The organism is Vibrio sp. (assembly GCF_047973365.1).
In the GTDB taxonomy this organism is placed as follows: domain Bacteria; phylum Pseudomonadota; class Gammaproteobacteria; order Enterobacterales; family Vibrionaceae; genus Vibrio.
Genome location: NZ_JBKEBW010000016.1, coordinates 1 through 47246 on the forward strand (window position 1 = coordinate 1; position 47246 = coordinate 47246).

General features: G+C 44.1%; 37 protein-coding genes and 1 pseudogene. 11 read left to right on the top strand and 27 right to left on the bottom strand.

The genetic code is table 11. The annotated features are described in order from the left end of the window. A partial coding sequence (locus tag ACK5MF_RS02500; protein ID WP_416919125.1) for an IS3 family transposase occupies window positions 1–179 on the top strand: 179 nt, incomplete at its 5' end. Window positions 180–289: 110 nt separating this feature from the next. Here ACK5MF_RS02500 and ACK5MF_RS02505 read toward each other — a convergent pair. After that, window positions 290–1273, bottom strand: a complete 984-nt coding sequence (locus tag ACK5MF_RS02505; RefSeq protein WP_416919053.1) for a CobW family GTP-binding protein — start codon at window positions 1271–1273, stop codon at window positions 290–292. 565 nt (window positions 1274–1838) lie between these two features. Here ACK5MF_RS02505 and clcA point away from each other — a divergent pair. The 3 genes from clcA to ACK5MF_RS02520 all read left to right on the top strand — a co-directional run bounded on the left by clcA (window position 1839) and on the right by ACK5MF_RS02520 (window position 5951). Continuing rightward, a complete protein-coding gene (clcA, locus tag ACK5MF_RS02510; RefSeq protein ID WP_416919055.1) occupies window positions 1839–3236 on the top strand; it encodes a H(+)/Cl(-) exchange transporter ClcA in 1398 nt (465 codons plus the stop codon). 217 nt (window positions 3237–3453) lie between these two features. Next, window positions 3454–4416, top strand: coding sequence for a TDT family transporter (locus tag ACK5MF_RS02515; protein WP_416919057.1), 963 nt, complete (start codon window positions 3454–3456; stop codon window positions 4414–4416). Between the two features lie 140 nt (window positions 4417–4556). Beyond that, on the top strand, window positions 4557–5951 hold the full coding sequence (locus ACK5MF_RS02520; protein ID WP_416919059.1) for a DEAD/DEAH box helicase: 1395 nt from the start codon (window positions 4557–4559) through the stop codon (window positions 5949–5951). Between the two features lie 71 nt (window positions 5952–6022). Here the strand turns inward: ACK5MF_RS02520 and ACK5MF_RS02525 are convergent, their stop codons facing one another. From ACK5MF_RS02525 to cra, 5 genes are all read right to left on the bottom strand, one after another. Next, window positions 6023–6463, bottom strand: coding sequence for a universal stress protein (locus ACK5MF_RS02525; RefSeq protein ID WP_416919061.1), 441 nt, complete (start codon window positions 6461–6463; stop codon window positions 6023–6025). 149 nt (window positions 6464–6612) lie between these two features. After that, window positions 6613–9117, bottom strand: a complete 2505-nt coding sequence (locus tag ACK5MF_RS02530) for a cache domain-containing protein (protein WP_416919063.1) — start codon at window positions 9115–9117, stop codon at window positions 6613–6615. Between the two features lie 183 nt (window positions 9118–9300). Further along, window positions 9301–12387, bottom strand: coding sequence for an AAA family ATPase (locus ACK5MF_RS02535; protein ID WP_416919065.1), 3087 nt, complete (start codon window positions 12385–12387; stop codon window positions 9301–9303). 1 nt (window position 12388) lies between these two features. Then, window positions 12389–13528 carry an exonuclease SbcCD subunit D gene (locus ACK5MF_RS02540; protein ID WP_416919066.1) on the bottom strand — a complete coding sequence of 380 codons (1140 nt, stop codon included), beginning with the start codon at window positions 13526–13528 and terminating at the stop codon, window positions 12389–12391. 121 nt (window positions 13529–13649) lie between these two features. After that, window positions 13650–14630, bottom strand: coding sequence for a catabolite repressor/activator (gene cra, locus ACK5MF_RS02545; protein WP_416919068.1), 981 nt, complete (start codon window positions 14628–14630; stop codon window positions 13650–13652). Window positions 14631–15024: 394 nt separating this feature from the next. Here cra and fruB point away from each other — a divergent pair, with 394 nt between their 5' ends. Genes fruB through fruA form a run of 3 tightly spaced genes read left to right on the top strand, consistent with a single transcriptional unit; the run spans window position 15025 to window position 18891 of the window. After that, window positions 15025–16164 (top strand): fused PTS fructose transporter subunit IIA/HPr protein, encoded by a 1140-nt coding sequence (gene fruB, locus ACK5MF_RS02550; protein WP_416919070.1) that lies wholly within the window; start codon window positions 15025–15027, stop codon window positions 16162–16164. 10 nt (window positions 16165–16174) lie between these two features. Further along, window positions 16175–17137 (top strand): 1-phosphofructokinase, encoded by a 963-nt coding sequence (gene pfkB, locus ACK5MF_RS02555; RefSeq protein ID WP_416919073.1) that lies wholly within the window; start codon window positions 16175–16177, stop codon window positions 17135–17137. A gap of 17 nt (window positions 17138–17154) precedes the next feature. Beyond that, a complete protein-coding gene (fruA, locus tag ACK5MF_RS02560; RefSeq protein WP_416919075.1) occupies window positions 17155–18891 on the top strand; it encodes a PTS fructose transporter subunit IIBC in 1737 nt (578 codons plus the stop codon). A gap of 118 nt (window positions 18892–19009) precedes the next feature. Here fruA and ACK5MF_RS02565 read toward each other — a convergent pair whose 3' ends face one another. From ACK5MF_RS02565 to nrdD, 4 genes and pseudogenes are all read right to left on the bottom strand, one after another. Next, window positions 19010–19708, bottom strand: a complete 699-nt coding sequence (locus ACK5MF_RS02565; protein WP_416919077.1) for an ATP-dependent zinc protease — start codon at window positions 19706–19708, stop codon at window positions 19010–19012. A 30-nt stretch (window positions 19709–19738) separates the two neighbouring features. Next, window positions 19739–19993: pseudogene (locus ACK5MF_RS02570) on the bottom strand (aromatic amino acid aminotransferase); the annotation flags it as partial. A gap of 274 nt (window positions 19994–20267) precedes the next feature. Then, a complete protein-coding gene (gene nrdG / locus ACK5MF_RS02575) occupies window positions 20268–20738 on the bottom strand; it encodes an anaerobic ribonucleoside-triphosphate reductase-activating protein (protein WP_416919079.1) in 471 nt (156 codons plus the stop codon). A 3-nt stretch (window positions 20739–20741) separates the two neighbouring features. Further along, window positions 20742–22862, bottom strand: a complete 2121-nt coding sequence (nrdD, locus tag ACK5MF_RS02580) for an anaerobic ribonucleoside-triphosphate reductase (protein ID WP_416919081.1) — start codon at window positions 22860–22862, stop codon at window positions 20742–20744. 297 nt (window positions 22863–23159) lie between these two features. Here nrdD and ACK5MF_RS02585 point away from each other — a divergent pair, with 297 nt between their 5' ends. Beyond that, window positions 23160–24056 carry an endonuclease/exonuclease/phosphatase family protein gene (locus ACK5MF_RS02585; RefSeq protein WP_416919083.1) on the top strand — a complete coding sequence of 299 codons (897 nt, stop codon included), beginning with the start codon at window positions 23160–23162 and terminating at the stop codon, window positions 24054–24056. 91 nt (window positions 24057–24147) lie between these two features. Here ACK5MF_RS02585 and ACK5MF_RS02590 read toward each other — a convergent pair whose 3' ends face one another. From ACK5MF_RS02590 to ACK5MF_RS02610, 5 genes are all read right to left on the bottom strand, one after another. After that, window positions 24148–27336, bottom strand: coding sequence for an efflux RND transporter permease subunit (locus ACK5MF_RS02590; RefSeq protein WP_416919085.1), 3189 nt, complete (start codon window positions 27334–27336; stop codon window positions 24148–24150). Window positions 27337–27338: 2 nt separating this feature from the next. Then, window positions 27339–28343 (bottom strand): efflux RND transporter periplasmic adaptor subunit, encoded by a 1005-nt coding sequence (locus tag ACK5MF_RS02595; RefSeq protein WP_416919087.1) that lies wholly within the window; start codon window positions 28341–28343, stop codon window positions 27339–27341. 81 nt (window positions 28344–28424) lie between these two features. Beyond that, complete coding sequence (locus tag ACK5MF_RS02600; RefSeq protein ID WP_416919089.1) at window positions 28425–28883, bottom strand: DUF6691 family protein; 459 nt, start codon at window positions 28881–28883, stop codon at window positions 28425–28427. A 57-nt stretch (window positions 28884–28940) separates the two neighbouring features. Then, on the bottom strand, window positions 28941–29360 hold the full coding sequence (locus tag ACK5MF_RS02605; protein ID WP_416919091.1) for a YeeE/YedE family protein: 420 nt from the start codon (window positions 29358–29360) through the stop codon (window positions 28941–28943). Window positions 29361–29398: 38 nt separating this feature from the next. Further along, window positions 29399–29701, bottom strand: coding sequence for a metalloregulator ArsR/SmtB family transcription factor (locus ACK5MF_RS02610; RefSeq protein ID WP_416919093.1), 303 nt, complete (start codon window positions 29699–29701; stop codon window positions 29399–29401). 171 nt (window positions 29702–29872) lie between these two features. On the opposite strand from ACK5MF_RS02610, the gene ACK5MF_RS02615 reads away from it, so the two are divergent. The 3 genes from ACK5MF_RS02615 (at window position 29873) to ACK5MF_RS02625 (ending at window position 34162) form a co-directional block, all read left to right on the top strand. Next, the gene (locus tag ACK5MF_RS02615; RefSeq protein ID WP_416919095.1) at window positions 29873–30058 is read left to right on the top strand and encodes a DUF2892 domain-containing protein; all 186 of its coding nucleotides are present in this window, start codon (window positions 29873–29875) and stop codon (window positions 30056–30058) included. A gap of 121 nt (window positions 30059–30179) precedes the next feature. Beyond that, window positions 30180–31877, top strand: a complete 1698-nt coding sequence (locus tag ACK5MF_RS02620; RefSeq protein WP_416919097.1) for an FAD-dependent oxidoreductase — start codon at window positions 30180–30182, stop codon at window positions 31875–31877. A 395-nt stretch (window positions 31878–32272) separates the two neighbouring features. Continuing rightward, complete coding sequence (locus ACK5MF_RS02625) at window positions 32273–34162, top strand: methyl-accepting chemotaxis protein (RefSeq protein ID WP_416919099.1); 1890 nt, start codon at window positions 32273–32275, stop codon at window positions 34160–34162. A gap of 99 nt (window positions 34163–34261) precedes the next feature. On the opposite strand, the gene secF is transcribed toward ACK5MF_RS02625, so the two are convergent. The 12 genes from secF to ACK5MF_RS02685 all read right to left on the bottom strand — a co-directional run. Further along, complete coding sequence (gene secF / locus ACK5MF_RS02630; protein WP_416919101.1) at window positions 34262–35152, bottom strand: protein translocase subunit SecF; 891 nt, start codon at window positions 35150–35152, stop codon at window positions 34262–34264. A 1-nt stretch (window position 35153) separates the two neighbouring features. Beyond that, window positions 35154–36989, bottom strand: a complete 1836-nt coding sequence (gene secD / locus ACK5MF_RS02635; protein ID WP_416919103.1) for a protein translocase subunit SecD — start codon at window positions 36987–36989, stop codon at window positions 35154–35156. Window positions 36990–37119: 130 nt separating this feature from the next. Further along, on the bottom strand, window positions 37120–37605 hold the full coding sequence (locus ACK5MF_RS02640; RefSeq protein WP_416919105.1) for a hypothetical protein: 486 nt from the start codon (window positions 37603–37605) through the stop codon (window positions 37120–37122). Window positions 37606–37650: 45 nt separating this feature from the next. Then, window positions 37651–38619: a calcium/sodium antiporter gene (locus ACK5MF_RS02645; RefSeq protein ID WP_416919107.1), complete on the bottom strand. Its 969-nt coding sequence runs from the start codon at window positions 38617–38619 to the stop codon at window positions 37651–37653. Between the two features lie 392 nt (window positions 38620–39011). After that, window positions 39012–39356: a YajD family HNH nuclease gene (locus ACK5MF_RS02650; protein ID WP_416919109.1), complete on the bottom strand. Its 345-nt coding sequence runs from the start codon at window positions 39354–39356 to the stop codon at window positions 39012–39014. A gap of 164 nt (window positions 39357–39520) precedes the next feature. Continuing rightward, window positions 39521–40894: an L-cystine transporter gene (locus ACK5MF_RS02655; RefSeq protein WP_416919111.1), complete on the bottom strand. Its 1374-nt coding sequence runs from the start codon at window positions 40892–40894 to the stop codon at window positions 39521–39523. 549 nt (window positions 40895–41443) lie between these two features. Continuing rightward, complete coding sequence (locus ACK5MF_RS02660; RefSeq protein WP_416919113.1) at window positions 41444–42121, bottom strand: SDR family NAD(P)-dependent oxidoreductase; 678 nt, start codon at window positions 42119–42121, stop codon at window positions 41444–41446. Next, window positions 42118–42594, bottom strand: a complete 477-nt coding sequence (locus tag ACK5MF_RS02665; RefSeq protein WP_416919115.1) for a YhcH/YjgK/YiaL family protein — start codon at window positions 42592–42594, stop codon at window positions 42118–42120. The genes ACK5MF_RS02660 and ACK5MF_RS02665 overlap by 4 nt, the downstream gene beginning before the upstream one ends. A gap of 62 nt (window positions 42595–42656) precedes the next feature. Beyond that, window positions 42657–43808, bottom strand: a complete 1152-nt coding sequence (locus ACK5MF_RS02670; RefSeq protein WP_416919117.1) for a sialidase family protein — start codon at window positions 43806–43808, stop codon at window positions 42657–42659. Window positions 43809–43886: 78 nt separating this feature from the next. After that, window positions 43887–45770, bottom strand: coding sequence for a TRAP transporter permease (locus ACK5MF_RS02675; RefSeq protein WP_416919119.1), 1884 nt, complete (start codon window positions 45768–45770; stop codon window positions 43887–43889). Window positions 45771–45880: 110 nt separating this feature from the next. Beyond that, the gene (locus ACK5MF_RS02680) at window positions 45881–46879 is read right to left on the bottom strand and encodes a TAXI family TRAP transporter solute-binding subunit (RefSeq protein ID WP_416919121.1); all 999 of its coding nucleotides are present in this window, start codon (window positions 46877–46879) and stop codon (window positions 45881–45883) included. 37 nt (window positions 46880–46916) lie between these two features. Beyond that, window positions 46917–47246 (bottom strand): dihydrodipicolinate synthase family protein (locus ACK5MF_RS02685; protein WP_416919123.1); only part of this gene is annotated, 330 nt, incomplete at its 5' end.

A 47246-nucleotide genomic window follows, 5' to 3' on the forward strand; every position in this document is an offset into this window, starting at 1 on the left:
AAAACTTCTTCGCTTTACTCAAAACAGAGATGTATCACGGTCAAAGCTTCACTGATGCTGATGAACTGATTGCAAATATCGAAGAATATATAGAGTATTACAATACAAAACGGATTAAGGTGAAATTTAAAGGCCTGACTCCGATAGAATATCGAAATCAGGCCTTGCAAGCCGCTTAACAGAAATGTCCAACTTTATGGGGTCACTTCAGACCGTGGGAACGATAACTCTGTCTTTTTGAGCTTAACTGATAGACATTAGGCTGTTATGTCGCCCTTTCCATACATACCTATCGAGTAATTCCCGCAAGTTTCAACAAGATATTTTCCAACTGATCCCAAGGCATTAGCTGAGAATCAATCACTTCGAGACGAGACTCAAAACCTTGCAAACTCAGTTGATTCACCGACACAACACCGTTTGCTGAGTTGAACACATAACAACCTTGGTCAGTATTCACCACAGCTTTTACACGCTCAGCAGTGAGATCGCTGATCAATGAAAAAAGCGCATCAAAGTTGAAATGATACTCTGCACCAAACAACCAACCACAACTGAAATAACCCTGCCCTTTGTTCTCCTTACGAGCAAAAGGCTGATTTGGACCTAACTGAAACTCAGGTTCCATTTGTGCGTGGTGGTGGTGAGATTCAATATGTGATGATGCGCCACCGTGAACACGTTCAATATCCAAAACTTCAATCGGTAATTGGCCGCGCGTGACCAATTTATGAAACACCTTAGCTGGCGTTTGGTCTGTAACCCAATCATTAAATGTGTCGATATCATCAGCCGTGCACTCATCTACTTTATTGCCGATAATCACATCTGCCGTTTGCAGTTGGTCATTAAAGTTTTGATTCGTGGTGTATTTCTCGATACTCAGATTACGAGGGTCAACTAAGCCAATCGTCGCTTTAAGGTCAACATAAGGTGTGTATTGGTCAGAGGTTAGCGTCGCAATCACCTGTTTTGGGTGTCCAAGCCCGGTCGGTTCGATAATCAAACGATCCGGCTTCTGACGCAGCAAAGCGTTAATACCAACCGACATAGGCACGCCCGCGGTACAACACATACAGCCGCCTGGTACTTCTTTAATCAAAGCACCTTGATCAGACATCATGGCACCATCAATACCAATTTCACCAAACTCATTAACCAGAACCGCCCATTTCTCATTTTCTGGCTTGTTGTTTAGAAGATTCAATATCGTGGTTGTTTTCCCTACTCCGAGAAAACCCGTAATGATATTGGTTGGAACTTTATTCGTCATCGGGATACTCCTTTTGTAAGGAGTATACATAGGAGGCTTCGCGCTTGCTATACGCGCTTTTTTGGAATGACAAAGAGCAGTGCAATGAGTAGCTAGGTACAATGAGCAGATAGGTGTGATAGGACAGAATGCATAAAGGCGCACTGCGGGAGCGCGCCTTATTTCCTCGTTACTCAATCGTGAGTCTGCGGATTCTCTCATCTCTAGTTAGATGCACTTGAATCAATGACGAGGTCAATCGAATAGAATGTTGATTCCTTCCAAATTGTAAGTAAGGCTTTTTTTCACATCCTCCATAAGAAATATTGATAATCGCCTTACGATTTAAATATGGCTCATTTTCTCAGGAATACAAGTGTTCAAACTCATATTATTGGCGATTGTTTTACTTGAATCACTTTTTTGCTTACCTAAATCACGTTTTCGAAAAGTTGCCAAACTTGCTTATTTTCAGTTTGAAATCATATATGCAAATCTAATTTGCAACTTTGCAGCTATAGTTGATTGTGATGCCCAGTATAATCTGGCATTCCTCACATAACGCCAACCATGAGACCCGTTTTAAATGACCAGCAGAGAGACGTTTACGCAAAGTTTTCTAGCAAAAGTTCCAAAAGATGCTATCAACCAGTTTCTCTCTAAAGATAAAACGCCGATCTCAGTTTTGTTTTTGTCTCTTGCGGTTGGTATACTGGCAGGCATTGTCGGCACTTACTTTGAAAAAGCGGTACATTTCGTATCAGAAACTCGTACCGAATGGCTGATTAGTGAAATTGGTAATTTGCTTCCTCTGTGGCTAGCCGCATTTATTATCAGTGCGGCGTTGGCTTTTATCGGTTACTACCTTGTCCACCGTTTTGCACCGGAAGCGGCAGGTTCAGGCATTCCCGAAATTGAAGGGGCAATGGATGGTATCCGCCCTGTACGTTGGTGGCGTGTTATTCCGGTAAAATTCTTTGGTGGCATGGGCGCATTGGGCTCTGGTATGGTGCTAGGACGCGAAGGCCCTACCGTGCAAATGGGCGGTGCTATCGGCCGCATGATTTCGGACGTATTTCGTGTAAAGAGCGAGGACTCTCGCCACTCTCTTCTCGCTTCAGGTGCGGCGGGTGGTTTGGCAGCCGCGTTCAATGCTCCACTTGCCGGCATCATGTTTGTTGTCGAAGAGATGCGCCCTCAATTTCGCTACTCGCTTATTTCAATTAAGGCGGTCATCATTTCTGCGGTATCTGCCAATATTGTGTTTCGTTTGATCAATGGTCAGCATGCTGTTATCAGCATGCCGGAGTATGATGCTCCGGAGTTGAAAGCTCTAGGCTTATTCTTGTTTTTAGGTATGCTATTTGGCATCTTTGGCGTAATTTTCAACCGACTTATCACCCTATCTCAAGACATCTTTGTTCGCATTCACAAAAACCAACGTAAGCGCTATTTGATTACAGGTTCGTTGCTAGGTGGTTTTTTCGGCTTAACTCTGCTCTACGTACCGGAGCTGACTGGCGGAGGTATCAGCTTTATTCCTGATGTGACCAACGGCAACTACAGTGCAACCGTTTTGTTACTGCTATTCATCGGTCGTATTTTTACCACTGTGGTGTGTTTTGGTTCTGGGGCTCCTGGTGGTATCTTTGCACCAATGCTGGCACTCGGCACGCTGTTTGGTTATGCCTTCGGTTTGATGGCGAAAAGTATTTTCCCCGAGTTGGACATTGAACCAGGAATGTTCGCCATTGCAGGTATGGGCGCCTTGTTCTGCGCGACGGTGCGCGCCCCTATTACTGGCATCTTGTTAGTTATTGAAATGACTGGGAATTATAACCTTATTCTTCCACTCATTATTACTGGTTTAGGCGCGGTAATTTTTGCTCAGATGCTGGGCGGACAGCCTATCTACAGCCAGTTACTGAATCGTACCTTGAAAAATGAGAAACTTCGCCAACAAGATTTGCCGCAACAAGAGTAGCATGAGGAACAGAATTTGGTCATTTCGCATATACTCTTCCTACTTGAGTATAGATGTTGCGAATTTGCTGCGTATTTTGTGACAATCACACACATTATTGTCGTACAGACACATAGGAAACTGCTAATATCGCCCCCCACAAACCCGTGGTGGCAGTGTTAGCTTAATTGAAACGCTCGATGACACCATACTACGACGATGTAATGTGGAGTTTTCGTTGAATTGGAATAAGTTTTTTAAAGTACAAGGTGTCCCCCCTTCTCAAGCAGCCCTTGCCTTAGGCATGATTGGCTTAGGTCAAGCGTGGGCGCTCTATTTTCCAGTTGTCGGCGTGACTATTCGACCTTATTTAGCAGCAATGGGTGCAATCTTATTGTTGCCCGTTCTCATTAAATATCTGACTAACTATAAAACCTTTATTGCCGACATCAGCCATCCGCTATCAGGAAGCCTTATGGCGCCAATGAGCATGGCGCTATTAATACTGTGCGACTATTTGGCCGTCATATCCCCATTCATCGCTTACCCAATTTGGGCATTAGCACTGATACTGCATTTGACCATGATGGTTTTATTTTTTGGCTTCCAACTGAAAAACTTCAAGATGTCGAATATAGTCCCTAGCTGGTTTTTATATCCGGTAGGAATGATCAGTAGTTCGCTTGCGGGTACGCAATTTGGCCACAACGTATTTTCAGAAACACTGGTGCAGGTGTGTGTGGCGATTTACTTTATCATGTTGCCAGTTGTACTGTATCGCTTGGTGTTTTTTGGCTCTCTACCACGCAGAGCAAGACCGACGCTGGCAATCATGGCAGCGCCAATAAACTTAACTCTCACGACCTATTTGGTGAATTTCCCACATCCAGACCCTATTCTCACTGGTGCTTTAGCGGGTATAGCAATCACCATGACATTGCTCATTTACCTTTGTTATATACGTTTATTGCGTCTGAAATTTCAACCTTCAATTGCCTCGGTCACTTTCCCATCAGTGATCAGTGCCATCGCTATGCACCGATTAACCACCTTCTTCGCATCAGATTTCCCACACTGGCACTGGCTGCATAATTTTGGCGTCTTAGAGTTAACCATTTCAACGATACTCGTGATTTGGGTGTCAACAGGCTACATCAGAATGTATTGGCCTGAGTATTTCTCAAAAAAAACCTGCTCTTAAAAACCGATTGTTAAAAACTTGGGCAAATAGAAATTATCGGTTGCCACCTTAGTGCGAAAGCCTCAGAATGTCGCACTTTTCGCCAACGGTGATCTTTTACTCGTGGTGAGTGTTATTAAGTAAATTACTGAGAATCAAATATGGGTTTTACCTCGTTAGGTCTATCTGCGCCAATCCTTAAAGCTATTGAAGAAAAAGGATATACAACTCCGTCTCCTATCCAAATGCAGGCGATTCCGGCTGTATTAGCAGGCAAAGATGTCATGGCGGCGGCACAGACAGGTACAGGTAAAACGGCTGGCTTTACTCTGCCTATTTTGCAGCTTTTATCACGAGGCCCCAAAGTGCGTGGGAATCAAGTCCGCGCGCTGGTGCTAACACCGACTCGCGAACTTGCCGCTCAAGTGGGAGAGAATGTCGATACTTATAGCCGTCATCTGCCGCTTTCTAGCGCAGTCGTGTTCGGTGGTGTAAAGATTAACCCGCAAATGTTACGCCTGCGCAAAGGTGCTGACGTATTGGTTGCAACGCCAGGTCGTCTACTGGATTTATACAACCAAAATGCGCTGAAATTCGATCAACTGGAAGTTTTAGTGCTGGATGAAGCTGACCGTATGCTTGATATGGGCTTCATCCGTGATATCCGTAAAATCCTGGACCTATTACCAAAACATCGCCAAAACCTGTTATTTTCAGCAACCTTCTCGGACGAAATTCGCGCACTGGCTAAGACCATGGTAAACAACCCTGTCGAGATCTCAGTCAACCCTGCGAACTCAACAGCAAGAACAGTAGAACAATGCATTTACCCCGCAGACGTGAAGAAAAAAGCGCCTATGCTGGTCAAGCTGATCAACGATGGTAACTGGCAACAAGTACTGGTATTTACTAAAACTAAGCACGGCGCAAACAAACTGTCAGCATTCTTAAATGATAAAGGTATTACTTCAGCACCGATTCACGGCAACAAAAGCCAAAGCGCACGAACTAAAGCGCTCGCCGATTTCAAATCTGGCGAAGTCCGAGTGTTGGTAGCAACCGATATTGCCGCGCGTGGTATTGATATCCCTCAGTTACCTCAAGTCGTGAACTTTGAACTACCCAAAGTAGCCGAAGATTACGTTCACCGCATTGGTCGTACCGGACGTGCTGGCGAAGTGGGTAAAGCCATTACTTTAGTTTCAGCACTTGAAGCTCCAGAGCTGTTTGCGATTGAACGTCTGATCCAACAACTACTGCCACGTATGGAACTGACTGGTTTTGCCCCGACCAATAAAGTGCCTGAGTCTGTTTTAGACACGCGTCCAATGAAGCCGAAAAAACCTAAGAAACCGAAGAAGCCTAAAGCGCCAAATACAGATGGCAAACCAACGGCTAGTAAGGCAAGTAATAACGGTAAACCAAACAAAAGTGATAAACCAAACAGACATGGCAAACCAAATCCAAACGGTAAACCTAGCGTAAACGGCAAGCCAAACGGAAACAGTAAGCCGAATCGCGCTCCGAATCAAAAAGCCAATAAAAAACCCCAATAAAAAAAAGAGTGCAGTTCCCATAGCTGCACTCTTTTTTATTCCGTCTCACTATTATTTCCTTAGAGGAGCCGTTAAGACTCGATCGGAACCACTAAAATATCAATCGATGATTTATTGATAAGATCTCGCGAGTAAGAAACCATATTACTCCAGAAGTCATGATGATGTCCGCAGATCAGTAAATCGTAATCATGCTGATCAATAACTTTTTTAAGTTTGTTACCCAAGCTACCCGTACCCACCCAGAAATGTTTGAGCGGAAAATCGGGAAATTGTTGTTTGGTGTATTGCTGAAAGCTCTGAAGAAGCTGATTGGAATGCTGATTGAGCGGCTTTTGCGTTGGGTCTTGTTGAATGTCAATTAACTGGCTATACACTTCACCAACCGCACCGTCGACATGAATAAATGAGACGTCAGCATCGAAAGTATTTGCCATTGATAGCGCTTTATTGATTAATGCTTTGTTTTCTTCGGTCAGCTCTAGTGCGACTAAGATATGTTGGTATTTCATCACTGCCCCCTCATGCCATTATGACTGTTGAGATCATAGTCTTTAATCAGAAAAAATGTGTCACTGAGATCACACGATTAAAAGTGAACAAGCATTCTAGAAAACTTCTACCCTATTGCTATCAATAGGGTTTTCGTTACATTCGCTGACTAACTGGATTCTGAGTTTGACTGAAGTGATAAATGAAAAATTTCACTGATCGATTCAATAGTTAAAGGCGGTGCGAAGTAGTATCCCTGCACCACCTCACAACCGTATTCGGACAACACATTGAACTGTTCCATGGTTTCAACCCCTTCGGCGACCACCGTCATGTTACAAGAGTCACCAATAGCGATCACCGCTTTCACCAACGTCTGAGTCTGCTCGCTCACTAAAATGTTATCGGTAAAAGATCGATCAATCTTAATTTCAGTAATAGGCAAAGTATGCAAATAGCTTAGCGAAGAATAGCCAGTCCCAAAATCATCTAATGACAGTCCAAAACCATAATGCTTCATGCAATTGAGACGTTCAGCGACAGTAGTCAGGTCTTCCAACAATACATTTTCGGTGATTTCCAATGTTACGCGAGAAATATCAATTCCGACTTCCTGGGCAATTGTAACCAATTTTTCCGGGAAGCTCGCTTCCATCAACTGCTTTGGCGAGATGTTGACGGAAACGCCTATCGCATCAGCACCATTCGGACTGATGAACAGAATATCTTCGCACGCTTTTCGGAACACGAAATAGCCCAGTTCATGAATGACACCAATATCTTCTGCCACTGCGATGAACTTGGTTGGTGAAATTTCGCCTAAGCGTTTGCTGTACCAGCGAGCTAACGCTTCCACACCGATGTTCTTGCCACTTGTCACTCGAACTTGAGGTTGATAGAGCACTTTTATCTCTTGGTATTTCAGTGCTTTTCTTAGTTCATCCTCAATTAAGTAATCCAGTTGAATTTCTTCATTGATCTCATTGTTGTAAAACATCGCACTGCCTTTATGCAGCGCTTTGGATTTATACAAAACGACATCAGCTTTACGAATCAAGGCTTCCGGTTCAGTATCATCCCGCGGGAACATCGCAACACCGATACTGCAGTTGGTGTTAAGCACTTTGCCATCAATGATGAATTTATCCGCAAATAGTCGCTGAATAGCTAACACTTTTTCTCGCGCCGCCATGTCATCGGCTAAATCCGGGAAACAGAAGATAAACTCATCACCGCCAAAACGTGACACACTATCGTGAGGGCCAAGAATACTCTCAAATTTTCGGCTGACAGTTTTCAACAGCTTGTCGCCCGCAGAATGCCCATGCAGATCGTTAATCTTCTTAAAATCATCAACATCAAGCAGCATTACTGCACCACAGCACTGGTGATGAAGCGCATGGTCAATCCCATTATAAATAATGCCGTTAAGCAATAGTCGATTGGGTAGATCTGTTAATGGATCATGCTCGGCAAGATATTTGAGTTTGTCTCGAATCTGTTTAAGTTCGTTAAAGTCCTTACCTATTCGTTCCTGAAAGCGATTAAATCGCTCGCCAATTGCCCTTCCTAGCTTCAGCGACAACGCGATGATGATTAAGGTTGAAACCAAACTTGCGAGCAATACGCGTTTGAGTTCAGCTCGGTTACTGATTTCTACAGCTCGAACATTCTCCGCCAGATACGCTTCAAAACGTTGCACATAAAAGCCAGTACCAATTGTCCAATTCCAACCATCAATCATTTTTAGATAACTGATTTTTTCACCACCACTAGAGGCACCGGGCATGTACCGTGCCATATACTGGGTAAATCCCGATCGATTGGTATCTTGATTTCGAATTTTATTGATTTGAGGGCTCAGCTCGTCAGAGACGTGAGTATTAACCAGGGCAGGCTCTGGGTGAGACAAAACTGTCCCTTTATCATCGATAACAAAAACGTAGTCATTATTACCATATCGGTAGTAGCGAAGCCATTCTAACACTTGATTTTGAATATCTTGCTCAACATCGACAACATAGTCTCCTGTACCGATATACCAACCATACGGTTCAAACAGTTTACCAAAGCCAATTTTCTCATATTGTTCATCAGGGTTTCCATCCGGTCGGCTATACCACCATTGATAGTAAGCTTCACCTCCAGAGGCTTTCATTCTCTCTATATGTTCCTGAACAATGAGAGTTCCGCGAATATCTTTGCTGTTCCAAATGGAATGTCCCTCTAAATGAGGAAACAAGCTGTGCATGACACTAATCCCCTCAGTGTCATAGATAAAGAAGTAGCCTCGGTCATGATTGAAGCGGATTGGTCGTAGTGCCTCGGTAATCATTTTCATCACTTCTGTTTTTGGTTTATCGCGGTGATGTTGATAGATATTGGACGCAATCTTATGCGCTTCATATACCCGATCACGAATTTGCTGTTGCAGTGTGTTGACCGTCATACTTTTGTGTCGATCGATTTGATCAGATATTTGATATATCTGTACTTGGACAATCTGTTTCTGCTGTTCAATCAGATTGTCACGCAAAGACTCACTTTTCTCTTCCGCTTCCATGCGATTGCTTTGAATGAGGATACCATTAACCACGATCGCGAATAACGTCATAACTATTGCAGGAGCATAGCGAATAATATTCAGCAATTTTCTATCATTTAATGGTGTCATCGCTTCCTACTTAAGCGTGTGGTTATCCATTAAGAATAGACAATTTTTACTGGTTTCAAGTGACGAAGATCTAAAGTAATAGAACGAGCAAAATAGCCGTTCTTTAATCGTTATGAATGATGATTAAAGGGACAAAAAGCGAGCTGATGAAATGCAGCCCGCTTTTCAATACGTCATCTGCGATTAAGCAACCAGTTTTATCGAACTGCCAGTTCGAGCCACTTCGACATCTAATCGCAGTGAAATTTGTTCTTTGAGTTCACTAACATGGGAAATAATCCCTATCGTTCGACCGCCCTGCTGCAAATCAATTAGGGTTTGGATAGCCAAATCGAGAGACTCCGGATCCAGACTACCAAAGCCTTCATCAATAAACAGCGTATCAAGGCGAATACCACCACTGTACGACTGAACGACATCAGACAATCCAAGAGCCAGCGAAAGCGCTGCCATAAATGATTCACCACCAGATAAAGTAGCAACGTCCCGCCATTTACCTGTGTAGCCATCTTCCACCATAAGATCCAAGCCTGAACCACTGTTACCTTTTGCACGTTCTTCTTTGCGCTTGAGTAAGTAGCGCCCTTTACTCATCAGTTGCAATCGCTGTGACGCCTGGATCAATACATCATCAAGCAGCACCCCAAGTACAAAGCGATGCAAGCTGACTTTGGCTCCTGTTCTACCATTGGCAATATCGCTTAATGTACCAAACACCTGATAGGCTTTTTCCAACTGTTCATTTTTGGCATAAAGTGCGCTCAGTTTCTGCTGTACCTGATTAAGGCTATCCATTCGAGAGCGGAGCTGAGTGTAGGTTTGCAACGCTTGGTCAACGTGTTGTTGTTTGGTCAGCAATGCCTGCTCTAACGGTTCTAATTCAGGTAACTGCTTGTCTTTTAACTCGCGGTTGATCGACTCAAGCTGAGTTTTGAGCGATGCGCCTTTGTCCTCAAACTGACGAATAGAAGACTCAAGCTCAGCGATGGCTGATTCAATCAACTTAGCATTCAAATAAGCGTGTTGGTTATCAAACACGCTCGCCGATAAGGCACCCAACCATGTTCTTTCAGTCTCGTCCTTCTCTTGCAACCACTGCTTTTGCTGTGTTAATGCGTCACTAAGCGACGATTCAATCGCGGAAAGCTGCTTTTGTACTTCGGCAAACTGTTGCTGAGCGTTCTGTTCTGCTTTTTGCACTTCTTCGATTTGCTTTTTAACCGCGCTATATTGGTTTCTGACTTGCTCGACGTTTTCAAATCCAAAATTTTCAAACCCAGAGCTTTCAAACCCAGAATTGTCGAAACCAGACAAAATGCCTTCGCGCAAAGCAGCCACTTCCGTTTCTAGCACTGTCACCGCATGTTTGCTTTCGGCTGTGCCCGCAATGGCTTTTTCAAGGTTAGTCTTTGTCTGCAACAAACGCCCTTCCAGCGTTTCTAACTGAGATTTCAATACTTGTGGTTGCATTAGCGAAAGGGTCTTGATCTCTTCATCTAACGCTACTTTGCTTTGCTCAAGCTCAGTGAGTTCCGCTATCGATTGCTGTTCAATTTTCGCAACTAACTGAGTGAGTTCACGTTCAAGCAGACCAAAATTGGATAGCGATAACTGATGGTTCTTCAAAGCTTCCAGCTCGTTTGCCGCGCAGCGTTGCTGTTCATCACGGGCATTTTTCACCTCAGCACGAGTAACCACATCACCAGTAAAATTGGCTAAATGAGGATGCTCAACACTTCCGCATACAGGACAAGCGTCACCTTCATTTAACGATTTGGCCAACTCCGCCGCTTGGTTTGTGTGCCAAGTCATTTCTAGCTTATCGGCTTCACGCTTAGCGTTGATTGTTATTTGCTGTGCTTGGTTATAAGCCTTTTCAGCCAACACAACATCTTGTTTTAGCTTGATTTGTTGTTCATTTAATTGGGCGTAGTTTTGGCGAATCTTGATTTGTTCAACTTTTTTTTCTAATGATGAACGCAGTTCAGGTAATGCATAGACATTTTGTAAGGTCTTATCATATTCCTCTCGTTTGGCTTGAATCTCGCTATCTAACGCTTTTAGTTGCTTTTCGAGCTCGTCTTCCCCTATTTTCGTTTTAGCAAAAGCTTGATGAGCGATCGCAAGTGTCTTTTGTTTATCATCTAAGGCGCGATACTTTTTGCCAATTTCTTCGAGTTGATAAAGCTGTTGAGAGAGTTCTGGAACAATTTGCGCTTGCTGAGCCGCGAGCTTCAAATCCGTTTCATTTTTTTCAAACTGAAGCTTAATTTGCAAAGTTTGCTGCTGCTTTTCTGCAACGCTTTTTGTTGCTTGTTCAAACTGCTTTGTGGCACTGACCCATTGGTTGAATGGCAGATCTAAAGTAAGCGCTTGTCTGGCTTGTGCTCTTTTCTGGCGCAATAGTTCAATGCCCGACAATTGTGACTGGTGTTCAGCAACGGCTTTTTCAATCTCATTTTTTTGGGCAAATTTTTGTTTGAGTTCCAACGCCAAGTTGCGCAGTGTCTTTGCTTCATCCCGTTGCTGTTGCAACGTTTGATAAGCCAGTTCACTTTGTTTTACCTCTGGCTCTAACTTGCTTTGTTCTGCCTTCAGCTCTTCTTCACAAGAGACGGAGACCACATTCAATGCACCTTTGATCTGGTTATCAAAATCGTCTTTCTCTTTTCTAATGCCCGCAGCTTTGTCAAAAAGAGCTCGTTCAATTTGCGTATAAATCTGCGTTTGGAATAGCTGACCAAAGATTTGCTCACGCTCTTTAGAGTTCGCAATCAACAGCTCTCGAAACTGCCCCTGTGGTATCACCATCACCTGACGAAACTGCTTCACATCTAAGCCAATCAAATCCACCATAGCCTTGCCCACTGGATTCGGTCTGTTAGCTAACAGTTTCTGCTCGCCATTAACCAACTCCACCAGCGTTGCTGAGTGGGTTTTCTTGGTTGTGCCTTCGCCTCGTTTTTTCGGCATTTCCTGATCTGGGCTGCGAGTAACGAGATAGACTCTACCTGCCAGTTCAAACTCGAACTCAATTTCCGTCAACAGCTCTGTATCGGCATAATCACAACGCATTTGATCGCCGGTACGTTCGCTGCCTGTGGTTTCACCATATAAGGCAAAACAGATCGCATCGAGAATCGAGCTTTTCCCTGCTCCTGTGGGCCCATTAATTAAAAATAGCGGTGAAGCACCAAGGCTGGTGAAATCCACCACTTCTTTGCCAGCAAAAGGGCCAAAAGCCTGAATCGATAATCGGACTGGGCGCATCTTATTCCCCCTGCTTCAATGACTGGATAACCGCACTGACGACTTGTTCTTGTGCTTCGGTTAATGCTGCTTGTTTGGCTTCGAGGAAGAAGTCTTTGAACATCTCCATTTCTCCGCGCGCCAGACGTGCTTTGCCCATTTCCTGATCCACGCCAATCAGCATGCCCGGTTTTTCAAGATGCAGCGCATTTGGGTAAACCTTTCGCAGCTTTTCCATAGGGTCAAGAATGGCGTGTTTATCTTGCAGTCTAACCAGTAAATAGTCGTGACTGTTTGGGTCTGTTTTGCCCTGTTGCAGAATCTGCTCTAACTCACCTTCGATAATGCGCATATTATGAGGAGCATTAAGCGGTACTTGAGTTGCTGATACAAAACCGTCTTTGTTCAGTTCTACCAAGGTCATGGCTTTCTTATGGTGTTGTTCACTGAAGCTGTACTTCATCAGTGAACCCGAATAGCGGATGTAATCGGTGCCTTTCATCTGCGGCTGATGCAAATGACCAAGAGCAACATAATCGAAGGATAAAAAATGTTCGTGGCTGACTCTGTCGGAGCCACCAATGGAGAGTGGGCGCTCTGATTCAGATTCGATCGCACCATCAACAAAGCAGTGACTTACCAACACCTTGCGTTGCGACGATTTAAACTGCTCGGCAATTAAGCCACAAAGGTGTTGATGCGCTTCATCGTGAGTGCTGACTTCATCAGTTTGATAATAGTGGCGCACCAGCTCAGGATCGTTATAAGGCATGGCATAAAAAGCGACTTCACCAGCCTGTTCACTCGTGAGCACCACCGGTTCAAGCATCTGCTTAAAGTCGGCAATGATGTGCAAACCAGACTGCTTCATCTGTTTGGCCGCAAAACCTAGCCGCTTGGCTCCATCATGGTTGCCCGGAATCACAATCATAGGCACACCAAGCTCACCGCAAATTTGCGTGACGACGTCATCTAACAATTCGATAGCCAGCGTCGGCGGTATCGAGCGATCATATACATCACCCGCCACCACGAGCGCATCTACTGGATTGTGTTTGATGTAAGCAACAATTTGTGAGAGTACGTGTCTTTGATCGTCAAGTAGCGACACATTATGAAACTGACGGCCAAGATGCCAATCTGAGGTGTGAAGAAACTTCATGCCTTTCCTGTACAACGAGCAATAATGGCTAATCATACCCGTTTTAATCGTAAATGTGGCATGCAAAGAAAAAGTTTGAGAAATATCTAACCCTTTGCTTCTGGATCAAAGGGTTATCTAATTAACAACGAACTTTCAAACGGCGTGGAACCAACTCAACACCTGCCTGATAACGCTTCGCTGACGCATTAAGTGCAAGCGCTAATGCGCTGTCAGCAATCACTTCAAATTGTTGTGGTAATGAGTTGACCTTCATTGGCAGGAAGTCCAACAAACGGTTGTCACCAAATGTGGCCAAGCGAATGTTTTTAAGCACAGCAGGATGCTCCATTAGCACATCCAAAATACCTTCTAATAAGGTATAAGAGGTTGCCACAATCGCATCTGGCAACCGTTCTTTTTTTACCCATTGTTCAAGCACTCGGCGACCTTCTTCACGGTTAAAGTGTTCGCCATAGCCCAACATAAATTGACGTTGATTTGATTTCACCGCCGACTCAAAACCGAGCTGACGCTCTTGAGAAATATTCAGTTCTGGCAACGCGCCAATCAGTCCTACCGTTTTGACCTCTTCTGTTAGCAGTGAAGACGTTAAGTCATAAGCGGCGCCATAATCTTCACTGATCACGCAGGCAAAGTATTCATCATCCAACGGACGGTCAATCGCGATGACCGGAGTACCTAAATTCTGCATTTTTAAGTAGAACTCACTGGCGTTTGGAATCGAGCTAGCCACGAAAAGTGCATCGATACGACGTGACACTAATGCCTCAGCAGCACTGATTTCGGTTTCAGGATCATCATCAGAGCAGGCAATCAAAATCTGATAACCCGCTTGGCGCGAATTTTGCTCGATAAGCTTGGCTAATCTGGCGTAACTGGTGTTCTCTAAATCTGGAATGATCAAACCAAACGAACGACTGTTACCTGCTCTTAATGCCGATGCTGCATGGTCTGGTCGATAGTTGTATTCATTGACCACAGCCATCACTTTCTGCTGCGTTTTTTCGCTAATACGGTACTTTTGGGCTTTGCCATTAATCACATAGCTTGCCGTCGTTTTCGAAACTCCAGCTAATTTCGCGATTTCATCTAGTGTCATATCAATTGCTCTATTTATGTGCGTCGGATCATAGAAACAATTTTTCGATCCTCATTGGAGTTGAATTATACGCTGAATCGATTCAGTATAAAAGCTGAAAGGATTCAGCAAAGTTGGGAATTGATAGCGATATCAATATTTTCAGAAAAATCCCAATAATCAGTAGGAACTGCCACCTGATTTTTCCACGCTTTGTTTTCATTAACAGGCGATTTTAAAAAGGTGACTGGTAACTTTAAGATGATTAGCAGCTTTGCTGAATTTTTTTGGACTAATAGCTGAATCGTTTCAGCCGTATCAGTCAGTGTAAATTAAGTAGTTAAATAAAAGTTAACTACAATGAAAAAGAATTAGAAATAATCTTGTCGAACTACGACAAAAGAAGGGGCAAACAATGCTGCAATTAACCACTCAAAACATTCAACTTGCTCAAGCTCATGCGAACAAGTTGGACGCTATTCGCGCTATCGCTGCCGACCTCACGCAAAAAGGCTTAGTCGATAGTGGCTATGTTGACGGTATGCTCAACCGTGAAGCTCAAAACTCTACGTTTCTGGGTAACGGTATTGCTATTCCGCACGGTACAACTGACACACGTGATTTAGTGAAACAAACTGGCGTTGCCGTTCACCACTTCCCTAACGGCGTTAACTGGGGTGACGACAACACGGTTTATGTTGCGATTGGTATCGCGGCGAAATCTGATGAGCACCTTGGCATCCTAAAGCAGCTCACAAAAGTGCTTTCCGCTGATGGCGTAGAAGAGAAACTGAAACAAGCGAAATCGGCCAATGACATCATTGCTTTATTAAATGGTGAAGTTCAATTCGAAGCTGATTTTGATGCTTCGCTGATTCAGCTGCTATTCCCTGCAAGCGACATGGTGCAAATGAGCGCTGTCGCTGGCGGCTTATTGAAAAATACTGGCTGTGCGGATTCTGAATTCGTTGCTGATTTAGTGACCAAAAAGCCCGCTCACCTAGGCAAAGGTCTATGGGTGGTGAGCAGCGATAAAGCGGTGAAGCGTACCGGTATGTCTTTCGTATCAACAGCGAATCATTGTGAATATGAAGGTCTGCCAGTGAAAGCACTTGTTGCCTTCGCCGCATGCAACAACGCACACCAAAACATGCTTAACACACTGTCACAAAAAGTATTTGTTGGCGAACAGGAAGCATTTTTGAAAGCCAATGTGGATCAACTGCTTGATCTATTTAGCAACGAAGCACAACAAGACGCACCTGTTGAGTCTGCGGGTGAGAACGTTGCTGTATTTAAGATCAAAAACTCTCACGGTTTGCATGCTCGCCCGGGCGCTATGCTGGTTGCTGAAGCGAAGAAATTTGAATCCGCCATTAAGGTTTCAAACCTTGATGGTGACGGTAAATCGGTCAACGCTAAAAGCCTGATGAAAGTGATTGCTCTGGGCGTTAAGCATGGTCAACAACTTCAGTTCACGGCTGAAGGTCCTGATGCAGCTAGAGCATTGGAATCTATCGGTGCTGCGATCAACGCAGGTTTAGGTGAAGGTTAAGGAGCGACTTATGACAACCAATAAAGTCGTTACCGTCACCTTAAATCCAGCGCTCGATCTAACTGGCAGCTTAAATACGCTAAACGTGGGTACCGTGAGCCTTGTTAATAAAGGTTCACTCCACGCAGCAGGTAAAGGTGTCAACGTAGCAAAAGTGCTGAGTGACCTTGGCGCAGAGGTAACTGTTACCGGTTTCCTTGGCAAAGACAACCAAGAGATGTTCTGCCAACTGTTTGCAGAGATGGGCGCACACGATGAGTTCATCCGCATTCAGGGTTCAACCCGCATCAACGTTAAACTTGTTGAAGCGAATGGTGAAGTGAGTGACATCAATTTCCCTGGCATCAAAGTAACCGAACAAGATATTGCAGCGTTTGAAGAAACATTACTTCGCCTTGCACAAGACCATGATTATTTCGTGCTGGCGGGAAGCTTGCCAACAGGCGTGTCTCCAAGCTTATGTGCTTCTTGGATCGAAAAACTGCATTCGCTAGGCAAACGTGTTCTGTTTGACAGCAGTCGTGATGCCCTTGCAGCAGGTTTAAATGCTCATCCTTGGCTAATTAAGCCAAACGATGAAGAACTGTCTCAGTTTGTTGGTCGTGAATTATCCACACCACAAGAGTGTCGTACAGCCGCAGCGCAACTGGCTGAGAAAGGTATCGAAAACATCGTTGTTTCGATGGGAGCCAACGGAACCATGTGGCTCAACCAAGGACAATGGCTTCATGCAAAACCACCACGTATGGCTGTTGTTAGCACTGTTGGTGCTGGTGACACTCTAGTTGCTGGGCTTTGTTGGGGACATATGCAAAACATGGATAAAGCATCTTTAATCACATTCGCAACAGCGCTGTCTGCCCTGGCAGTAACGCAGGTTGGTGTTGGTGTGACTTCAGACACTCAATTAACCACCCTACAAAAAGAAATCCAATTACAACCAGTTGATACTTTTACAGTATCTAACGATTAAGGACAAAAGGTCGTACTATGAATATTGCTATTATCACTGCATGTCCTAGCGGCGTTGCAAACAGCATTATCGCTGCCGGACTGCTTGAACAAGCGGCTAAATCACTGAACTGGACTTCCGTTGTGGAATGTCACTCTTCGGTGATTGAAGGCTACACACTGACTGATGCAGACATCAGCAGTGCTGAGGTCGTTATCGTAGCAGCCAATACCCCCGTTGATACCTCTCGCTTTGTGGGTAAAAAAGTCTACCAAAGCGACATTTCTGCTTGCACAACTAATCCAACCGTGTATTTAAAAGCGGCCGTTGAACAAGCTTCCGAGCTTAGCGCAAACGCAGCAACCACTTCACCAGCGGCTCCAGTCGCTAGTGCGAAGAAGATCGTTGCGATTACCGCTTGCCCAACCGGTGTTGCACACACATTCATGGCTGCTGAAGCTTTGGAAAACACAGGGGCTCGTCTTGGTCACCAAGTCAAAGTTGAAACTCGTGGTTCTGTTGGCGCTAAAAACCAACTGACTGCTCAAGAGATTGCTGATGCCGATCTCGTTATCATTGCAGCAGATATCGACGTTCCACTAGACCGTTTCAACGGCAAAAAACTGTACAAAACCAGTACCGGTCTTGCGTTGAAGAAAACCGAACAAGAGATCAACAACGCATTCGAAAAAGCAACGGTTTACACTCAAGCTGAAGCATCGAAAAGCGCAGAAGCCACTGGCGAGAAAAAAGGCGTGTACAAACACTTAATGACGGGTGTTTCACACATGCTACCAGTAGTGGTTGCAGGTGGCTTGATCATCGCACTTTCTTTCGTATTCGGTATTGAAGCGTTTAAAGAGCAAGGCACTCTAGCCGCGGCATTGATGACTATTGGTGGTGGCTCAGCATTCGCTCTTATGATCCCTGTTCTTGCTGGCTTTATCGCGTTCTCAATCGCTGACCGTCCTGGACTTGCACCGGGCCTAATCGGCGGTATGTTAGCCAGCTCTACTGGCGCAGGTTTCCTTGGTGGTATTGTTGCCGGTTTCTTAGCCGGTTACAGTGCAAAATTCCTTGCAGATAAAGTGTCACTACCTCAGTCAATGGAAGCTCTGAAACCAATTTTGATCATTCCTTTCATCGCCAGCTTAGTGACCGGTTTGATCATGGTCTATGTTGTGGGTGGTCCTGTATCAAGCATCATGACAGCAATGACAACCTTCCTGAACGACATGGGCTCAGCTAACGCAGTGCTACTGGGTATCATCCTTGGCGCAATGATGTGTTTCGACCTTGGTGGTCCAGTAAACAAAGCAGCGTATACCTTCGGTGTTGGTCTACTTGCTTCTCAAACTTACGCGCCAATGGCCGCTATCATGGCAGCGGGTATGGTTCCGGCTCTGGGTATGGGTTTAGCCACTTTTCTTGCTAAAGATAAGTTTGAACCAAGTGAGCGCGAAGCAGGTAAAGCATCATTCGTACTTGGTCTCTGCTTCATCTCTGAAGGTGCTATCCCATTTGCAGCAAAAGATCCAATGCGTGTTATCCCAGCGTGTATGGCAGGTGGTGCATTAACTGGTGCTCTATCCATGCTATTCGGTGCGAAACTTATGGCTCCACACGGCGGTCTGTTTGTACTAGCCATCCCAGGAGCTATCACTCCAGTATTTATGTACCTAGTCGCTATCGCAGCCGGTACAGCAGTAACAGGTTTCGGCTATGCATTCTTTAAAGCACGTGCGACAGAGAAATCAACGGTAGCAACGGCTTAAATATCTATAACTAAAAAGGGTCTATACCTATTGAGGTTAGACCCTTTTTTTACGATTTAAATTTGCCCTTAAGCTATTGCCAGTCGACTTTGCTCGCTGGCATTTTTCGTGGCAACGCTTATTTATGTTTAGCCTGAATATACTTGCGGCTTACATCAACCAGTGCCACATCTTTGAAGAAGCTGCGACCTAACAATACTGGGAATGTTAGATGGCTTCTGTCTGTAAGGGTAAATTCGGTCTTCTCTTTCAAGTCGCCAATTTGAATCCATGCCATAACCACAGCACGACGTTGAGTACCTTCAGCACTTGACTGACGAATATCAACCCAACGTTCGACTGGTAGAGCATATTCTTTGCTCATTACGTCATCATGGGCAATTTTGAATTTAATCCAATCTTTACCATCACGTTCAAATGGCACAACATCGACCGCACTCACAGAGGAAGTAGTTGCACCGGTATCAATACGTGCACGGAAGCTCTCTTTAAGACCCGGAACGTAGACCCACTCTTGTTCACCAAGAATTAAACGCCCATCTGCTGTTTTCTTCGCATCCACCACCACTGGTGGTTTTGGATCAGGCTTTGGCTGTTGTTCAGGTCTAACTTGCGGTTTAGGTTCTACGATCGGCTCTACCTTTGGCGTTACGGTTTCATATTTACTAAGGTCTCTTTCTGGCTGAGAACTTTCTTGCTTAGGTTCCTCAACTTGAACAGATTGATCCTTTACTTCACCTTTGTCAGATGTTGTTGAACATGCCATTAAACCGCCACTAAGCATCAAAGGAATTATAAATTTCCACTGTTGTTTCATTCGTTCACCTACTCAAACTGAAAAATGTATCTATAAAACTTTCATTATTGCATCCGCCACATAAGGGATGTCTTTTTCCGTTAACCTAGCAATGTTAATACCACTGTCAGCAGCGCCGTAGATGGCAAAATCTTTGCCTAGAGGTAACATTTGCTCTGCTGTTAAGCCTAGCATAGTAAACATACCTTTGTGACTTTCTATGAAATCAAATTGTGAAGTATTGTGTTGATTTCTCAACTGATTACATAAGCTTTGACCAAGAGTTAACAGACGTTGTTGCATCTCTACTCATTTATTTTTGCAGATTATATACCCAAACTACTTGGAGTTGCAGGTAGGCGGCAAGTGAGTGAATCCCCATGGCCACAGATTACCATGCGTGATTGGGGCTCCGCCGAGCCATCCATGGCTCGGGGGGGTTGCTTATCGGTACTCAATGTCTATTTGATCAGGAAATTAATGTGTTTAGTATAAATCGACCTTTGCTCGCGAAGATCGTTATGGAAAGAATGGTCAGAATTTATTAGCTTCGACCTAAAGCGAAGCTAATAAAAAATTATCAATCTAATTTGAGGTGGTAAATGACCTGATTACTGCTACCTCGCCAGTCTAAACTTGGGTCAGCGAGATCTTTGACGAACTTTCCATCGATTAATACATCTATGTATTCCAATACTTGCTTTTGCGCTTCACTGAGATCAGCTAACACATAGCCAGTCCATAGCCAGATATCTTTGCCACTGCACTCACGCTTTACGCGTTTGACCAACTGAAGAACGGTAGGCACATTCTGCGGATGAAGTGGATCACCACCAGAAAGCGATAAACCGCGTTTCGGAATCCGAGTGTCGTTTAAGTCCGCAATGATGCGATCTTCTAACTCTTGTGTATAGGGATGACCAGAGCGCAAAGACCATGTGCTCTGGTTATAACAGCCTTTACAGTTGTGTACGCAACCGGAGACAAACAGTGTACTGCGTGTCCCCGGCCCGTTGACCACATCAATAGGATGATATTGATGATAATTCATAACTTAAAGGTGCTTCACTCGACGTTTAACTTCTTCTTGCTTACCGAAGTTAAATGGACGAGCATCAGGGCTTCCCAAATAGCCACACACGCGACGCGTTACTGATACCTTAGACGAATCATGGTTGCCGCATTTAGGACAAACAAAGCCCTTGCTGGTACATTCAAATTCGCCGGTAAAACCACAATCGTAACACTCATCAATCGGCGTATTCGTACCGTAATAAGGAACCCGAGAGTAGCTGTAATCCCAAACGTTTTCTAACGCTTCAATGTTGCGCTGCATGTTCGGGAACTCACCGTAACAGATGAAACCACCACTCGAAATTTCTGGGTAAGGCATTTCGAAGTCAATCTTATCGTATGGGTTTACTGTTTTTTGCACATCTAAGTGGAAGCTGTTGGTGTAGTAACCTTTATCCGTAACACCTTCAATAACCCCAAACTCTTTGGCATCAATTCGGCAGAAACGGCTACATAAGTTTTCACTTGGTGTACCGTAGAGGCTGAATGCATACCCTGTTTCATCTTTCCATTGGTCTACAGCATTACGTAGACGCTGGATAATATCAATGGCATGCTGACGTAACTTAGCATCATCGTAAACATGCTCCTCTGCGCCAAACAAAGCGGTGATCGTTTCGTGTACCCCAATGTAACCAAGAGAGATAGAAGCACGGCCGTTTTTGAAAATCTCGGTAATTGAGTCGTCTGCTTTCAGACGAACACCACAGGCACCTTCCATATATAGGATAGGAGCAACGCGAGCTTTAACTTTTTCTAAACGGCTGATACGAGTTTCAAGCGCACGACGAGCCAATTTCAGTTTCTTATCTAATAACTCGTAGAATTTGTTCAGATCACCCTTCGCTTTCAATGCGATACGCGGTAAGTTCAAACTCACGACACCAAGGTTGTTACGACCTTCGTGAACTAATTCGCCATTTTCTTCGTATGTGTTTAGGAAGCTACGGCAGCCCATTGGTGTTTTAAATGAACCCGTCACTTCAACCACTTTGTCATAGTTGAGAATATCTGGATACATACGTTTTGATGCACATTCTAGCGCCAGTTGCTTAATGTCGTAGTTTGGATCCGTTTTCTTGTGGTTCAAGCCATCTTTAATCGCAAATACCAGTTTAGGGAATACTGCCGTTTTACGGTTTTTACCTAAGCCAGCGATACGGTTTTTCAAAATAGATTGTTGAATGAGTCGAGATTCCCAACAAGTACCTAAGCCAAAACCGAACGTGACAAATGGCGTTTGCCCATTGGCTGTATGCAGTGTGTTCACTTCGTACTCCAAAGATTGGAATGCGTCATAGCACTCTTTTTCAGTACGAGCTTTCGCAAACGCTTCTGGGCTGTGAATGTCCCACTCTTTGGCTATTTCTAAATGTTTTTTGTAACTCACAGCGACATACGGAGCAAGAATTTCATCAATACGGTTGATTGTAGTGCCACCGTAGATATGGCTTGCAACCTGAGCGATGATTTGAGCGGTTACAGCGGTTGCGGTGGAAATTGATTTTGGCGTATCAATTTCCGCGTTACCCATTTTGAAACCGTGCGTCAACATGCCTTGTAAATCAATCAGCATACAGTTAAACATTGGGAAAAATGGCGCGTAATCAAGGTCATGATAGTGGATGTCACCTTCTTCATGCGCTTGCACAATATCACGTGGCAAAATGCGTGTCTTCGCATAGTGCTTAGCAACGATGCCTGCTAACAGGTCACGTTGTGTTGGAATCACTTTGCCATCTTTATTAGCATTCTCGTTTAGCAGATCAGCGTTGCTTTCTTCTATTAAGCCTTCAATTTCTTTGGTCAACGCACTTTGCTTTTCACGAGAAATATCGCGATCGTGGCGATATTCAATGTATGAACGAGCTAATGCTTTGTACGGCCCTTGCATTAGCTCGTTCTCTACCATCGTCTGAATTTCGGCGATATGAACTTGTTCGTAATCTTTCAATTTCAGTTCTACAGCAAGTGCGACATTCAGAGCATAAATAGCCAGCTCTTTATCCACATGCTCTGCGGCACTTTCAACTGCAGATTGAATCCGGTCCCTGTTAAACGGGGCTTTAGAGCCATCACGTTTGATCACGATAGGTTTCACAATTTCTCCTTACCCCAGCATACTCACAGACTTATCCACAAACACACTATATAGGGTTTATTATTAGCCAACTGACACTATATGTTGTGGCGTATTAAAACTCCGAGCTATTGTAAAAGTCTTGATATAGATCAAGAGATCAGAACCACAGGATAGAATTGATTCAATCTTACAGCACAAGATCTCAAACTTGTAAGAAATGTTGCAAACCGCAAAAATTGTGATAGCAATTGTTGATTTTTCACAAAGCCTGATAAATTGAGCATTCTAGCAAAATGTGCTGAAAGGATCGGAAAAATGCGCTTATTTCAAGCTCTATTTATCGCTATTATTTGCTTAACCATGCCGCTTATCGCGCATGCCGAAAAAGTGACCATAAGCAGTTGGAATATGGAATGGCTTACGGTTAATTCAAATCACAATGTTGATGAAGGCAAAAGAAACACTCAAGATTTTTCCACACTAAGTTCATATTTCACCAAGCTCAATGCTGATGTGATTGCTTTGCAGGAAATTGATAGCATTGAAGCAATAGAGCAAGTAAGCACATCTGCGTATTCCATAGTGCTTTCGGACAGAAGCTTACCACAATATCGCAATCACCAATTTTCCGACATCAACCAGTACACTGGGTTTGCGATTGGTAAAAATGTACCTTTTGCTGATGCAAAAGACATAGATCTGTACGGCAAGAAAAATCATAAACTCCGCTTTGCCTCTTATGTGATTCTCTATCCTGACAGTGCAACCCCCGTTCATACACTGTCGCTGCATTTAAAAGCAGGCTGTAGCGGAAAGTTTTACTCGCACAAAGAGAACTGTCAGACGCTTTTAACCCAAGGAAAAAATTTGAACCGCTGGATAAAACAGCGAGAAAGACTCGGGCAAGAATACGTGATTGCGGGAGATTTCAATCATAATTTGAGTTTTAAGGGGGATTGGCTTTGGAATACCGTTACGCTAGGTCTAAAACAAACCCCTGAACTCGCAACGAAGAACACACAAGCAAGGTGTAAAGTTCAAAAGCGTAACGGTGCTAAACAGTTGCATCGATTTCGTTCTGTGATTGACCACATGATTGTCAGCCCAAAACTCAATGCGTCGAACGCTCAACAAGTGGTTTATAAAGAGCAAGATGCACTCAACTATCAGTTAAGTGACCACTGCCCTGTCGTTTCTTGGTTTAACTGGTAATCCATCAACAGTGTGAGCCCTATATAGTGGATCCAAAAATGCCTCACGGCGTATTGGCTTACACGGTGAGGCATTAACACAAGCTTATTGACTAGCAACCCCTCCTATACTCAAACATCAAACAGGATTTTTTTCGAAACGTTTTCTCATCATAGTATAGGACAGGGATAACCAATAGCGTCAGAATGGTTGAAACAAATATCCCGAAAATCAAACTAATAGCTAAGCCGTTAAAGATTGGGTCATCTAAGATGAATACCGCCCCAATCATCGCAGCCAGTGCTGTCAACATGATTGGCTTCGCACGTACTGCCGCCGACTGAATAACCGCTTCAGAAAATGCAACGCCCTCTTCTACTTGCTGATTGATAAAATCCACCAGCAGAATCGAGTTACGTACGATAATGCCCGCCAGTGCAATCATGCCAATCATTGAAGTTGCGGTAAATTGCGCGCCGAACAGCGCATGACCCGGCATGACACCAATAATGGTGAGCGGAATTGGTGCCATGATAATGAGCGGCACTAAGTAAGACTTAAACTGAGCCACAACCAGCAGGTAAATCAGAATCATACCAACGGCATAAGCTATTCCCATATCACGGAAGGTTTCATAAGTGATTGTCCACTCACCATCCCACAGAATAGAGATGCCATTTAGCCCGTCCGGCTGATTAATGTAGTACTGATCAACCGCCATGGCTTTGTCTAGCTCACTACCCACATTGAACATACCGTACAATGGACTATCGACACTACCCGCCATGTCAGCCACTACCATCACCATAGGGACAAGGTTTTTATGCACAATGTAATTTTCCATTGGCGTTTGACGAATCGTCACCAAATCAGACAGCGGATACGCATTACCTGACATGCTGCCCACTTTCATATTCAGCACTTGTTCTAAACGCACTTTCGCCGTTTCACTCGCCTGAATCTGGACTGGGATCGGATATTTACTGTGTTCACTGTGCAAATAAGTCACAGGTTTTCCGCCAATCGACGTTGCTAAGGCATCAACAATTGAAGCATATGGCACTTGGTAGTGTGATGCTTTGCTTCTGTCGATCACCACTTGCCATTTCTGGTGCAGCTCTGGCAGGTACATGTCCACATCGACAATATCTTGAGTAGTAAGGAAGACTTCTCTTACTTGTCTTGCGGCTGCATTACGAATTTCAGGCGTTGGACCATAGACTTCCGCCAGAATGGGCGACCAAACCGGAGGACCCGGTGGTACTTCAACCACTTTGACCTTACCGCCAAATTTATCCGCGACAGCTTTTAATATAGGGCGAATGGAGCTGGCGATTTCATGGCTATCTCGATCACGCTCTTTACGTCCGGCAAGGTTGACCTGAATGTCGCCCTGATTGGCTTGATTGCGCATAAAGTAATGGCGTACCAAACCGTTAAAGTTAATCGGCGCAGCTGTGCCCGCGTAGATTTGGTAACTTTCCATCTCTGGCACTTTATTCAGCTCTGCCCCCATTTCAAACAACACGCGCTGAGTTCTCTCCAAAGACGTACCTTCTGGCATATCGAGCACCACTTGAAACTCAGACTTGTTATCAAAAGGCAGCATCTTTAACACAACCGCCTGGAATACCGGCAATAGCACTGAGCCAGCAATTAACGCGAGGATAGCCAAAAGCAACATAAAGCGATTGCGACTTTGGTTTTTCGCCGTCACAAATGGAGCCATGATACGGTGGAACACCGAATGGGTTGCACCACTCTCTTGGTGACCATGCGCTGCGGGTTTTAAGAAATGCCCTGCTAGCCATGGTGAGACAATAAATGCCACCGCTAATGAAATCAGCATCCCCATAGATGCATTGATCGGAATTGGGCTCATATATGGCCCCATCAAACCAGAGACAAATGCCATAGGTAACAGTGCAGCAATAACCGTTAATGTCGCCAGAATGGTTGGTCCACCGACTTCATCAACTGCCGGAGGAATTAGTTCACTCAGTTTTTGCTTGCCCATCGCCATGTGCCGATGAATGTTTTCCACCACCACTATTGCGTCATCGACCAGAATACCGATTGAGAAAATCAGAGCAAATAACGATACCCGGTTGAGAGTAAATCCCCATGTCCAAGATGCAAATAGTGTAATCATCAGAGTGACGACAATGGCCAACCCTACGACTGCTGCTTCTCGCCAACCCATGGTTAACACCACTAAGATAACCACCGCCGTAGTTGCAAATGCAAGCTTACCGATCAGCGTGTTACTTTTGTCTGCGGCAGTTTTACCGTAGTCACGAGTGATTTCAACGTTGATACCTTGAGGAATAAGCTGGTTCTCTAGCTCGGCCAAACGTGATTCGATTGCGTTCGCCACGTTCACCGCGTTCTCGCCACCTTTTTTGGCAATGACTAAAGTCACCGCTGGATAGATATTTTGCTTATCGCTGATCCAAACATTTTGCGTTGGTGTGTTGACAGCAAACTTCACGCTCGCGATATCTTCCAGATAAACGGGCGTATTGTTGTGTAAGCCGACAACCAGTTGCTTGACTTCTTCTACGCGAGTGAGGAATTGTCCCACTTGCACCGGGAATTGTTGGTTGTCATGAGTCAGCGACAGCATAGTGGAACTGGAGTTAGCCGATGGCAAATGTTGGTTCAGTTGATCAAGGGTGATGCCAAAGCTGTTCATTTTCACCGGATCAAGACGCACATCGACGATGGTGTTATGACCACCCACAGTGTAAATGTCGCGTGTACCATTAATACGTTTTAGCTCTGTTTCCAAACCGTGAGCAACCTGAGTTAATTGCTGCTGGTCAAACTCGCCCGTTCTGTCAGCCAAAGTGATAGTTACAATGGGTACGTCTTCGATCCCTTTGGGTTTGATAATTGGTTCACCAACGCCAACGCCTTGAGGCATCCAATCCTTATTGGAATAGAGCTTATTATAGATGCGAACCACAGCGTCATTACGCGTCACACCCACATCAAAAATAGCAACAATCATTGCTCCATCTGGTTGGGAGAAAGAGTAAATCTTATCTATGCCCTGAATTTCAGAGATCACTTGTTCTGCTGGTGTAGTCACCAAGCTTTCCACTTCAGCAGGAGAAGCGCCGGGGAATGGGATATAGACATCTGCAAATGTCACATCAATTTGCGGCTCTTCTTCTTTTGGCGTCACGATAACTGCAAAAAGCCCTATTAATAGCCCCACTAACGCGAGCAAAGGTGTCATAGCAGAGTTTTGGAAGGCCGCGGCAATGCGACCCGAGATGCCGAGTCGTTTGTCCATAATTACTTACCTTCTGCATTAAGAGCGGTGGTCGAGATGACGTCGCCTTCTTCAAGGCCAGACAACACTTCGGTGTAGTCACCATAGGTTTGCCCTAAACGGACGGGGTTAAGCACGCGGCTTTCACCTTGAATTCGAAATACAGAGCTAAGTTCAGCTCTACGCACAACCGAACGGTTCGGAATGAGGATGGTGTTTCTGTCACCATAGTGGAACTCGGTTTTCACCCACATACCCGGTACAAAAGAAGTGATTTGTTCAGGCAGATTAAGCCGAATTTTGAAAGTATGCGATTGAGGATCCGCGTAGCTAAACAGACTGTATTGAGTTGGGAGAATGCGTTCACCTTGCGGTGAAACGACTTCAAATTGAGCAACGTCAGACACTGCGGATTGGTAGCGTTGAGGTATTTCAGTCTCAACACGAAGTTTGTCAATCGAGAAGCCACTGACAAGCGGGGTTCCCGGCGCAACCGTCTCGCCCAATTCAACATGTCTTTGCGTAACCACACCATCATAAGGCGCTGTCACACTGGTATATCCGAGGGATTCTTTGGCTTGAGCAACTGAAGCTTGGGCGGATTTCACGGCTGCGGAGGCGCTGCGAGCTTTTGCTTCTGCCGAATCCATCACATCTTGTGAAATCGCACCTTTAGGGAAAAGTTGACGATAGCGCTTCACTTGGGCTTGTGCTTCTCTGTCTTGGGCGATGGCACTTGCCAGTTGCGCCTGAGCGGCATCTAAAGAAGCAGATTGCTGAACGGCAGTGATTTCCAACAGCACAGTTCCTTTTTTCACGTAGTCGTTCACATCAACATTCAAGCCGACAATTCGACCAGAGGTTTGTGACGCAACAGTACCTTGATTAATAGGTTGAACAACGCCATCAAGTTGCACCACTTGCGAGAGCGACTCACTTTTTACGATGTAACGTTCACTGCTCTGTTCTGCCCTGACGTGACCTGAAAAGGCTAGCGCCGCAGCAATACTCAAAGTTAACCATCTCATCAGTTACTCTCCTTAGTGCTTAGATGTCGCTAATATTCTATCCAACTACGGATTATATATTCAACAAATAGCATAGTGTGGCTAAGCCGTTTGTGATTGAGCTTGTTTACTGCTCTTAATACAGATCAATAAGTTTGTTGCGCCAAGGCCAACCATCATACAAGCGAAGAAAATCCAAGCGCCTGAGTTACCCAAAGCAAGGCTTGAAACGACAGGTCCCGGGCAGATACCTGCAATACCCCAACCTAAACCGAAAATCGCTGCACCGCCTAGTAAACGCTTATCTACTGTTTTGTTTGTTGACAAACAGAATTCTTCAGCATTAACAGGCTTTTGTTTTGGTTTAATCAGTAAGAAGTAAGCAGGCATAAACACCATCAGTGCACCGCCCATGACGAACATCAAACTTGGGTTCCAGTTTCCGGCTACATCTAGAAAACCCAATACTTTTGCCGGGTTTGCCATACCAGAAATGATCATACCGATACCAAACAACACGCCCGCCAACAGAGACGTTAATCGAAACAACATATTATTCATTTGAATGTACCTATTAGTTTAAAACTTAAGTTTATGTTTTAACTATAAAAGCTAAAATTAAAGGACATGGAAACGGACAAATACCGTCACTGCTGCGACTGTCATAAATACGCAGGTAGCGACAATAGAACGTTTAGATAAACGCCCAATGCCACAGATGCCATGTCCGCTAGTACAACCATTACCTAAACGGGTACCAACACCAACTAATAGACCCGCAATTGCGAGCATCACACTACTTGTTTCGAACTGATCAGGCGCTTCACCACCGAGCATCAACACAGCCAGTACACCACCTGAAATCATCCCCACGGTGAACAGTAATCGCCATGCAAAGTCCTTCGTTTTGGGTGTCATCAAGCCCGTTAAAATACCACTGATACCTGCTACTTTTCCGTTCATCAGCAACATCAATGTTGCAGAAATACCTAATAAAATGCCTCCGGCCAAAGATTCCCATGGAATGGAAAACGCCATAACTACCTCTATGAATTAAAGTTTTAAATTGAAAAATATTACCCACAAAACGTCGTTTGCAGGCTTTGAATCAGTTGAGTTACACGGTTGTCTGCGAGCGAATAAAACACTTGTTGCGACTCTTTACGAGCCTTAATCAAACCATGCTTACGTAACACGGTTAAGTGTTGAGAAAAAGCAGACTGGCTCAGTGCAGAGCCTTGTTGCAACATACCCACACCAACTTCACCTTTGGTCAGTTGGCATAAAACCATCAATCGCTCAGGGTGAGCCATAATTCTAAGCAGTTCAGAGACTTCCGCTGCATTTTTCTTCATTGTAGTAATGTTGACAGCTTCCATCGTCTAACCCTCATTTAAATCGATAAATTAGATTCTACTAATAAATAAATATTAGTCAACGCTTATTTAGCATTTACAACATTAGATAAATTAAAATTAGATAAATTAACATTAGACTTATCTAATTTATGGTTCTATAGTGAGTGCGTTAATCCAATGGAGGGTAAAAAAATGACTATTGAAAACGGCGTAAGAGTATTAGCAGGCAGTATGATACTGATCTCGGTAATTTTGACTGCATTCGTCCACCCTAACTTTGTTTGGTTGACGGTGTTTGTTGGTGCAAACCTGATTCAGAGTGCTTTCACAGGGATATGTCCAGCGGTTTATTTTCTGAGAAAACTAGGTTTACAGTAATCGTTCAACATGAAGTAATCGTTCAACATAAAGTTATCGGGCGTATACCAAAGTAACCTCAACACAGCAGATTGAGGTTACTTGAGTATATGACTATAGGAATACAGACTTGGAGTAAACTATGACTAAGATAGTGATCATTGGTGGCGTGGCAGGAGGAGCTTCCGCAGCGGCTCGTGCTCGTCGTTTAAGTGAAGATGCACAAATTATTATGTTCGAACGCGGAGAGTTCGTTTCGTTTGCCAACTGTGGGTTGCCATATCACATCGGTGGAGACATCAAAGAGCGCGGTAATCTTCTACTACAAACGCCGGAAAGTTTCCTCGCACGTTTAAATGTAGACGTACGCGTGATGAATGAAGTACTGCGCATTAACCGCGCAGAAAAAACCATCACGGTTCGTAATCTGTTAGACCAAAGTGAATACACAGAAAGCTATGATTTTCTACTTCTAAGCCCTGGTGCAGGCCCAGTCGTTCCACCGATCCCTGGTTTAGATAACCCATTGACGCATTCACTGCGCAATATTCCAGATATGGATAAAATTATCCAAACCATTAATACCAACCAAGTTGACCACGCGACGGTGGTCGGTGGTGGTTTCATCGGTTTGGAAATGATGGAAGCCTTCCACCAGCTTGGCATTAAAACCACTCTTTTGGAGATGGCTGACCAAGTAATGACGCCAGTAGACCGTGAAATGGCGGGTTTTGCTCATGCAGAAATTCGCGCTAAAGGTATCGATTTGCGTTTAAGCACGGCATTGAAAGCGGTTGAATTCAAACCAACAACTTCACTAGCGAGCATGGACTCTGGTCAGGCAGAGCACCAACATGTGAATGGCGAACTTGAACTAACGCTAAGCAATGGCGACACGCTTACCACTGATATTCTAATCATGGCAATTGGTGTGCGTCCTGAAACTAAACTCGCTTCAGAAGCTGGCTTACAAATTGGTGCATTAGGTGGTATCTACACTAACGAACACCTACAAACCAGCGATCCATCCATCTATGCAGTAGGTGATGCTATCGAAGAGAAAGACTTCGTAACGGGCAAACAAACACTGGTGCCTCTTGCTGGCCCTGCAAACCGTCAAGGTCGTATGGCTGCCGATAACATGTTAGGCCGCAAAGAAACTTACCGTGGTACCCAAGGCACCGCAATTTGTAAGATCTTCGATCTGGCAGTGGCGTCAACGGGTAAGAACGAGAAGCAGCTAAAACGTGAAGGCGTTGAGTACCAAAAAGTGTACGTACACACAGCCAGCCACGCAAGCTACTACCCAGGAGCTGAAGTGGTGTCGTTCAAAATGCTGTTCGATCCTAAGTCAGGAAAAATCTTCGGTGCGCAAGCGGTTGGTAAAGATGGTATCGACAAGCGTATCGACGTGATGGCAGTCGCTCAACGTGCAGGTATGACTGTCGATCAACTTGAGCATTTAGAGCTAACTTACGCGCCACCATACGGCAGCGCGAAAGACGTGATTAACCAAGCGGCGTTTGTTGCTAATAACCTTATCAAAGGTGATGACAAAGCGATTCACTTCGATGAACTGGATACCTTGACTGATGACCAAGTCTTACTCGACGTACGTAACCCGGCAGAATTAGAAAATGGCTTCTTGTCAGGTGCAATTAACATCCCAGTTGATCAGTTACGTCAGCGTATGGATGAGCTACCAAAAGACAAAGAGATCATCATCTACTGTCAGGTAGGTCTGCGCGGTCACGTAGCATACCGCCAATTAGCTAATAACGGCTACAAAGCACGTAACCTACTTGGTGGCTACCGCACTTATTTGTTTGCTAAAGCGTAATAGAATACAACTGCTATTAACTAGCTAAAGGCCAGCACTGAAGTGTTGGTCTTTTTTGCATAAGATGACGTGAATTTGCACTACACTGTGCATTTTTGGCGATTTACAGGTATATCCCACTCTTCCTGAGACTAAAGAGCTTCTTCACTTATTTCCGTCAGATCAATATGACCAATAAAATCTAGTTCAAGTTTTTTCTCTGACGTATATCAGAAAACCATCTCAAATAGCATGTCAATAAAAGTGCATATTCAGATAAGGTTTCGTTGAGTGGATAAGAGCAAAAATTTCACCAATAACAAGCAATCTCCACATATCATTCATATAATTGGTATAGAGTATTAAATCATTAATAAAAATGATTATTTAGACTAAGCAATGTAAGGAATGAACCTATGAGTTTGACGCTAAAAACAAAGGTCTTGTTGTCTACGCTAATTGCTATCGCCGTTACCGCAATAGCATTAGTTATCGTGAGTTATCAATCCAATAAAGAAGAAAGTTGGAAAAACATTTATAGCGAAAGTCATAATACGCTGAAAGCTTATAGCGCTGGCATTAGCGATTGGTTTCATGACAAACAATTAGCTATTGAAGGGATGAAAAACGAAATTGCAGCTAATCCAGAGATAGAATTAATTCCGCACCTTAGACAACTGATGACCTCTGGAGGATTTGGTCTAAGTTATTATGGTAACGAGCAAGGCGAAATGTTTAGGCAAGACCCTGCATTAAATACCTCTGGTTATGATCCGCGCGTCAGAGATTGGTACATGCTGGCAATGCAGGAAAAGAAAGCCGCGACCACGGATCCGTACGTCAGTGTCACCATGAAAGCTCTGGTGGTGACTTTGGCATCTCCTGTTATGGTCAATGGCAAAATCATCGGTGTCGTGAGCTCAAATCTGGCATTAGATAAACTGGCTAAAGACGTATTATCCATTGCGGTTCCTGGCAATGGCTATGCATTTTTAGTTAATGCTAAAGGTAACATTGTTGCTCACAACGATTCGAATCTAGTGTTAAAGCCCATCACTGATGTCCATCCAGGCCTTACGTGGAATGCGCTGAAAAATTCCTCAGACAATAGCTCACAATTTGAAATTCAATTACAAGATCGAGCGAAAATCATCGTCAGTGAATCCATTGCTCATACCAACTGGATGCTGGTAATGGTTCTCGATAAAGAAACTTTAGAAGAACCGATTCAAGCGACGTTATTGCAACAATTGTTAATTGCAGCCGTGATCCTAATCGTACTTGGTTTAATCGCTTCTACCGTTGTCGCAAAACAGCTCAAAGGGCTATCAGATATTACCATCGCGCTAACTGACATTGCCGAAGGTAACGGCGATCTCACTCAGCGATTGGAAGTGAGCAGCAACGATGAAGTGGGAATACTGGCAGAGAAGTTCAACAAATTCGTTGGCAGTTTACATACGATTATGGTGAATGTTCGTGATATCACACTATCGATTAACCAAAATGCCGATCACTCTGCGAAATCAGCGTCATCCCGCAGTTCTCGTGTAGGAATGCAACAAGACGAAATTACCATGGTGGCAACAGCAGTCACGGAGATGGCAGCAGCAACGGCGGAAATAGCAAACAACGCGGAAAGTACAGCTAAAAGTGCCAATGAATCCGTAACACTAGGGCAACAAGGCTATGAGCAGATGCAAAAAAGCATTGGTTCTATTAATCAGTTAGCTGCCGAACTGAATAGCTCCGCAAAAATCATTGGTGAACTGGAAAATCATACTCATGAAATCTCAACTATTTTGTCCACTATTCGTTCCATTGCTGAACAGACCAACTTACTTGCTCTAAACGCTGCGATAGAAGCCGCTCGAGCTGGAGAACATGGCCGCGGCTTTGCCGTCGTCGCGGATGAAGTACGAGTACTGTCGCAAAGAACACATCAATCCACCGAAGAGATACAGTCAAAAATAGAAGGTCTGCAAAAAGTCACAGGAGAAGCAGTATCCGCAATGACTCACAGCCACTCATTAGTGACCACCAGTGTGGATGATGTACAACACATGGGAGATCAATTGCAGAGAATTAGCCAAGCGATCAGCATGATTAGCGATATGGCGACACAAATTGCCTCTGCAGCTGAAGAGCAATCATTAGTCACTTCAGAAATCAACTCCAATACGGAATCGGTACGCGAACTGAGCAATGGATTGGCTCAAGACGCAATTTCTGGAGAAAATGAAGCCCATGTATTGAGGGACTTAGTAGTTCAATTGGAAAAACAAATTGGTCGATTCAAAATCTAGATAAATCAAGTCACACCATGTGGTAAGCGAGATTATGTTAGGGCAGCTTTTATCGCTGCCCTATTTTTACTTTTACCTTATGTATTCACCTTATGGTCTTTATCTATAATCTTTAACTACAGGCGGTGCTTGATAGTGCTTACTTGTTAATCCCAACCATTCTGGCAATGATGTTCCCACTGCAATCGAAGAAAATGTTCCGGTCAGAACACCGATAAACATCGCTATCGAAAATCCTTGCAGCGGTTCTCCGCCCATAATCCACAGAGCAACAACTGTCATCAACGTGGTGCCGGATGTCACCATAGTACGAGAAAACGTCGCCATGACGGCCATATTGTTGATCTCAGCTAAAGGAACATCTGGTTTTCTAATTAACAGCTCACGGATTCGGTCAGCGATAATAATCGAGTCATTCAACGAATACCCCAGTATTGCCAAAACAGCAGCAAGTATCGTTAGGTTGAACTCCATTTGCGTCAGTGAAAAAAAGGCAACCACAAACACAACATCGTGAACGAGAGCAAACAGCGCCCCACTGGCTAAGCGCCATTCAAAACGAAACGACAAATAGCCAAGAATGCATAGGATAGCGATAAGCACCGCGAGGCCACCTTGCTCTGCCAGCTCTTGACCAACTTGTGGTCCAACAATACTGGTGTTGAGTGTCTCAACACTGGTGTCTAACTGTGCCGATAGTTCAGATAAATTCACATTCTCTTTCGTCGTAACAGGATAACGCAGCACCCAACGCTGAGGCTCACCTGTCGCAATCAAGGAAACTTCACTGCCATAATTTTGTTTAAGCGTGGCTCGCAGAACTGGCTCTTCAATACGCTTATCAAGCCGTATTTCACTGACGATTCCACCGGTGAAGTCTTGGCCCCAATTCAGACCTTTAAAGCCGATGGCACCTATCGATACCACCATAAGAAAAATTGAAATAGCACTGCAGGTGTAACGCCAAAAACTGGTGAATTTGATTTTCATATTAAACCCTCACATCACGCGATGAATTACGTCCATAAACAAGATTAACAAGGACACGAGAGGCAAAAATGCCGGTGAACATGCTGGTTAACAAACCGAGACCAAGCGTCAAAGCGAATCCTTTAATCGGACCATTACCAATGGCATAAAGCACCACCGCAGTGATCATAGTGGTGATGTTCGCATCAAATATGGTGGAAACCGCACTATCGAACCCGCGTTCAATCGCATTGGCGAAACTTCTTCCCTCTTTGAGTTTGTCGCGTATTCGTTCAAAAATAAGGACATTAGTATCAACCGCCATACCGACAGTGAGTACTAACCCTGCAATACCGGGTAAAGTTAAAACCGCACCTGGTATCAATGCAATTAAACCAAACAACAGAACCATATTGGCGAGCAAAGCGATGTTCGCGATCCAACCTAAACGACGATACCAAAGTGCCATAAACAACAATGTGCTCGCCAAGCCAAGCGCCAACGCTGCAAATCCATTTTCAATGTTTTCAGCACCTAAACTTGGACCAATAGTACGTTCCTCAACAATCGTCACCGGTGCCGTCATCGATCCGGCACGGAGCAACAAAGCCAATTGCTGAGCCTGTTGATGTGTACCTACACCAGTGATCCTAAATCGCTCAGACAGCACAGATTGAATGGTCGCGACGCTAATCACTTCATTTTTCTGAGTCAGCGTGCCGTTAGGCGTACGACCATATTCACTGAATACCGTTGCCATCGGCTTACCGATATGAGTTTTGGAAAACGTCGTCATCTGTTTTCCACCCTCACTATCTAAGGTGATATTCACTTCGGCTTGCCCTAGCTCTCCGGCACCGGATCTCGCATCGAGAATATGCGTTCCGGTCAAAACGGGCATTTTGCCCACGACGACACGCTCCCCTTGCGCATTGTTGATGAACTGCGTATTGGCACCACGAGTTGGAAGCACTTCATAAAAAGCGAGCGTTGCCGTAGAGCCAATTACTTCTTTCGCCACCGCAGGATCTTGTACTCCCGGTAACTCAATGCGAATGCGATTTTCACCTTCTCGTTGAACTAACGCTTCTGTCACCCCTAACTCTTCAATACGGCTCCTCATAATCTGTAGGTTTTGCTGCACAGTTCTGGTTTGCAAGTCGCTTTTTTCTTTTGCATCAAGCTGAAGTTTTAACTTTTGCCCATCACGAACCATCTGCCATTGCGGCAATTGACTGGCAACAAACGTTCTCAGCGCCGATCTTGCCTCAGTAGGTACAGTAAGTTGCAACTGTTCTTCGTTGATAGAGCTGAGTTGTAGCCCTCTGATCCCTTGTGTTCGAGCAAAATCTCGTAGAGAGTTGGCGGCCGCTTCGGCTTGCAGTCTATACACAGGAGTCGTATCAACATCTAACAAAAACTGAACGCCACCACGTAAATCCAATCCAAGCTTTATTGGCGCAAACCCGAGATTGAGCAACCAATCTGGAGCGGAAGGGCTTAATGAAAGAGTCAGCTTTTCAGGCTGTAACGCATGCTTGGCGAGGATATCTTTTGCCTTAGCTTGCAGATTTGCGTCAGCCAAAACCACCTGAGTGGCTTGCTGATTCGAGTTGATTTTTTTTACTGGTACATTTTCTTGAACGAGCACACGATTAATCGCCTCAGCGTCAAGCTTTAAACCTGCAGACACCGGTATTTGAATCGCCGCATCTTCACCATACCAAGTAGGAAGTGCACTCAGCGCCATGATGATGAGAGTAGTGATTAATACTAAGTATTTCCATTTGGCGTTGCGATTGGGCAGCGCTGAGGTACGTCGCTTAGTAGACGTATTAAAAATAGAATTGATTGACATATTTGCTCTTTGTCTCGTTGAGCTTACGGCATTAGCCGAACAGCAGGTAGCCGAGCGTCACCTACGCATGAAGTGATTCTAGGAATACCCGATACAGTGTTGTTTGCTTAAAAGTGTTGAGACAAAAAAGTCAGATATGATGGATGAAGCGGTATTGCAAGTTGGACTCTTTCCAACCATTTAGGCGACCTCGCCCGGGATGGAATAGCGTCCAAGGGGAATCTGGTAATGCAACGGCATATCCATGACACAGTTCAGGCACATCTGGCAGTAGGATTTCTGTTGCTAGCAGGTATTCGGGGTAGTCATCTTCGAACGAAAATCCTGACATACTGATGCAACGCTGATTGACCGTCGGTGCATACCATAAGCCATCATTCAATGACCTATCGAGCTGAACTTGATTGCTATTCGTTGCGGGAATAGTCGTTGTGGAGATAGAAGTATGAAAATCGAGCTGTTCGACTTGTTGCGTCTTACTGTCACTCTCTGCATGAATGTGAGCGAACGCCTTCCAGGTTGTATTCTCTACAACACCAGAATAAACAGACACTAACAAACCGACAAATAGCAATATCGCCAGCTTTCGCATGAGTGAGAGTAAGCTCGTTTTCATACTTAATATCATTGGGGTGAATATCTTTTTTTCAATACCGTCGGTTCATAGTGCGCCATAAATAAGATAGGCGTTGTAAGCGACATAACACAGCAGAAGTATCCCCCCTTCAGCACGAGTAATACTTTTGGTTTTTCCCCAAAACAATGCGGTAAACAACAAAATGATGGTTGCTATCAACATCGATGTCCAATCGCGCCAAAACACTTCTGCGCCAGTGTTACTGATAGGTTCAATCGCTCCCGCAATACCAATCACTGCTAAAGAGTTAAACATGTTTGAGCCAACAACGTTCCCTACGGCAATGTCATGCTCACCTTTTCGTGCAGCCACTATAGATGCCGCTAGCTCAGGAAGAGATGTGCCTAACGCAACGATAGTCAGACCGATGAGCAAATCACTCACACCTAATTGTGTCGCTATCTCAACCGCTCCCCAAACCAAAATTCGGGAACTGGCAATCAGTAAAATAAGTCCAATAACCAACCAGAAAACCGCACGCTTTAATGGCATATGTTGCTGAGAAATTTCTTCACTAAACTCTTTGTCTAACGAATCGTTTTTACCCTTGATCGCCTGCCAGATTGACCAACAAATTAAGAACAGGAACCCACCCAATAGTAGCCAAGCTTCCAATGTGCTAATGTCATGGTTCCAGAGCATCCATCCAACCACAAGAGTGATGATCAAAAGAATCGGTAACTCTTTACGAATAATATTCGAGTGGACAGCGATGGGCGCAATAATGGCGGTCAAGCCCAGAATCAAAGTGATGTTGACTATGTTGGAACCCAGAGCATTGCCTAGCGCCAACGGTGAGTTTCCATCCATCGCGGCCATCATAGATACCACCATTTCCGGAGCCGAGGTGCCAAATCCAACCACCAGCATACCAACCAATAAAGGTGGCATACCGGCATGATTGACACTCGCAGCAGCGCCTTCAACGAATTTGTCTGCACTCCAAACCAATAATGCAAAACCGACAACAATAGCAAGCATAGCTAGCAACATAGTCTTGCTCCTGAAAGTGAATCGATTTTACGCTTAGATAAGTTGAAAACAGGCAATGGCTCAACCAAGAAAATGGTTGATCGCAGATAGAAGAAAATAGCTTGCATCGTAAGAAAATACCCTTTCACAAATCGAGTCGGCGAACAATTAAGCAATAATAAAGACCCGACCCGAACCTTCATATTGCTTAAGTCTTGCCAGAACCAAACCGGACGTGAATACCACAAGCGCAAAGCTTGGAGACTGTTGACATTCACTCTTCTAAGTTAGAAGAAGGCTACTCCCTTAAACTGATGTGCATTGTACCCGATGAATGCGACACGCTTCAAACATTAATTTAACAAATGATTATTAATGCAAGAAAACAGTGTTTCTGCGTGAGTTTGAAAACACTACTTTTTCATCATGTTGGCTAAGTCAGCAAATGGGTTGTAGGTCGCCCCTTTGTGTTCATCTTCGCCCGGCTTAACTTCGCTACCGTAGCGTTCATGCTCTAAATATTTGCTATGCTCATGATCATGACAATAAAGGCACAATAGCTCCCAGTTACTACCATCGGACGGATTATTCGTATGATCGTGATCTTTATGATGAACCGTTAACTCGCGTAAATTTGAATAGACAAACTCTCGAGCACACCTACCGCAAACCCAAGGAAAAAGTTTCAACGCTCTCTCTCGATAGTCGGCCTCTTTACGTGCATAACTGGCACTGGTTCCGTAATAATCCGATGACATATTGCTATTCCTAAGTGTTGATAAAATGTAGATGCTAGCAGAATCACCTCGAGGAAAAAGTGACCGAGATTAAGCCTCAGTCGTAGTTTATGGTTTGGCTTGAATCAAAAAATAAAGGCAGGTTTCAAACACCTGCCTTTATCGGATTCATAGCACTAATTTGCTTACGCTTTCTGAGTTTGCAGCTCTTCTTCAGAGACAGTTTTACCCAAAATTCGGCTGGTAATCGTTCCCGCCGTCATTGCACCAGAAACGTTTAGTGCCGTGCGTGCCATATCGATTAGTGGTTCAATCGAGATAAGTAACGCAACAATTGTTACAGGTAAACCCATAGCTGGTAAAACAATCAATGCCGCAAATGTCGCGCCACCACCCACACCGGCAATACCGAATGAGCTAATCGTAATCATCGCAACCAACGAAACAATGAAATGAATGCTTAGTGGGTCAATACCAACGCTAGGCGCAACCATCACAGCTAACATAGCAGGATAGATACCAGCACAACCGTTCTGACCGATTGTTGCACCGAATGACGCAGATAGGTTTGCAATCGCTGGTGGTACGCGTAATTTATCAATTTGCGTCTCTACATTTAACGGAATCGTTGCTGCAGAACTACGTGAAGTAAAAGCAAAGGCCAACACTGGCAAAATTTTGGTGAAATATTCTTTTGGACTCACGCCGACAAAAGAAACCAACACACCGTGCACAACAAACATCAGAGCGATAGCCACATACGAAGCTACAATAAAGCTCAATAGATTCAGGATGTCTGACGCACTAGAAGTCGCAACGACTTTCGCCATCAGAGCAGCAACACCGTATGGAGTTAGAGCCATGATCATTTTCACCAGGCGCATAACGATAAATTGGGCGTTTTCCACAAAGCTACGTATTGAAGAAGCCGATTCTTCTTTCTCAATCATCACTTTACGAGCAGCAATACCCGTCAGAACACCGAAGATAACCACTGCGATGATCGATGTTGAACGAGCGCCGGTTAAATCAGCGAACGGGTTTGTTGGAATAAAACTGATGAGCATTTGAGGGATAGTCAAATCGCTTACGCTAGCAGAACGACTTTCTAATGCTGCAATACGTGCCGTTTCGCGCGCGCCTTCGGTCAAACCTTCGGCACTCAAACCAAATATGTGAGCAGCGCCAATACCGATAATCGCAGAGATCGCGGTAGTGAAAAGAAGCACACCAATAGTTAAGCCTGAAATTTTACCTAAAGAACCGCCCTTCTCCAGTTTAACAACCGCAGAAATCATTGAAACGAGCACCAAAGGCATGATGACCATTTTCAGCAAGCCAACATAGCCGCTACCAACCACTTTGACCCAATCAAGAGTCTGACTAATAACTGGGCTACCTTCACCAAAAATAAGTTGTAGACCAAGGCCAAACAAGCTACCTGCAACTAGACCGATAAGGACTAAGCGTGAAAGTGTGTTTTGCTTCTGCTGTTGCTTGAACAACAGAAAGAGAATACCAGCGAATACTGCTAACGCAGCGATAACCGCGACTGACATACGACATTCCTCAAACAATGGAAAATGGGGATTTCAGATATTATTCTGACAAAGAAGCCTAAAGTAGTTGTTTATCCTAACTTGATCCAATGCGCATTTGTTCTTGGATATGAAGAATTGTTCTTAATCTTTAGTTCCTAGCAGTAGATTCGGACCATCAACTGAGCACATTTCAGCCTAGGGAGAAGCAAACAGGAGTCTTCATTCAAACAGCAACATCACAAAACGAAGTAAAGTCCTCCCAATCTGTATTAAAAATGATTAGCAATACATTATTGGAACCAACTCATTGTGAATGATGCCTTTGTCGTCTCTATTCCCATTCTATTTGACCTACTTCACTCCGTTATGGTCTGACTTTACGCTTTGGCTTAACTCGAAGCACTGGGGTGGAGCCCTACTGTCTTTGACTTACCGCAATGTTCAAATTTCTACCCAAACTATCCAAGATGACGTGACAGCGCCGAAATGCACTGAAGCTAATTAAGCTGAAACGAGCGTAGGCTTGTAGTTTAAAAATCACTAATTAAGGCAAATCAGAGCATCACTTTATAGTGATGCTCCTCCACATATAACTAACTCTTGCCCTGTAATCGCTGCTGCGTGTGGAGAAAGAATGAAGTTAACATACTCTGCAACTTCATAAGGCGAAATGTATCTTCCAATAGGCGGCAATTTTGGTGGCGAGGATTGTCTGTTGGGGTTTAACAACATCGGCGTTTCAGTCGCGCCAGGAGCGATAATATTAGCGGTAACGCCCTTTGGAGCTAGCTCTGCTGCCCAACTACGAACCATGCCAAATAGAGCAGATTTAGTTGCTACATATTGCGAACGACCAGCAACACCTTTAGATGTTCGGCTGCCAATCACAACAATTCGTCCCCCATCACCAAGTTTATCTGCAAAGTGATTAGCCAATATTTCGGCCACTCCTACATGGAGGTGCCATATAGTTCGACTCTCATCTATATTAAGATCCCCTAATGGAGCCGCCACCATTTTACCTGCAGCATGAATTACAGCATCAATTTGAGGCAATTGCTCCAAACAGTTCACTAAACTATTCGTGTCAAACAAGTCAACGGAGTGGCTAACAAAATAAGGATTCAAATGCTCCACTTTGGTTCTGCTTAACCCAGTAACCTTCCACCCCTTCGATAAGAGCGTTTCGGCTATCGCTTGCCCAATCCCTGAACTTACACCGGTGACTAAAGCATGACGGCTCATAATAGTTCCTCAAACATACTCAAAGGAACTTTAAACACCGCTTTACGCACTGATTTTGGTTCAGAAACCATGCATAAAGCCTGATGAGGCTCTCCCGGTAAGAAAATGGCAAAATCTCCCGGTTTAAGGTGCAATGAGTGTGTAAGGTTAGGGTGACTTAAGATTAGTAAATCTGGCTTTTTCTCAATGGCTTGCTCATCCATACAATTGAGTACACCATAATTGATAATCTCTTCACCATCCAATACAACCTGAATGTCAGCGTACAATTTGTGGAACTCTGTATGACGCAACTCAGCTTCCTGAGTCATTGACGGACCAATATTGCAGAACCAGTCTTCACCAGCGAGTTGCAATTTCTGGTCATCAGCTCTCGTTAAAGCTTCAAATGTACATTGAGGAGAAAAGAGGATTTTTTTGAATGGAGCGGGTAATCCCGCTGTTTGTAAAGAAAATAAACTTCCACATATCATGACGGTATCCCTCAGAGAGAATGTAGCCCCATGAGTTAGCAGGCTACACATATTTTAATTAATTACAGATGGTTAATACGAACGTATTTAATTGCCTGACGGAAATAGGTATAAGCAACATGGACAACACCATCTTCCGATTGAGTAATCGTCGGATAAGAGAATTCTCTATTCAGTTTCTCTTGTGAATTGTTCGTCATGCAGAAACCATCACCTTCATCAAGGTTCGCAACGATAGTCCAGCTCTCGCCGTTATCTTTCGATACTGCCAGTGACATTGGTGCTCGTGGTGCGCCCCAAAATGCACTTTTGCCATCGATGATCTCTGGTTCTACTGCGCCGCTGTCATTTTCAATTTCATCATAAAGAGAGCTACGACGATCAGTTGCACCAGCAGAGCTCATATTATTAAAGACCATAGCTAAATCACCATTATTCAACGCGGTAACCTGAATGGATGAGTTGTTATTAGGTAGGGCTGTCGCTTTAGGTTCAGTCCATGTTTCGCCGTTGTCATGGGAATAACTTTGATAGATATTGTCCGCCCAGCGGCTACGATAAACCGCAATTAAAGAACCATTTTTGAGTGGTGCAATAGACATGTGAACACAACCGAGACTTTCAGGAACATCAACATCTCGCCAGGTTTTTCCTTTGTCTTCAGAAATCTTCACGCTACTCGTATCGTAGTTTCCAACCCATTTTTCGCCAGATTTCACTGTGCAGTTGAAAATCGGTAGTAGCCAGTTGCCATTATCAAGAACCACAATAGGTTGGCGGATAAATGTGCCAGGCTTATCAATCAAAACATCAATGTCCTGCCAAGTTTCACCAAAATCGTCTGATTTTCTGTAACGTACAATCGCCGTATCTTGATTACCTGAAACTTGAGCAGTCCAAAGCAGCCAAAGAGTATTGTCAGGGTCTAAAAATAGTACAGGGTTCTGTTCTGAGCGCTCAGGATCATTTGACAGTTTTACGGCTGGTTCCCAAACGTCTGTACCTTTACGTAGTCGTGAGCATAAGATTGAAATATCAGCGACACCTTCCTGCGTGCCGGCAAACCATGTACACAAAACGTCACCGTTCGGTAGTACTAATAAATTCGACGCATGGTTTTGTGGGTAGTCAGAAGGTAACATTGCGGTAGAAATTTGACCATCGGTCTCAGTCAACTTGCCATCGCGTACAACTGTAATGACTTCTTGATTCATTGAATCTACTCCATTGTTTGGATGTTTTATATATTTAGTAAATTTAGCCCTCTGCTTAGGGCTAATCAGTTGGTAGGTTTACACTAGTGTCGCGTCAGGGATTTTTTTACTCGGCGATGATTTCCAACACCAAACAATCAAACCAGCGGCTACTGCAATAAAGAAGAACCATAATGGTGTCGCTGAGTTATCCAGCACAATACCTAAGCTTGCGACTAGGAATAGCAGCCTTTCTACGATATTCAGATTTTTCTTCAGCCAACCTTGTAAGAACACAGCCCAGCAGAACGTCGCCATTAGCATACCGGCAAAAGCGATCAAAATTAGATGCCAGCTACCTTGCCATAGAACAACCGGATCTGTAATAAAGCTGAATGGAACAAGGAAGATAACCAATGCATAAGAGAACGCAATGAACCCTGTTTTAGATGAGTCTGCATGACCTATCGCCGATGCCGCATATGCACACAACGCTACAGGCGGAGTCACCATGGATAGTACGCAGTAGTACATGATAAACATGTTCGCAGCTAGAACATTTACGCCCATATCAATTAATGCCGGAGCAAAGATGATTGAGCCGATGATGTAAGCCGCAACTGTTGGAAGTCCCATACCCATGATGACACAACCAAGGATAACCATGACCAATGATAGATACAGATTGTCCTGACCAACAGCACTCAAGATCTCAACAAACTTAAATGCTAAGTTAGATTGAGTCGCCAGTACCATGATGATACCGACCGATGCTAGCGGGACTGACACCCAAGACATCTGTTTAGCGATATCCATAACCATCGGATAAATCACTTTATAGCTGTAACGCGTGTTCTTACGTAGTAATGGAGCAACGAACGCTACAACTGTACCAACGAATGCTGCATAAGGCGCTGAATATCCAGAGATTAACGCAATAACCAAGAATACAGGAGAAATTATCAGGTGAACTCGAGGTAGAATTGGGTCAAACTGCAGATCTTCTTTTGTAATATTACCAATGCCTGTTTTACGAGCTCGTAAATCGATAATAACAAACAGAGCAAAGTAGAATGCAGCGGCTGGAATAATACCTGCTGCAGCGATATCTGCATATGGGATCCCTAGCATATCAGCCATTACAAAAGCGGCAATACCCATGATTGGGGGCATTAACTGCCCACCAGTAGACGCGATAGCTTCCGTCGCAGCAGCCTGTTCTTTGGTATAGCCAGAACGTTTCATAATAGGAATAGTCAGTACGCCTGTTGACGTAGTGTTTGCAACAGCAGAACCACTAACCATCCCGAACAAAGCAGAACCTAATAGTGACATTTTCGCCGCACCACCAGTCAAAGAAGCCGTTGCTTTCATCGCTAAGTCAATGAAAACACTACCGCCACCAGTCATGGTGAACACACAACCAAACATCACAAAGAAAAATACAAAGTTAATCGCAGTACTTGCCGTAATACCAAACAGACCATCAGCTTGCATACTGATGAGCTCAGTCATGGTATCAAGTGTAAAGCCATCAAACGCGGTCCATCCCGGGAAATATGGGCCAAAGAAGCCGTAAATAACAAAAACAATAACAACAGTTAATAGTGAGAAGCCCACCGAACGTCTTACAGCCTCAAACAACATTAACAACCCAACAATAAACGCATATTTATCCGAGAATAAAACGTCATCTATCATTTCAAGACGGGTTTCTAGTCGTGGAATCGCTGTATAATAGTGATACACAACGGACAGCGTTAGTCCGACAAATACAAGGTTAAGAGCTCTCCCCAAATAAAGGAGAGATTGATTCTTAAACTCTAAAGGTTGGAAACATAAAACAAGGGCTGTTGCCATGTACACGTGGATACTTGCAGCAGTCAACGGTGAAACCGGAAAAAAGAACTGTCTAAGTAAAAACACTAGGTAAGCAATGCTAATCACTGCCGTAATAGTGTTCATAAAATGACGATATTTCATAGCGATATCCTACTTACCGAACCAACGGGTTCTACCTATAAGGTCTAGGGAAGAGATGTATGCGAGAGGAATGAATGCACACATCTCTTAGACTTTGTTATGACAAAAGCTTATTTAATCCAGCCTTGTTCACGGTAGTACTTTGCAGCACCTGGGTGAAGTTCTACTAGCTGGTCATGAGAACCAATTTCTTCTGGATGCCAAAATTTAAGTGGAGAGTGCGTTTTCTTGATTTCTGCCTGATTCTCAACCAGAGATTTAGTTACGTTGTACACAACATCATCACTCACTTTTGAGTTAGTCAGGAATACAGTCGCACTGACCGGGTTTACGTAATCTTCAATTTGATCATCGTACGTACCCGCTGGCATTGTTCCAGTTGGTAAACCCACTTTAGCTAGATCTTCCAGAGTCTTTTTAGAGTAAGGGATATAAGTAACATCACTTGTTAACGTCATTTCTGTTAAGTTTGGATGCATAGCAGGAACGTTATCAATGTACACATCAATAGCGTTATCACGCATCATTTGGCTAGCTTGGCCACTACCCATTTGAACGATCTTACCTTGCGCTTTAAGGGTTTCGAAATCAGTACCAAGAGATTCAAAAATGTAGTCAGCAATAATTGGCACTTGAGAGCCAGTAGGCTTCATCGCGATAATGACTTTATCTGCGTTGATGATTTTTTCCCAAGTATCGTTACCAGTCTGCTCAACCCAACCTTTACGAGCCACTGTAATGGTATACGCTTGCTGAACATCATCTAGAACCATACGCAGTTCTTTGTTAGTACGACCTTGATAAATATCCGTTAGACCATCACGAGCCCAAACAGCTGCATTTGACGTAGCAAAACCAAAATCTGCTTTACCTTCGTTAACTACCACAGGGTTTGTCATACCGCCCCCACGAGGAATAAGTTTAATTTTGTATTCGTCGTTAGTCGCTTTAGGGATCAGTTGAGAAAATGTTGTACCGTATGTATACCAACCGTTGCCTGGTGGTTGTGAAATGATGCTTGCCGTAGATGCCGCATGAGCAACACCAGCGACTAATGTGGAACACAATACAGCGGTTTTAAAAGCAGATTTAAAGTGTTTATTTAACATTGTAGGGTATCCTTATTATTAATAATACTAACGCTATTTATCCGTTATAAATCGATAACATTTTTTCGGTTTCTTCCTCCGTAAAATGAACTGGATAACGGCTTTCACCGACCTTCTCACCCAGTAAATTCATCATTTTCTTCACAACCGCAGGAGCAAAAGCGATTGGATATAGCGTTGATCTTAAGTAGTTAATTCTTTCTTGAGCCTCGTTAGCCAAACCCTGCTCATCCTGTTTAAAGCCGCGGTAAACTTGGTTAACCAAATCAGGTACTATGTTGGCAATTCCAGAAATACATCCAACGCAGCCCAGTTGATAACCGGTAAGAATTAAAGAATCAGGTCCCGTTAAAACATCGAAATTTTC

Coding starts and splice junctions, on each gene's coding strand:
- ACK5MF_RS02640 (WP_416919105.1), bottom strand. CDS start 37,605: ATGAAAACGAGCTTACTCTCACTCATGCGAAAGCTGGCGATATTGCTA.
- secF (WP_416919101.1), bottom strand. CDS start 35,152: ATGAAAATCAAATTCACCAGTTTTTGGCGTTACACCTGCAGTGCTATT.
- ACK5MF_RS02645 (WP_416919107.1), bottom strand. CDS start 38,619: ATGTTGCTAGCTATGCTTGCTATTGTTGTCGGTTTTGCATTATTGGTT.
- ACK5MF_RS02675 (WP_416919119.1), bottom strand. CDS start 45,770: ATGAAATATCGTCATTTTATGAACACTATTACGGCAGTGATTAGCATT.
- ACK5MF_RS02680 (WP_416919121.1), bottom strand. CDS start 46,879: ATGTTAAATAAACACTTTAAATCTGCTTTTAAAACCGCTGTATTGTGT.
- fruB (WP_416919070.1), top strand. CDS start 15,025: ATGCTGCAATTAACCACTCAAAACATTCAACTTGCTCAAGCTCATGCG.
- ACK5MF_RS02595 (WP_416919087.1), bottom strand. CDS start 28,343: ATGAGATGGTTAACTTTGAGTATTGCTGCGGCGCTAGCCTTTTCAGGT.
- ACK5MF_RS02585 (WP_416919083.1), top strand. CDS start 23,160: ATGCGCTTATTTCAAGCTCTATTTATCGCTATTATTTGCTTAACCATG.
- ACK5MF_RS02535 (WP_416919065.1), bottom strand. CDS start 12,387: ATGCGCCCAGTCCGATTATCGATTCAGGCTTTTGGCCCTTTTGCTGGC.
- secD (WP_416919103.1), bottom strand. CDS start 36,989: ATGTCAATCAATTCTATTTTTAATACGTCTACTAAGCGACGTACCTCA.
- cra (WP_416919068.1), bottom strand. CDS start 14,630: ATGACACTAGATGAAATCGCGAAATTAGCTGGAGTTTCGAAAACGACG.
- pfkB (WP_416919073.1), top strand. CDS start 16,175: ATGACAACCAATAAAGTCGTTACCGTCACCTTAAATCCAGCGCTCGAT.
- ACK5MF_RS02530 (WP_416919063.1), bottom strand. CDS start 9,117: ATGACACCATTAAATGATAGAAAATTGCTGAATATTATTCGCTATGCT.
- clcA (WP_416919055.1), top strand. CDS start 1,839: ATGACCAGCAGAGAGACGTTTACGCAAAGTTTTCTAGCAAAAGTTCCA.
- ACK5MF_RS02590 (WP_416919085.1), bottom strand. CDS start 27,336: ATGGACAAACGACTCGGCATCTCGGGTCGCATTGCCGCGGCCTTCCAA.
- ACK5MF_RS02660 (WP_416919113.1), bottom strand. CDS start 42,121: ATGAGCCGTCATGCTTTAGTCACCGGTGTAAGTTCAGGGATTGGGCAA.
- ACK5MF_RS02670 (WP_416919117.1), bottom strand. CDS start 43,808: ATGAATCAAGAAGTCATTACAGTTGTACGCGATGGCAAGTTGACTGAG.
- ACK5MF_RS02525 (WP_416919061.1), bottom strand. CDS start 6,463: ATGAAATACCAACATATCTTAGTCGCACTAGAGCTGACCGAAGAAAAC.
- ACK5MF_RS02505 (WP_416919053.1), bottom strand. CDS start 1,273: ATGACGAATAAAGTTCCAACCAATATCATTACGGGTTTTCTCGGAGTA.
- ACK5MF_RS02600 (WP_416919089.1), bottom strand. CDS start 28,883: ATGAATAATATGTTGTTTCGATTAACGTCTCTGTTGGCGGGCGTGTTG.
- ACK5MF_RS02620 (WP_416919097.1), top strand. CDS start 30,180: ATGACTAAGATAGTGATCATTGGTGGCGTGGCAGGAGGAGCTTCCGCA.
- ACK5MF_RS02540 (WP_416919066.1), bottom strand. CDS start 13,528: ATGAAGTTTCTTCACACCTCAGATTGGCATCTTGGCCGTCAGTTTCAT.
- ACK5MF_RS02565 (WP_416919077.1), bottom strand. CDS start 19,708: ATGAAACAACAGTGGAAATTTATAATTCCTTTGATGCTTAGTGGCGGT.
- nrdG (WP_416919079.1), bottom strand. CDS start 20,738: ATGAATTATCATCAATATCATCCTATTGATGTGGTCAACGGGCCGGGG.
- ACK5MF_RS02520 (WP_416919059.1), top strand. CDS start 4,557: ATGGGTTTTACCTCGTTAGGTCTATCTGCGCCAATCCTTAAAGCTATT.
- ACK5MF_RS02665 (WP_416919115.1), bottom strand. CDS start 42,594: ATGATATGTGGAAGTTTATTTTCTTTACAAACAGCGGGATTACCCGCT.
- ACK5MF_RS02655 (WP_416919111.1), bottom strand. CDS start 40,894: ATGTCAGTCGCGGTTATCGCTGCGTTAGCAGTATTCGCTGGTATTCTC.
- ACK5MF_RS02650 (WP_416919109.1), bottom strand. CDS start 39,356: ATGTCATCGGATTATTACGGAACCAGTGCCAGTTATGCACGTAAAGAG.
- ACK5MF_RS02625 (WP_416919099.1), top strand. CDS start 32,273: ATGAGTTTGACGCTAAAAACAAAGGTCTTGTTGTCTACGCTAATTGCT.
- ACK5MF_RS02610 (WP_416919093.1), bottom strand. CDS start 29,701: ATGGAAGCTGTCAACATTACTACAATGAAGAAAAATGCAGCGGAAGTC.
- fruA (WP_416919075.1), top strand. CDS start 17,155: ATGAATATTGCTATTATCACTGCATGTCCTAGCGGCGTTGCAAACAGC.
- ACK5MF_RS02615 (WP_416919095.1), top strand. CDS start 29,873: ATGACTATTGAAAACGGCGTAAGAGTATTAGCAGGCAGTATGATACTG.
- ACK5MF_RS02605 (WP_416919091.1), bottom strand. CDS start 29,360: ATGGCGTTTTCCATTCCATGGGAATCTTTGGCCGGAGGCATTTTATTA.